Below are 56,829 nucleotides of genomic sequence, written 5' to 3' on the forward strand. Positions count from 1 at the left end.
TTTTTGCATTTCAAGGTTACCTTTCTCATTGGTATCAAGAGCTTCGCGAGCAGGCTCGCTCCCACAGGGAAACGCGTTCCAAATGTGGGAGCCAGGGTGTGGTGTTCTAAGGGTAGCTATTAGTTTCGAGCTGCAAGCTTCAAGTGAAAAGCCCTGTCCTGGTGATGGGGCTTTTTGCATTTCAAGGTTACCTTTCTCATTGGTATTAAGAGCTTCGCAAGCAGGCTCGCTCCCACAGGGAAACGCGTTCCAAATGTGGGAGCGAGCCTGCTCGCGAAGGCGCCCTCAAAGACAATGAATATAGTTAGCCTGCTTCCTTTTATCCCGCCGCCAAGCCATCATGCAGGTCTCCCACCGCCGCCCGCGAAAGAGCCCCCATGTCTGTGCAGCAACAGCCACCGCAAAGCTCCATGGCGATCACTCTGCAGATCGTCTCCATCGTCTTCTATACCTTCATCGCGTTCCTTTGCATCGGCCTGCCCATTGCGGTGTTGCCGGGGTATGTCCATGAGCAGTTGGGGTTCAGTGCGGTCATCGCGGGGCTGACGATTGGCTCGCAGTACCTCGCTACCCTGCTCAGCCGGCCCATGGCCGGGCGCATGTCAGACAGCATCGGCACCAAGCGCGCCATCGTTTACGGTTTGTCCGGAATTGTGTTGAGCGGCGTGCTGACGCTGTTGTCGACCTTGTTGCAAAGCGTTCCATTGGTGAGCCTGCTGATCCTGATCGCCGGTCGCCTGCTGCTCGGGATCGCCCAGGGTTTGATCGGGGTCGGCACCATCAGTTGGTGCATGGGCCAAGTAGGTGCAGAACACACGGCGCGTTCGATTTCGTGGAACGGCATTGCTTCCTACGGCGCGATTGCCATCGGTGCGCCGCTGGGGGTGGTGATGGTCGATCGACTTGGCTTCAGCAGCCTGGGGATCGCGCTGTCGGTGCTGGCCGCGCTGGCACTGTTGCTGATCCGCAACAAACCCTCGGTGCCAGTGGTACGCGGTGAACGCCTGCCCTTTTGGGCTGTGTTCGGGCGCATCGCGCCCTTTGGTGCGAGCCTGAGCCTGGCTTCCATCGGCTACGGCACCCTGACCACCTTCATCACCCTGTATTACGTCAACCTTGGCTGGAGCGGTGCGGCTTATTGCCTGACGGTGTTTGGCGTGTGTTTCATTCTGGCGCGGTTGCTATTCATTTCCAGCATCAGCCGCTTCGGTGGATTTACCTCGGCCATTGCTTGCATGACCATTGAAACCGTCGGCCTGACGTTGTTGTGGCTCGCGCCTTCGACCGGCTACGCCTTGATCGGTGCCGGCCTGACCGGGTTTGGCCTGTCACTGGTGTACCCGGCACTGGGCGTCGAGGCGATCAAGCAGGTGCCCAATTCCAGCCGTGGCGCAGGGTTGAGTGCTTACGCAGTGTTTTTCGATCTGGCGCTGGCGATTGCCGGGCCATTGATGGGCGCAGTGGCGCTGAACCTGGGGTATTCGTGGATTTTCTTCTGCGCGGCGTTGTTGTCGGTAACCGGGCTCGGTTTGACCTTATTGCTCAAGCACCGGGCGATGGCCTAGGCTGATCGCGATCCATGTGGGAGCGAGCCTGCTCGCGAAGACGGTGTATCAGGCACCAATGATGCTGAATTTGACGCCCCTTTCGCGAGCAGGCTCGCTCCCACAATGGTTCCGAGTGAACTATTGATCCGCGGTCTGCATCCCGGCCCGGGTCGCCTTGCCCAGGGTATGGGCGAAGAAGCGTCCGGCTTCGGAAATCAGGTTGCGGTGAATGTCTTCACGATCGACACCATCGGCGTCGGTGCACAGTGCCGGCGTGATGACGATCTGTTCGTCGTTGCACGGTGCCATGAACACGAAATGGCCGGCACCGGCCAGTAATTTGAAGTCCGGCGCGACAGGCAGCTTGCGCGCCAGTGCGGCGGCGTTCTTGTCGAAGGCCACCAGTTTGTCGCCGTCACCGCTGTAAAGCAGCACCGGCACATGCACGTCGGCCAGGGTATGACGGCCGAATTTAAGGCTAAGCGGCGCCATCAACAACAATGCATGGACGCGCGGGTCGGCCACCGGTTGCAAATCATCACGGTCGACGATCAGTTCACCCTGGGTGTTGCAGGCATCCCGATCGTCCGGGCGTTCCTGGCAGTAACGGCGCAGGCGGTCCAGGTCCGGCGTCGCCCCGGACAGTATCAACGCCGTCTCTCCACCCGCCGAATAACCGATGACCCCGACCTGATCGGCATTGACGAACGGCGCCAGCATGCGGTCGCCCAGCGTCGCGGTAATGGCTTCGGAAATCTGGATCGGTCGACCGTACAGATTGCTCAGGGTGCCGAGTCGGCTGTGGTCCCTGGAGTTATCACCCGGATGAATCACCGCCACCACAACGAAACCCTTGCGTGCCAGCGACGTAGCCAGGTCATGCAGGGCCAGCGGGGTTCCGGTGTTGCCGTGGGACAGCATCAGCATGGGGAAGCGGCCCATGGCGACTTTAGTGTCTTCGCCGGCCTCGACCGTATAGCCCTCAAGCTTGCTGGAGTGCTCTTTTTCGCTGGAAGGATAAAACGCGATGGCACGCATCGGTTGCAGATCGAGAGGATCGAGAAAAGTCATCTCGTGGTAACCGACGCTCCAGTGAGGATGCGGCGCAGGGGCGGCGTGCACTGAATTCAGGCTGCCGAACAGGCAAATCAGTAAGGTTGCACAAAGACGCATCATGGGATGCCCCACCTGTTACCGGACCGGAGACGTTCACCCTCGACTGCATAACCCGGGCCATAATTTTACGAACGATATGAAATGGCCAGAAACAAAAAACTCCGTATCTGACCCTTGCGTGATCAGAATACAGAGTTTTTTGGGGATTGCCTGCGTCGTTTGACGTCTTTACGCAAGCCTTACGCGGCGGCGAACAATTGCTCGCTGATTTGCGCCTGGGCATCGCTCATCGCTTTGGTACGCACTTCGTCACCATAAGCCAGGCCATGAGCGCGGACGAATTCGATGTCGGTGATGCCGATGAAGCCGAACAGCACCTTCAAGTACTCTTCGTGGGCGACGCCGGTTGCCTGGCCAGCATGCAGGCCGCCGGAGGTCGAAACGATCACCACTTTCTTGCCACCGCACAGGCCTTCAGGGCCGGCTTCGGTGTAGCGGAAGGTCTGGCCGGCAACAGCGATGCGGTCGATCCAGGCCTTCAATTGAGTCGGGATGGTGAAGTTGTACATCGGCGCGGCAATGACCACGGCATCGGCGGCAAGGAATTCGGCCAGGGTCGAGGCGCTCAATTCAGCTTCGTGCTGTTGGGCAGCGTTGCGCAGTTCAGCCGTAGTGCCCGCTGCAACCAGGGTAGTCGAGGAGAAGTGGCTGATGGCATCGGCAGCCAGGTCGCGGTAGGTCACCACGGCGCTTGGCTCGGCGGTTTGCCAGGCTTTTACAACTTCGCTGCTCAGCAGACGGGAAGCCGAGTTGTCACCAAGAATGCTCGAATCGATGTGCAGCAGTTTCATGTGGGATCTCCAGGTGAGGATCGCCGCCAGGGCGATCTGATGGAAACAATCCTACAGATGAAACCAATAGCTGATTAGACTGCAACAATGCGATAGTTTGTCCCACTGATAGAACAATCGAGAAGCCGCCATGCAAGACCTCAATGACCTCTATTACTTTGCCAAAGTCGTGGAGGCCGGTGGCTTCGCGGCCGCCGGGCGTACGCTGGGGATTCCCAAGTCACGGCTGTCTCGTCGCATTGCCGAACTGGAGGAGCGCCTCGGTGCGCGACTGCTCCAGCGTACCACCCGCCAACTCAAGCTGACGGCCGTGGGCGAACGTTACCTGAGGCACTGCCAGGCCATGCTGCTGGAGGCAGAAATGGCCGATGAAGCCGTGGCCAGCATGTCCAGCGAGCCCCGTGGACGACTGCGGGTTTCATCCCCTGTCGGACTGGCTCACGAGATGCTGCCCGGGGTGATCAGCAGCTTTCTGGAGAAGTTTCCGCAAGTGCAACTGGAGGTCATGCTGGTCAATCGCCGCGTCGACCTGGTGACCGAGGGCGTTGACGTTGCCTTGCGCGTGCGCGAGCCGGGGGATGAAGACCCGTTGCTGGTCACCCGCCGCTTGCGCCAGGCGCAGATGCTCCTGGTGGCCAGCCCCGCTTTCCTGCACGGTCATGAAATCAATCATCCAGATGACCTGAAAAACCTGCCGACACTTGGCGCGCTCGAACCGGATCGCATGGTGCACATTCGCCTGGTCGATCGCCAGGGCAAACACTACGATCTGGCCCTTGAAGCGCGATTGGGCATTGACGATTTCATTGTCCGCAAGACTTGCACCCTCGCCGGCCAGGGTTTCACCACGTTGCCGATGATGTATTGCGAACAGGAACTGGCTAGCGGCTCACTGGTGCAATTGCTGCCCGAATGGTCGATGCCTGGCGGCTGGCTGCAAGCGGTCTACCCTCATCGACGCGGCGTGATGCCTGCGGTACGTGCCTGGCTCGACCATCTGATCGAAACCTTCAATGCCTGTGGGGACCGTTTGATATGAAGGCTGCACGCATGAACGAAGCGCAGGTCGCGGCTTTTTGCCTGGCCTTGCCCGGCGCTCGGGAAGATTACAAGTGGGGTGGCGTGCGGGTATTTTCAGTGGCCGGGAACAAGATGTTCGCCTTGCAGAACCTGCGCGGCGACTCTCTGGCGTTCAAGGTCGACAAGGACCTGTTTCTCGGTCACTGCGACCGTCCGGGCATTCATCCGGCGCCTTATCTGGCGCGGGCCCAGTGGATCATCATGACAACGCCCTACCCCCTCGGCGCCGAGGAGTTGCAAGGCTTGCTGCGGCGTTCCCATCAACTGGTGGTCAGCAAGTTGCCCAAGCGTACGCAGGTCGGATTGTTGCTTTAAACCAGCGCCAACAGGTTTGCACCGAGAAACAACTGGTCAATCCAGAACACCTGGTGCAACAGCACGATCAGCCAGAACACCAGTTGAAACGAAACCTTGCGCGTCTTGTGCCGGAACACTTGCTGCGCCAACAAAGCGCCCGGCCAACCGCCGGCGAACTCCAGCGCATGCAGCACGTTTTCCGGAGTACGCCAGTGATCGGCGCGCGCCTTGCGCTTGTCGCTCCAATACAACAGAAACGCCGCCACGCTGACGATGCCGTAGGCCGCCAGGGGAATCAGCGAAACCCCACGCAGCCACATCGACATCGAACCGAACAGCGGCAGCGCGCACAGGATCGCGAACACCAGCCATTTCAGCCGAAGATTGCGGATTTCTCCCCCGGCGTTGCGTCCGGGGTTGTTGCGCGCGCCGGAATCACTCATGGCTTGACCGCGGTCCAGTCGATCCAGCCGAACAACCAGGTCGCCAAGATCAGCAGGCCGAACGCAATGCGGTACCAGGCGAACACTGCGTAGCTATGGCTGGCGATGAACTTGAGCAAGCCCTTGACGGCAATCATCGCGAAAATGAACGCCGTGACGAAGCCGATTGCGAAGACCGGGAAGTCAGACGCCACGAACAGGTGACGGTACTTGTAACCCGAGTAAACCGCCGCTCCCACCATGGTCGGCATGGCGAGGAAGAACGAGAACTCGGTAGCGGTCTTGCGCGACAGGCCGAACAACAAGCCGCCGATGATCGTTGCACCGGAGCGGGAGGTGCCCGGAATCATCGCCAGGCACTGGGCGAAGCCGACTTTCAAGGCGTCTTTCCAGGTGATTTCATCAACCGTTTCGGCATGCACTTGATGTTGGCGCTGCTCGGCCCACAACATGATGAAACCGCCCACGACCAGAGCGCTGGCTACCGTGATCGGATTGAACAGGTACTCGTGGATCAGGTCGGCGAAAATCACCCCCAGTACCACCGCCGGCAGGAAGGCAATCAACAGGTTGGCAGTGAAGCGTCGCGCACTTGGCTGCGTCGGCAACCCGACGACCACGTCGAAAATCTTGCGGCGAAACTCCCACACCACCGCCAGGATCGCCCCGAGCTGGATAATGATGTTGAACGCCATGGCGCGCTCGCCACCGAAATCGAGCAGGTCGGCCACAATAATCTGGTGCCCGGTACTGGAAATGGGCAAAAACTCTGTCAGCCCCTCTACAACCCCAAGAATCAACGCCTGAAAGGCAGTCCAAAGATCCATCAATCCCCCAAAAGGCAATGCGTCAGCGCAGGCCTCGTCAGTATTTTTCAAAGCATTCAGCGTAGTTGAAAACCCGCGCGCACAAGATACCCGCAGGCCGTGGAAAATTCCGTGAAATATCCGTGTGCAGTCAGGCTTTTCCGCGAAGGTCAGCTTGATCCTCTGTAGAAGCAGCCGGTCGACGCTCGATTGCTCGCAAAAAAATTTCAACAATAAGGCGCGCCCTCCAGATGAGGCGTGGCGCCCTGACGTCCATCTCGAGCAAGCTCGCTCCTGCAGAGGGTACAATCCGCCCCCTCTTCGACTTCCCCCAAGGAACCTTCATGTCCGGGCTTGAACTGTTTGCCGCCTCCCTCGGTGTCATCGCCGTCTGGTTGACGGTCAAACAGAACCCTTGGTGCTGGCCGATCGGCCTGATCATGGTGCTTATATATAGCTGGGTATTTTTCGAGGTGAAGCTGTATTCGGACATGTTGCTGCAAGTGATCTATGCCGCCCTGCAGATTTATGGCTGGTGGCAATGGACCCGTGCGGGCGATGCGCGACAGGGTCGCGAGGTCAGCCGGCTTGATGGCCAAACGGTGGTGTTCGGCCTGGTCATCGGTGCCATCGGCAGCCTGATGCTGGGTGCCGCCATGGCACACTGGACCGACGCGGCCCAACCTTGGCTCGATGCGGCACTCACGGGATTCAGCCTTGTGGCGCAGCTGTGGATGGCGCAAAAACGGGTTCAATGCTGGCCGTTGTGGATCGTCGTGGATGTGATCTTCGTCGGGTTGTTCGTCTACAAGGCGTTGTACCTGACCGCCGTCCTGTACGGATTATTCCTGCTACTGGCCGTGCAGGGTTGGCGTGAATGGCGCGCGGCCCCGGCGCTGCGCACATGAAGGTGTTGGTGCTTACAGGCCCTGAATCCAGCGGCAAGAGTTGGTTGTCGGCACAGTTGCAAGCGCATTTCGGTGGAACAGTGGTCGACGAGTACGTGCGCTGGTTTATCGAGCAAAACCGGCGAGACACCTGCCTGGCCGATATTCCGGAGATCGCCCGGGGCCAGCTCCGATGGGAGGATGAGGCACGTGCCCGACGCCCACGGCTGCTGATCCTCGATACCCACTTGCTGAGCAACATGCTGTGGAGCCAGACATTGTTTGGCGATTGTCCGGCCTGGATCGAGCAAGCATTGCTGGCACGGCAATACGACCTGCATTTTCTGCTGAGCCCTGAAACAGTGGACTGGCATGACGACGGGCAGCGCTGCCAACCGCGACTGGCAGAGCGCCAGGCGTTTTTCCAGGCCAGCCGTCAATGGCTCGACCTGCACCGCCAGCCCTACCAGGTCCTGCAAGGTGATTGGAAACAGCGCGAGGACGCGGCATTCGAGGCGGTGACGCGCTTGCTCAAGGCCTGATCGGGCTAGCCGCCCTGCGGATAATGTCCGTTCTTGAAACACTCTCCCCGGGGCAAACCCGCGAGCTAAAGCACTTTAGGCACTCTGGCAAGAAAATGTTAAGTCGGTGATACAACCCGCCTTCAGGGCCCTTAGCGAGCAATGCCGCCAGCAGGGACCGCGATTTAGAGCGGTTCTGTCTCAGTGGCTTTACAAATTTTTTTAAACACTTCGACTATTGAAGCCAACCAACTGATTTCAAGAGAAAAACCAAAACCGGCACACCTTCTGCTCTATTCCTCGTATCGCTGATAAGGGCCAGCGTTTCAATACAGAAGGAATTGCCGCCGTGGGGAAACTCAATAAAAACTTTTATACCCTCCTGCTGATCGGATGCGCGCTGGGCTCAAGTGTTTGCCTGCCCGTACAGGCAGACAACGGCATCATTATCATCAAGCGTGATGTCCAACCGCGCATGGCAACGCGTCCGCCGGTGATTCCCGACCCGAACCCCACGACCGTCAATGCCAACCCGTCCCAAACTATCCTCAAACAAACGAACGAGTTGAGCGACGGCGACTTTGCCGGTGTCGCCAGTGGTTCAGGCATCTCCCGCCTGGTCACTCAAAACACCAACAACCTGGGCGGTAATATCAGCAACCAGTCCCAACTTTCCAATTTGCCTGCCGGACGTTCGGGAAATTCAGGCAATGGTATTGCCAATATGGTCAATTCGAGCGTCCAGCAAGGCCTGGGTGCTCTGAAAATCATAACGGGAGACCGTTAAGATGAATCGTACGCTGCTGATGATCGCCATGTTTTGCAGTGCATCGACCTTTGCCCAATCCCCCGTCATCGATAACGCCGAAATCAGCGGTTCGGGCGCTCAATACCAGGGCAACCTCACCGTCAACCAGGCGGCGGGCGATCTGCAACAACAAGCCAACGCCCGGGCCATCGCCGTGGGCCGTGACGCCAGCGCGAGCACCCAGATTCGCCAACGGCTGCGTACGATTGTCGACCCCAGGATCGATGCGCGGTCCAGCATCCAGGGCGACTCCTTCAGCCATGGCAGCGGCGCTCTGGGCGTGAACCAGAGCTCGGGCGCCAGCACTCAGCAAGCCAACGCACTGAGTATCAGCATCAGTGCTCAGCCGCAAAGTCTCGACGACAGCGTCCTCATGCAACAGAACGTGGCGCTGCTCATCAACTCCGATCCAACTGACTCTGCACCAGGCTATCGCCAGGTCTCTACCAGTGACCAGGCTTTCACCGGTAGCCGTGGGGTGATTCAGTTGAATCAGAGCGCCGGGGTGGGAAACCGAATGGCCAACACCCTGAGCGTACGGGTCGTGGATTGACCCAAACAGGTAATAACAACACTTAACCTAAAATAAAGTACGGAGAATCACCATGAAACCTTCGATGGCACTCAAGCCTCTGGTTTTCGCAATTGCTGCGGTCATGGCTGTAGCTGTACACGCTGGACAGAATGATGAGCACCACCACGGCCATCATAACAACCACCACACCCCACCTCCAACCAAGATCCCTGTTTATGCGACTGCCAATGCTACCGACAAGCAAAGCAGCACCAACAATCGCATCTACAACGAAGGGACTCAGAACAGCGCTGAGATGACCGACTCTGCCACCGGCACCAGCGGCAACGTCGGCGTCAACGTGGCTGCAGGCGACGGCAACCAACAAGACAACGCGGCCGCCATCGCAAACGCTGCATCCGACAACTCCGGTCGCGATAACAGCTTCGTGTTCGGTGATGCCAGTGCTACTGCCAAAGTCACGCAATACAGCAACAATAACAAGGTCTACAACTACGGCAGCACAGCCTCTGCTGTGATGAGCGGATCGGGTAATGGCGGCAGCGGCAACATGGGTATCAACATTGCTGGTGGCGACCTTAACCAACAGAAAAACACCATGGCAATTGCCAACTCCAATGCCCCACTCGGCAACGCAACCGCCTCCGCCTCTGCCAATCAAAGCGGCCCTGGCTTGGTCGTAACCAACGAAGCCGATCGGACCTTCCGCCTCGATACGATCACGCTCACCACCACGAAGAGCGGCAGCGCTTCCTTCGATAAGTCTTTCGAAGCGAGCGGCAGTCAAAGCAATTCTTCGAGTTGGGCTGCTGCCGGTTCGAAGAACTCTAACTCCAGCAAGTCTGTTAGCGTTGATGTCAGCGGTTCAAAAAGCAGCCATGCCAGTGGTTCCAACGACAGCGCTGCGAGTGGTTCGAACAGCATGACTGCAAGCGGCTCCAACAGCAGCAGTGCAAGCGGATCTTCGAGTGCTTCTGTGAATGCTTCCCTGAACGCTTCTCTGGACGCTTCTGCGGCAGCCTCGCAATCCAATACCTACGGCAATCACACCCGCAGCAGCAGTTCCGACAAGTCGCTTAACGTATCGCTCAATGCATCGCTTGACGCATCGATCGACAAATCGTTCGACAAATCGCACCAATCCTCGTTCGACAAATCGCGCGACTCCTCGTACGACAGATCGAACAGCTCTTCGTACGATAAGTCCCGCGATTCCTCGTTCGAAAAATCGTTCGATAAATCGGTCGAGAAATCGGCTTCCTCCTCGTTCGACAAATCGGGCAGCAAATCGTCTGAATCTGCGTACGACAAAGCGAAGAGCTTCAGCGAAAGCAGTTCGTTTGATCTGAGCAACACTGTTTCCTACCAAGTGCTGACTCCAACTGGCTGGGCCAACCCTGTGACCAACACTGCAACCCTGAGTGGTTCGGTGAATGGCGGCAGTGGCAACCTGGGCGTCAACGTAGCGGCCGGTGTGGGCAACCAACAAAGCAACTCGCTGTCCATCGCCAACCAATCGTTCTAAATGCTGTCTATTGAGGCCCCCGCACGGGGGCCTTTTTTCAACACAACCAGAAGGCATCCCCTATGCGCATTATCACCTTGGCACTTTTGCTCTGCGTGGCCAGTGTGATCGAGGCTGCACAAATGCCGCTTGCCGTCCTGCCGGGTGGTGCTGTGGTGTACAAGCCGATCCAGAGCATACGCGAGCGTAAATTTGAGGACCTGGTGCAACAGAAAACCGACTTCAGTTGCGGCGCAGCTGCCCTGGCGACCATCTTGCGCCAGGCCTATTGGCTGGACGTGAATGAAGAACAGATTATCGAAGGCATGCTGGCACATTCCGATCAACATCTTGTCCGCGTCCAGGGCTTCTCCATGCTCGACATGAAGCGCTACGTGGAAAGTATCGGCATGCGGGCCCGTGGCTACCGGGTAGCGACAGAAACATTGAAGGACATCAAGATTCCGGTGGTCGTCCTCATGGATATCCGTGGCTACAAACATTTTGTGGTCATGCAAAGAGTCCATGGCGACTGGGTCTATATCGGAGATCCGGTACTCGGTCATAAACGTTACAAAGTCGACGACTTCATCAAAGGCTGGAACGGCATCATCTTTGCCGTCATTGGCCAGGGCTACGACAAAGGCAATGCGTTGCTCGACCCGCCCATGCCACTGACCGCCAAGAACCGCATAAACACTTTCACCCCGGTGCCTGACGCAGAGTTGATGGATTTCGGATTCATCCAAAGCGACTTCTTCTAATAACAAGGGAGCATGACGCTCCGGGAGCATTCAATGAAGACTCCAATCTGGCTGGCCGTGGTTTGCCTGACCGCCAGCCTGCCGGCCCAGGCAGAAATGTTTAAACCCATCGAACTGAAGGATCAGGAATTGGCGACCCTGCGAGGCCGCTATGTCATGCCGGGACGGATCATCAGTTTCGGCGTGGTCATGACCAGCACTTGGCAAAATGCCAAGGGTGATGTGATCGGGGCCACTTCCTCGATGCAAATTCAACAATCGACCATCAAGCCAGAGTTCTATGTGTCGATGATCGACGAAAAAGGTACTGGCTCGGCGCGCTCACAAAACACCGGCACCGGCACCGTCACGGGTGGCAGCGGCCTCAACACCACCGAAGGCGTCACCCAGGTCGTGCGGGCTGCCGGCGACAATAATACCGCCTACAACAACGTTGATATCAACGTCACCAAAGCCAACCAGGCGCCAGCAACGCAACAGCAGGGCCAGGCATTGGCCGCAAACTCGACACTGGCCCGTTCCAATGACGCGGGTTCGCTGAGCGTTTCCTCGACCGGTAATGGCGTGCAACTCAACATCGTGGCCAACAACAACCAGGGCAGTACCGTTCAACGCCTGGCCCAGGGCGGGCTGATGCAGAACACGACTTTACTGGGTGCCAGCAACCAGGTCCGTAACCTCACCTCCCTCAATGTCGTGCTGCGTGACAACGTGTCAACAGGCGGGTCACTGAACGGCAACCTGGACCAACTCAAAGGACTTCGCACTATCGGATTCTGATCTACGCTCAGTCTCATCATCTGTAGTCAGAAGGGACGGCTAACCCATGCATCGATCGTTAACGTTCAGAGCTATTGTCTGTTTGAGTAGCCTGGCCCCGGCAACATTGTTATATGCGGCACCGGATCCCCAGGTTGAAGCACTAAAACAAGAACTCATGGAGTTGAAACAACGTTACGAAGCACAACAGAACGCGCTGATGGTCCTCGAGCAGCGCGTTCGCCAAGTCGAAGAAGCACCTGCGACACCTGCTCCCAAACGCCTGACCAAATCCCCCGCCGAAACGCCCAAGGGTGGCCAGACGGTGGCCACCGGTGCGCCTGGGACGACAGGCAGTTCCTACGGGCAGTCGCTCAAGGATGACTCGGAACCGGCACAAAGCGTTTCGAACCTGTACGACGAAGCCAGCGGGTTCTTCGGTGGCGGCAAGTTCAGCGTCGAAACCGGCCTGACCTATACCCACTACGATACCCGTGCACTGACGCTCAACGGTTTCCTGGCACTGGACTCGATTTTTCTCGGCAACATCGACATCGACCGCATCAAGGCCGATAACTGGACACTGGACCTGACCGCTCGCTACAACGTGGCACAACGCTGGCAGTTCGACGTTAACGTCCCCGTGGTGTATCGCGAATCAACGTACTCCTCCGGTGGCGCCGGTGGCGCAGCTCCGGTGACGTCGGACGAATCCGTCACCCGCGACCCGACCATCGGCGATGTGAACTTTGGGGTTGCCTACAAATTTCTGGATGAGTCGGTCAACCTGCCCGACGCGGTCGCTACACTGCGCATCAAGGCGCCGACCGGTAAGGACCCTTATGGCATCAAACTGGTCAAGTCCTCGAGTAACGATAACCTCTCGGTGCCCGAGGACTTGCCGACCGGCAACGGTGTCTGGGCCATCACACCAGGCATCTCGCTGGTCAAGACCTTCGACCCGGCCGTCCTGTTCGGCAGCCTCGCCTACACCTACAACATGGAAGACTCCTTCAGCGACATCAGTCCTCAGGTCGGCTCCAAGGTAAAAGGGGATGTGAAACTGGGCGATTCCTGGCAGGTCGGCGCCGGTATTGCCTTTGCCTTGAACGAGAAGATGAGTATGTCGTTCTCGTTTACCGATCAGTTCGCCCGCAAAAGCAAGATCAAGCCGGACGGTGGCGATTGGCAATCGATTTCCAACAGCGATTACAACTCGGCCAACTTCAACATCGGCATGACCCTGGCAGCAACCGATAAACTGACGATCGTTCCCAACCTGGCCATCGGCCTGACCGACGACTCGCCGGACTTTTCCTTCAGCCTGAAGTTTCCGTACTACTTCTGATCCCCCACCCACAAAAAACCCGCTGCGATTCAAGTCGCAGCGGGTTTTTAGCTTTATTTGTAGGAGCGAGCTTGCTCGCGATGGTCGTGAACGAAAACGCGGGGCTCTTGAATGATCGCGTTGTCCTGACGCTTTTCGCGAGCAAGCTCGCTCCTACACAGTGGTTTCAACGGATCTGATGTTTGTGCAACAGGCGATAAAAGGTAGGCCTGGATATCCCCAGCACCTTGGCGGCGATGCTCAAGTTATCGCTGTGGCGGTTGAGGACATCGCACAAGGCCTGGCGCTCTGCCCGGTACTTGTACTCTTCCAGCGTGCCCATCGGCGGGGCGACGCCCTGATGGCTGATCAGTCCCAGGTCTCGCGCTTCGATCTGCCGGCCTTCGGCCAGTACCAACCCGCGACGCACCCGGTTGGCCAGCTCACGAACATTACCCGGCCAGTCATGCTTGCCCATGGCAATCAAGGCGTCTTCGCTGAAGCTGCGCGGACGGCGGCCGGTTTCGTGGCTGTAGAAATGGGAAAAGTGGTTGGCCAGCATCGACAGATCGCCATTGCGTTCACGCAGGGGGGCGGTCGCGACCTGCAACACGTTCAGGCGATAGTACAGATCTTCGCGAAAGCGTTTCTTCTCGATCGCGGCCTCGAGATCGACGTGGGTCGCGGCCAACACCCGTACATCCACCGGAATCGGCTGACTGCCACCCACCCGCTCGATGTGCTTTTCCTGGAGGAAACGCAGCAGGTTCGCCTGCAGCTCCAGGGGCAGATCACCGATCTCGTCGAGAAACAGCGTGCCGCCGTTAGCCGCTTCGAGCCGCCCGATCTTGCGTTGATGGGCGCCCGTAAAGGCACCCTTCTCGTGACCGAACAGCTCGGACTGGATCAGGTGCTCGGGAATCGCGCCACAATTGATTGCGACAAAGGGTTTACTGTGACGCAGCGATAGCCGATGCAACGTGCGGGCGACCAGTTCCTTGCCCGTCCCGCTTTCACCGCGAATCAACACCGGCGACTCGGTGGGTGCCAGCTTGCTCAGTAACTTGCGCAATTCACGTATGGGCTTGCTGTCGCCCAGCAGTTCGTGCTCGGGCTGATCGATATGAACCGTGCCCTGCCCGCGCAGGCGCGCCATGCCAAACGCCCTGCCCAGTGTGACCTGGACCCGGGATACGTCGAACGGCAAGGTATGGAAGTCAAAAAACCATTCACAGACAAAGTCCCCGACATTTTGCAGGCGCAAGACCTCCTGATTCAGGACGGCGATCCATTCGGTTCCGCTGCGGCTGATCAGTTCCTTGACGGCGTCCGGGTGTTCGAGATGAAAAGGCTGCAGGCGTAACAAACCCACATCGCAGGTTCGGTCGGAGGCGTTTTCCAGCGAACAGCTGTCAACATCCCAACCCACGGAGCGTAATCCCGGCAATACACGATGGCAGTCGTCGTCGGGATCAACCACTAATAGACGTCGTAAGGCTGGCGCTTCGCTCATGACGGTTCCTTGGCGCCAAATCCGGGGAAATTTTATTAAAAACAGTCATTTGGCGGACCTGGCTGTAACATTAGCAAGAATTTGACGTGGCCTTGTACCGTTTGACTATAGGGTTGTTGTGTAAAGAGTTATAAGAAACCGCATCGATAGTTACCTAACGAGTCTTTCCTTTCATTCAGCTTTCAAAACAAGTGTTTGCAATGGGCATCTGACAAAAAGTTGAAATTTCTTTTCATTGTGTGTGACCCGAACCCCGGTAGCGGGCATCAGTACAAGTAACCTGCCGAACGGTAAGCCCAACCGTCGGCACATCACTTGATTGGGCATACAGAGAGAAGATCCCATGAACGCCCCGCTCCGTATCAACGAAGCTCTTTTGATTGCCGACCGCGCATTTAAACCTTTCCAGTGCGTGGCCTGGGCCCCACAGGACGGTAACGGCGAACTCAGCCTCACCGTCATCGACCGCACCAACAACAGTATAGGTCGCAAGCAGATTCCGAGCAGCGCCTACACCGATCCCGAGCAGCTCCAACGCCTGCTTGAACAGGCCCGTGAAGAGTTGAGCCTGGAAGGTTACAAACTGCAGTCGTGGTCGATGCCAAATTAATAGTTTTGCGGATTACTGCGAGGTAATCCGCGCCCTCCTTCCCTGTCGTTAGTTGCAGCTTTTTTACTGACCCAACGCACTTGCAATACTTCGTTATTTGAACTAGCGCACGTTTAATCCTTTGCAAGCTTGCCAATGGTTCGAAAAGACACTGTTGTGGCGCACAACGACCCTCCGCCTGTTAGTTCTGTCAGTTGTGCATCCCGGCATTCAGGGATTGAATGTTCTTCTTATTAAGTCGCCACTCCCAACCCTTGGACCAGGACGACTCGCAAGGAGATGCGCGCATGTCAATCCAGTCCGTTCTAGCTATCCCGACCACGTTCACTAACGCCGGGAAACTCGATAGCAGCTTCGCCACTCACGGCAAAACCCAGGTGTACTTTGCCGGCAGTCTTTCAAGCATGGCGAACAGCGTCGCCCTGGATTCCCAGGGTCGTTTGCTGGTCGCGGCAAAGATCGGAACGGCGGGAGGCAGCCGCTTTGGCCTGGCTCGCTTGCTGGAGGATGGTTCGGCGGATCTGGCATTCGGCTATAAAGGCAGCGTCATCGGACAATTCGAACCGGGCTTCGAAGCCACGGCCGGCAAGGTTCAAGTGCTCTCCAACGGGCACATTCTGCTGACCGGCCTGCACTATGAAAATGCCCATCGCACCCTCCCCGCCGTGGCGTTATTCGACCCGCAAGGCTGCCCGGTCCAGGGGTTTGGCGACAACGGCCGACGTGTCGTGCGACTGCCGGGCAATCTGTCCCACGGGATTCGCGATGCCTGGCTGCCTCCCGGTGTGCCGGGAGCCGAAGCCTGTGATGCCGGGATACAAGAGGACGGCCGAATCGTGCTGGTGGCCAATCATCATTTCGAACTGGCCGATCATGCCGGCCTGCTCATACGACTCGACCCTGATGGTCAGTTGGATAGCACCTTCAATGGCCGCGGATTTGTGATCGTCAGGCATTTGTTGATGAACACCTGGCTCAACAGCGTGAGGGTGCAACGCGACGGTCGAATCCTGGTAGGCGGATCGATCAACTTCCCCGAGGAAGGTTTGCTGGCCCGCTATCACGCCGACGGCAGCCTTGACGAGCGTTTTGCCGTAGACGGATTCATGTATTTCAAGGCTCAAGGGCAAAGTGCCCAAGTCAGCCAGATTGTCCAACTGGTTAACGGCGACCTGCAGTGTTTTGGCAGCAGCCGCGATCCGATTCGCTGCCTTTCCCTGAAACTGCACATCAATGGCCGCCCGGACAAGCATTGCAACGACGGCCAGGCACATTTACTTGAACTCGGACGCAGTGGTTGTCAGTGGACCGCTGCCCAGGCACAACCGGATGGCAGTGTAGTCACGGCCGGTGCAACCATTGGCGGTGTCGAGGCCGATTTTATCCTTGGTCGTTACAGCAGCGACGGCCATCTCGACCCTGGCTTTGGCAATGGAGACGGATGGGTTCGTACCCGACTCGGTCGCAGTCTGGATACGGCGACTTCACTGGCAGTCCAGGCCGATGGAAATATCGTGGTAGGCGGATATTCACTGGACGGTAACTATCGTGCGGTCGTTGCACGCTATTTGGGCTGATCCACCGAAACTTTACTGCACTTGATCTTCTCTTTCGCTTACGGCAACTTGCGCGCTTCTTTTTACAAGGAGTAGCCGATGTCCGGTTCCATGATCCAGGCGTTCGCGCATAACTTTCTCGGCAACTCACCCCGCTGGTACAAAATCTGTATTGTTGGTTTTCTAATTATCAACGCACTGGTGTTTTGGAGCGACGGTCCGGTCGCTGCGGGTTGGCTGTTGGTACTGGAGTTCATCTTCACCCTGGCCATGGCACTCAAATGCTATCCGTTAATGCCCGGCGGCTTGTTGCTGGTCGAAGCGCTGTTGCTGAAAATGACCACGCCCCAGGCGCTTTATGACGAACTGGTGCACAACTTTCCGGTGATCCTGCTGCTGATGTTCATGGTGGCCGGCATCTACTTCATGAAAGACCTGCTGTTGTTTCTTTTCTCGCGTTTGCTGCTTGGCGTGCACTCCAAGGCCATGCTGGCGTTGATGTTCTGTTTTTTGTCGGCGTTTCTGTCGGCGTTCCTCGATGCCTTGACCGTGACCGCCGTCATCATCAGTGCGGCCGTCGGCTTTTATTCGGTGTACCACCGCGTGGCTTCAGGCACAGATCCGCGACAGGACAGTGAGTTCGGCGATGACCAATGCCTGCCCACGCTCCACCATGACGACCTCGATCAATTTCGCGCCTTCCTGCGCAGCCTGCTGATGCACGGTGCCGTAGGCACGGCGCTGGGTGGCGTCTGTACGCTGGTGGGCGAACCGCAGAACCTGTTGATCGGCCATGAGATGGGTTGGCACTTCGCCGAATTCTTTCTGAAGATCGCGCCGGTTTCGCTGCCGGTACTGGGCGCCGGCCTGGTGACCTGCGTCCTGCTGGAGAAACTGCGCTGGTTCGGTTACGGCACGTTGCTGCCGGACAACGTACGGGCGGTATTGGCCAATTACGCAGCCCAGGACGATATCGAACGTACCGCACGCCAGCGCGCAGCGCTGATTGTGCAGGCCGTGGCCGCACTGATTCTGATTGCCGGGCTGGCGTTTCATGTAGCACAAGTGGGTTTGATCGGTTTGATGGTGATTGTGTTGATCACGGCGTTCACCGGGATTACCGACGAGCACCGTCTCGGTACGGCGTTCAAGGACGCAATGCCGTTCACCGCCCTGCTGGTGGTGTTTTTCGCCGTAGTGGCGGTCATTCACGATCAGCAACTGTTCACACCATTGATCCAGTGGGTACTGGCCCTGCCGGCCGATCAACAACCGGGCATGCTGTTCATTGCCAATGGCTTGCTCTCGGCCATCAGCGACAACGTGTTCGTGGCAACGATCTACATCACTGAAGTGAAACAGGCATTCATCTCAGGGCACATGAGCCGCGAGCATTTCGAGACACTGGCCATCGCGATCAATACGGGCACCAATTTGCCAAGCGTGGCCACGCCCAATGGACAGGCCGCGTTCCTGTTCCTGTTGACCTCGGCGATTGCACCGCTGATTCGGCTGTCTTACGGGCGCATGGTGTGGATGGCGTTGCCATATACGGTGGTGATGGGTGTGCTTGGCTGGTACGCCGTCAGCTTTTGGCTATAAACGCTCGCTAAAAAATGTGGGAACGAGCCTGCTCGCTCCCACATCGGGTTATGTGTTGTTATCGAGGGCGATTGGGCGCTGGCGGGCCATCGTTCATCCAAGGCCATGCCAGACGCGGCCGTCGCGCGTCAGCAACGCTTCGGCGGCCTGCGGCCCGTCTTCACCCGCGGCATAGCCCTGCACCGTTGCATCCTGCTGCCAGGCGTCGAGGAACGGCTGAACCGCGCGCCAGCCATTTTCGATGTTGTCGGCACGCTGGAACAGCGTCTGATCACCGGTCAGGCAATCGTAGATCAGGGTTTCGTAGCCGGTGGACGGCTGCATTTTAAAGAAATCCTTGTAGGCAAAGCCCAGTTCGATGTTGTCCATCTTCAGGGCCTGGCCCGGCCGCTTGGCCAGCAGATCGAACCACATGCCTTCGTTGGGCTGAATCTGGATACGCAGGTAGGTGGGTGCGAGTTCATCGACCTCGGTATCGCGGAACTGCGCATACGGTGCCGGTTTGAAGCAGATGACAATTTCGGTATCGCGCACACTCATGCGCTTGCCGGTGCGTAGGTAGAACGGCACGCCGACCCAACGCCAGTTATCAATCATCACCTTGAGGGCCACATAGGTTTCGGTGTTGCTGTCAGGCGCGACCCGCTCTTCCTGGCGATAACCCGGCAGGGTTTTGCCATCGACTTCACCCGCGGTGTACTGGCCGCGCACCGAGTTGGCTCGTGCCTCTTCAATCGACCACGGACGAATCGCGCCGACAACCTTGGCCTTCTCGCCACGCACCGCATCGGCACCGAAGGCGGCCGGCGGCTCCATGGCCACCATCGCCAGCAACTGGAACAGGTGATTGGGCACCATGTCCCGCAGCGCCCCGGTGTTTTCGTAGAAACTGCCACGGGTTTCCACGCCGACGGTTTCGGCGGCGGTGATCTGCACATGGTCGATGTAATGATTGTTCCAGAACGCTTCGAACAGGCTGTTGGAAAAGCGGCTGATCAGGATGTTCTGCACGGTCTCCTTGCCCAGGTAGTGATCGATGCGGTAGATCTGCTTCTCTGACATGACCTTGAGCAAGCAGGCATTCAACGCCTCAGCGGTGGGCAGATCGGAACCGAAGGGTTTTTCGATCACCACCCTTCTGAACGCCTCGGGGCTCTCTTCGAGCAACCCGCAAGCGCCGAGGCGGCGTACCACTTCACTGAAAAAGCGTGGCGCGGTGGCCAGGTAGAACACCGCGTTGCCGGTGCCGCTGTCGGCGATTTTCGCCGCCAGCGCTTGATAAGTGCTGTCGTCCAGGAAATCGCCCTGGACGTAGCTGATGCCTTTGGCGAGTTGGGCCCACAAGTCCGGATCAAGGGATTGATCGCCCTTGCCGACTTTGCCGGCCACTTCGCTGCGAATGAAGTCTTCGAGTTTTTTCGCAAAGCCTTCATCGCTGATGGCGTTGTGGTCAACGCCGATGATCCGCAGTCCATCCCCGAGTAAACCGTCGCGCTTGAGGTTATACAGCGCCGGCATCAGCAGGCGCTTGACCAGATCACCATGGGCGCCGAACAGGAACAGCGTGGTCGGTGGCGCGGTTTCGGCCTTGGACTTTCTGCGGATCGCATGCGTCATTTTTTAGGTGTCTCCACGTGGCCGCCGAAGCCGAAGCGCTGGGCCGAGAGAATCTTGTCGCCAAAGGTGCCCTGACCACGGGAACGATAGCGGGAGAACAGGGAGTTCGACAGCACCGGCACCGGTACCGCTTGTTCCATTGCGGCTTCGATGGTCCATTGACCTTCGCCGCTGTCCGCTACGGAACCCGAAAAACCGTCGAGATCCTTATCACTGGCCAATGCATCGGCCGTCAGGTCGAGCAACCACGACGAGACCACGCTGCCACGGCGCCAGACTTCGGCGATGTCGGCCACGTTCAAGTCGAAGCGCTGGTCCTCTGGCAGGCGGGAGCTGGACTTGGTCTTGAGGATGTCGAAGCCTTCGGCAAAGGCCTGCATCATTCCGTATTCGATGCCGTTGTGGATCATCTTCACAAAATGCCCGGCGCCCGCCGGGCCGGCGTGGATGTAACCGTGCTCGGCACGATCGTCGTCAGACTTGCGGTCTTTGGTACGCGGGATGTCGCCCATGCCCGGGGCCAGGCTGGCGAACAGCGGATCAAGGCGTGTGACGGTCTCGGCATCGCCGCCGATCATCATGCAGTAACCGCGCTCCAGGCCCCAGACACCGCCGGAAGTGCCCACGTCGATGTAGTGCAGGCCTTTTTCCGAAAGGGTCTTGGCCCGGCGGATGTCGTCCTTATAGTGGGTGTTGCCGCCGTCGATGATGGTATCGCCGGCTTCGAGCAAGGTGCTCAGGGTTTCGATGGTGTCTTCGGTCGGTGCGCCTGCCGGCAGCATGACCCACACCGCTCGCGGTTTGGCCAGGCCAGCGACCAGGGCTGGCAAATCGGCAACGCCAGTGGCGCCTTCTTCGGTCAAGGTGTCGACGAAGGCGGTATTGCGGTCGTACACAACGGTGGTATGCCCGTTGAGCATCAGGCGCCGCGCAATATTACCGCCCATGCGGCCCAGTCCAATAATCCCGAGTTGCATGTGCTGATGCTCCCTACTACAAATAAAAGTGTGTCATTGGTTATAGCCCAACGCGACTATTGAGGTTAGTCCAGAGCGTTGGCATGAAGTTTCCGGGCATTGTGCCCGATCCAGACAGATAACGTCGGGAATCGTGCCGAAGACACAACGACACTGAAAAATAAAAAAGTTCCCTTCATGGGCAAAAGAAATCAAAATTGGCGCCGATAGTAATTCTGGCTCCGATGTCGGGGCGGATTTACAGTTGAGACAGCCATTTGCGAGGTGAGCAATGGGCACAGTACATAATGCACTGCCGGCACAAACCCTTTATGTCACGATCCGCCGCGAGGAATTGCGCCAGTTGAAAGACGAGCGCGAACAGTTGAGGCAGGAGTTGGCGCAGTTGCGCTCGCTGATCCAGAACCAACAGCCCTTACCCTTGACTCAACGTACTCCCCACGCCTGACCTCCTCGCTTGAATCGCAAGCAGCACAGCCCTGCTTGCGCAACACCCTGGCCCGCCGCCAAACTTGGCCATTCTCGAATTTTTTTCACACTTTCCTGCTGATACACCCTTCAAACCTTTGGGCGCGCGTGCTCCCACAGCTTCTGTGGTTGCAGGAAACCTTGTGCCTGGACCGGCAGAAATCTCCAGGCGCAGTTAATTCCCATTTAACAGAATCGGCGGATAATGAGTGTTCGATTTTGATTGATTGGCTCATGGACGAAAGGCATCCGACAACTGTAAGTGGGAGGCACACCATGAAACGTACTACGCTGATTCTCGCGGTCCTCACGACGCTGGGCTCCGCTGGCGCCTTTGCCGAAGGCGGAGCCGAACGCATGAGGTACTACTACGAAACCTTGCGCTACAACCAGCAAGTGGCATTGGGCAACATCACGCAAAGCCAGACCCATGAACTGCGAGTACCGGACGATCAAACCGCGCAAATGACCGAGTCTTATAGACCGAAATGATTGTTACGCCTCTGACTGCCTGCTCTTCAGTCAGAGAAGACCATTGGGCGTCCTGATGGACGCCCTTTTTTATGCCCGGATCAAAGTGGCTTGATCCAGAACATCATGCGCCCGTGCGCCGGGTCGAATTCGCCAGGGGCAAAGCCGAACTTGCCATAAGACGCCTGTGCCACCGCATTGCCTTCCAGTACTTCCAGGGTGATTTTGCAGCAACCGCGCTGACGGGCAATGTCTTCGACCTTTTGCAGCATTCGCTGGCTCAAGCCCAACCCGCGAAACTTTGGCACCACCGCCACATCGTGCACGTTGACCAATGGCCGGCAGGCAAAGGTCGAAAACCCTTCAAAGCAATTGATCAGCCCGGCCGGCTCACCACCGACAAAGGCCAGGACGCTGAACGCATGGGCACGCTTGGCCAACTCACCCGGTAGCTGCTCCAACACTGCGGCAGGTAAGGAATGACCGCCACCCATCGGGTCCTCGGCGTAGCTGTTGAGCACCAGGCCGATCGCCTCGGCATGCACGGGGTTGCTGTAGCTGGCTTGCAACACAAGTATTTCCGCGGAATCCATTTCCATCCTCGATCACATTGAATAGCCCCAGTGCGCAGTTCGCCCTGGAAGGCCTGGCGACGATATCGCGAGCGTGTCAGTGGCGACAACCGTTGAAAATCAAAAGATTTCAATGTCCCCAGATCAGCGCTTCGGTCCACCCCAGCTCGGCAAAGTCCTCGGCCCGCAGGTGCGACTCGCCGGCACAGAAAAATTCGTCCAGTTGTGGCGGCTTCACCGACGTGCCGCTGAGCATGGCATGGGTCTGGCCGCGATGATGGATCTGGTGCTCGAACAGGTGCGACAGCATGCGCAATCGGCTTTCATGTTGCGGCGTGTCCCGGGCGATGGTGACGACCTTGTGCAGGTCCGCGTCGCGCATTTGCTCGCAGTAGGCGATCAGTCGCCGGTCGACCTGAGCCTGCTCGCGCTTGAGGTCCGGGGCATAGACGAACGGCTCGTCGTCGCGGAAAAACACGTAGCAATCGGGATGGGGATCATCACCGCGCAACTCGCGCTCCAGAGCATCCACGTAAAACCAGTCGCAGGTCAGGATGTGATTGAGGGTTGCGCGAATACTGGGAAAGAAGCTGACCCGAGGAGCGGCCAGCTCCTGCGGACTTAACTGGCACCAGGCCTTGGCCAGTCGGTGATTGGCCCAGGCGTTCTGGTAAGCCATGGTCAACAAATGGTGTGACAGGGGCTGATTCATGCTGATGTCTCCTGAATACAAACCCTCAGAAGCTGATGGCTCCTGATGTTCAAACCTGCGCGAAACGTTCCAGCTGCATTTCCTGCAAGCGACTGAGGGTGCGGCGGAACGGGAATTCCAGGTAACCCTCGGTGTAGAGCGAATCCATCGGCACCTGCGCTTCGAGGTACAGCGGCACTTTGCGGTCGTAGCACTCGTCCACCAGGGCAATGAAACGCCGCACACCGTCGTCATGCACCGACAACTGCGGCAGTTCCCGATCCCCGGCCTCGACCCGCGAAGCCCCGTCCTCAGTGCCTCGGGCGATACGCCCCGGACGTTGTTGCGCGCTCAAATTGGGTACGTCACTCAACAGGATAACGCCGAAGGTGTCGCACAAAGCCATGAAATCCATCGCGGCAAACGGTTGTTCGCACAGATCGGCGTAACGACACCACAGCACGGCTTTGCTCGCCCGCACCACAGCCAGCGAGCGATAGCCGACCTTGATCGCTTCGCTGGATACCCCTTGGTCGACGGTCAACCGCTTGAACACTTCATCCAGTGCGCTGGTGCGTCCGGGCTCGACTACCCAGTAACGCTGCAGGCCCTGCCCCGGATGCAGGCGATGATCTTCACCGCCGTCCACCGCGATGACCTGCATATGCTGCTTGATCGCGACGATGGCGGGCACAAAGCGGTCACGGTTGAAACCGTCGGCGTACAGCTTGTCCGGAGGAAGATTGGAGGTGCAGACCACCACCACACCCTGTTCGAACATCACCTGGAACAAGCGCCCGAGAATGATCGCGTCACCGATGTCATTGACGAACAATTCGTCGAAGCACAACACCCGCACTTCTTCGCTCAATTCACGCGCCAGGGCCTTCAGAGGGTCGGCGGTGCCGGTGAGCTGAAACGAGCGCTGGTGCACCCAGCCCATGAAATGATGAAAGTGCTGGCGCCGGGCCGGAACCCGCAGGTGCTGGTAGAACTGGTCCATCAACCAAGTCTTCCCCCGCCCCACCGGGCCCCAAAGGTACACCCCGGCAATCGGCACACGCCCTTCATGCAAGGCTTCATGGCACTTTTGCAAGGCCCAGACGGCATGCTCCTGGGCTTCGTCCTGGACGAAACCCTTTTGTTCGATGGCGTGTTGCCAGGCGCTGAGGGGGGAGTCGACATTCATGCGCGGCAGTATGCCACCAGTCGATGACGACTACACCGCTCCCTTTGTAGGAGCGGGCTTGCCAGCGCCTACAGACTGACCCGGTTTAAAAGGACGTTGACGAATTAAATTATATGCATCATATTTTATAAATGTTGTTAGTAATCTATATCCACCCAACCGCTTCCTTCAGGAGTCATCCCCATGCACTACAAAGTCTTTGGCCGTAAAACCGGCCTGCGGGTTTCCGAACTGGCGTTGGGCGCCGGCAACTTTGGCACCGGTTGGGGCCATGGTGCCGAGCGTGATGAAGCCAAGGACATTTTCGACGGCTATCTTGAGGCCGGCGGCAACTTTATCGACACCGCCAACGGCTATCAGGGCGGCCAATCGGAAGCCATGCTCAGCGAATTCATCGCCGCTGAACGGGATCAACTGGTCATTGCCACTAAATACACCTTGGGAACGACGCCGGCAGCCGGCATTTCCCATACCGGCAACAACCGCAAGAACATGGTTCGTGCCATCGAAGAGAGTTTGAAACGACTGAAAACCGATCACATCGATCTGTTCTGGGCGCACATGAGCGATGGCGTGACGCCGATGGAAGAAATCCTGCGTGGCTTCGACGATCTGGTACGGGCCGGCAAGATCCATTACGCCGGACTGTCGAATTTTCCGGCGTGGCGCATCGCCCGTGCCGACCTGCTGGCCGAGGTGCGCGGTTTTGCGCCCATTGCAGCGATTCAGGTCGAATATAGCCTGGCCGAGCGTACGGCCGAGCGCGAGCAACTGCCGATGGCCGAAGCGCTGGGTCTGGCGGCGACCCTGTGGTCGCCACTGGGTGGCGGTTTCCTCACGGGCAAGTACCGCCAGGCCGAGGGCGACAACCGCGCCACTAAACTCGGCGTGCTGGTTCACGCCGAGAAAAGCGCCCGTGAAACCGCGTTGCTCGACACCCTTCTGGCTGTTGCCGAGGAAGTGGCGGCCAGTGCGACCCATGTGGCCATTGCCTGGCTGCGCGAGCAAGCCAAACGTTCGACTACTGCACTGATTCCGATTCTCGGCTCGCGCACCCGTGAACAGCTGGACGCCACCCTGGGGGCATTGAATGTACAGTTGAATGACCAGCAATTGGCGCGCCTCGACGGCGTCAGCAGCGTGGCCAAGGGCGTGCCCCATGAATCGATTTCCGGTTCATTTGCCCGGTTCAGCGGAGGCGTGACCCTCGACCTGCCGAAAATCCCGGTGGCCTGAAAAAAGCATCGCGGGCAAGCCCGCTCCCACAGGTTCTGCACAAACCCTGTGGGAGCGGGCTTGCCCGCGATGGCGCCAACAGCCGCGCTGCAGTTCGTGCTACCGGTCGACTTTGTGTTTGGCCGCATACAGGCACAGCATCTCCATCGCCAGCGTCGCCGCCGCCAGTGAGGTGATGTCCGCATTGTCATAGGCCGGTGCTACTTCCACCACGTCCATGCCCACCAGGTTGATCCCACGTAAACCGCCGAGGATTTCCAGCGCCTGCACGGTGCTCAAGCCGCCACACACCGGCGTACCGGTACCCGGAGCGAACGCCGGATCGAGGCAGTCGATGTCGAAGGTCAGGTACACCGGGTTGTCACCGACCCGCGCGCGAATCGCCTCGACCATCGCATCCACCCCACGCCGATGCACCTGCCGCGCGTCCAAGACCTCAAAGCCCTGATGATCGTCGTTGGTGGTGCGCAGACCAATCTGCACCGAACGCGACGGATCGACCAGGCCTTCCTTGGCGGCGTGCCAGAACATGGTGCCGTGGTCGATGCGCTTGCCCTCTTCGTCCGGCCAGGTGTCGCTGTGGGCGTCGAAATGAATCAGCGACAGCGGCCCGTGCTTGCGTGCATGGGCCTTGAGCAGCGGGTAGGTGATGAAGTGATCACCGCCAAAGGTCAGCATCGCGCTGCCCGCGTTGAGGATGTGCTCGGCGTGAGCCTCGATGCATTCCGGGGTCGACTGCGGGGAACCGTAATCGAAATCGCAATCACCGAAGTCCACCACCGCCAGATGATCGAACGGATCGAACGTCCACGGCCAGTGGCGCTCCCAGGCAATCCCGGTGGAAGCAGCACGAATTCCCCGCGGTCCGAAGCGCGCGCCGGGACGGTTGCTGGTGGCGGTGTCGAACGGTACGCCGCTGACCGCGACGTCGACACCGCGCAAGTCGCGGCTGTAGCGGCGACGCATGAAACTGGTGATGCCGGCGTAGGTGCTTTCGGCGGCAGTGCCATACAGGCTGTCGCGGGTCATGGCCTGATCGTTTTGCATCGGGACGTCCATCTCGGATTCCTTATTATTGGCGGCTACGGAAGGTGGTCCACACGCGGGTGCGCTGGCGCATGTCCTTGAGGCTCATGCTGCGGTCGGCGTACAGCCGGCCACGAACGTCAGCGGGCGGGTAGATGTCCGGGTCGGTGCGCACCGCCTCATCCACCAGCTGCGTCGCGGCCTGGTTGGCGGTGGCAAAGAACAGGGTATTGGTCAGCGCCGCGACGGATTCGGGGCGCAACATGAACTCGATGAACTGGCGCGCGGCTTCGGGGTGCGGCGCGTCCTTGGGGATCGCCAGATTGTCCTGCCACACGAGGGTGCCTTCCTTGGGTATCCGGTACGCAATTTCGTAGGGCTTGTTGGCCTTGCGCGCCTGATCGGCAGCCATGCTCGCATCACCGTTGTAAGCCAGTGCCAGGCAGACACTGCCATTGGCCAGATCGTTGATCTGCCGGCCGCTGGCGACGTACAGCACCGATGGCTGCAGCTTGTGCAACAGCGCCTGGGCCGCGTCGAGATCGTCCTTGTCGGTGCTGTAAGGGTCTTTACCCAGATAGTGCAGCGCCAGGCCGATCACTTCCTGGGGCGAGTCGATGATCGCAATGCCGCAGTCTTTCAACTGGCTGGCGTATTCGGGCTTGAACAGCAGGTCCAGGCTGTTGAGCGGCACGTTCGGCAAGCGTTTCTGTACGGCTTCGACATTCATCCCAAGCCCGAGGGTGCCCCAGGTGTAGGGCACGCCGTATTGATTACCGGGATCGACAGCAGCGAGTTTCTCCAGCAGATCCGGATCAAGGTTGGCATAGCCCTTCAAGCCCTCGTGGGGAATCGCTTTCAGGGCTCCGGCTGCCAGCCCGCGCGCCAACACGCTGGACGAGGGCACCACCACGTCATAGCCGCTACCACCAGTGAGCAGTTTGGTTTCCAGCACTTCCGGCGCGTCGAACGTGTCGTAGCGCACGTGAATGCCGGTTTCCTGCTCGAAGCGTTGCAAGGTTTCGGGGGCGACGTAATCGGCCCAACTGTAGAGATTGACGACTTTTTCCTCGGCCTGGGCCGCAGCGGCCATGGCAAGGAACAGCGCGGGGACACACATCTTGAACACGGGAGCCATGACGAACACCTGACCGGAGGAAGTGGTTACAGGATGCGTCGTCAGATACATTGGTGAAATATCAAGTCTCTTAACCTGACATTACGCAGGAGTAATGTTTGATGCTCGGTCAACTCCACGATCTGGACCTGCAACTGCTGCGCCTGTTTGTCAGCGTGGTGGAGTGTGGCGGTTTCAGCGCGGCCCAGGGTGAACTCGGCTTGAGTCAGTCCAGCATCAGCCAGCAAATGGCCAAACTGGAGACCCGCCTCGGTTATCGCTTATGCAGTCGTGGCAAGGGCGGGTTCAGGATCACTCCGAAAGGCGAACAACTGCTCAGCGCCACCCGCGGGCTGTTCCAATCCATCGAAGCGTTCCGTCATCAATCCAACGGCGTGGCCGGGCGCTTGATCGGTGAAGTCCGTCTGGGCTTGTCCGAGGCACTGGATCAGTCGGTGCTGCAACGGGTGGCCGAGGCGATCCGGCGCTTTCGCGAACGCGATGAATCGGTGCGCATCGAGTTGATGAGCGCCATGCCCGGCGAAATGGAACGCTTGCTGCTGCAACAGCGACTGGATTTGGCCATCGGCTATTTTTCGCAGATACAAGCGGCGTTCGATTACCGCGAACTGTTCATTGAAACCCAGCACTTGTATTGCGCCGCCGGCCATCCGCTGTTCAGCAATGACGCGCCGGATGATGAGGCGTTGCAGGCCTGTGACCGGGTCGATCACCCTTACCGCTTCCTGCGCAGCGACGAGCCCTTTCAAGGAAAACTGTGTTCGGCGCGCTCGGAACAGGTTGAAGGCACCCTCGCCTTCATCCTGTCCGGCAAGCACATCGGCTATCTGCCCAGTCACTTTGCCCGAAGCTGGGAGGACAAGGGCTTGTTGCGGGTCGTGCGCCGCGAAGGCATGAGTTTCGACGTGGCCTTTCACCTGGCTCGCCATCGCGCGCAGGTGCCGGGGGATGCGCAGAAGGCGTTTGAGGAAGACTTGCTGGCAGCGTTTGCCTGAAGCCTGCGACAACCTCTGTGGGAGCGAGCCTGCTCGCGAAGGCGGTATATCAGTCAACATCACTCTTGGATGTGCCGGCCTCTTCGCGAGCAGGCTCGCTCCCACAGGGAATGTGCCAGGTATCGGGACCACCGCTCGCCACTCAATGGTGTTTCTGGCATCCTGCGCCTCCATTTTCTGACCCGGCCCGCCTTCTGGCTCGCACACAACCATGACCGCCTCCGAAAAACCCCCTGCCCCGCGCCACAATGACCTGATCTACGGCCTCGACGACCGCCCGCACCTGACCGCCACCGTGTTCGCCGCGCTGCAACACGTGCTCGCCAGTTTCGTCGGCATCATCACCCCGACCCTGATCATGGGCAGCGCCCTGGGCCTGCAAAGCGAAATCCCCTACCTGATCAGCATGGCGCTGTTCGTCTCGGGCCTGGGCACGTTCGTGCAGGCGCGGCGCTTCGGTCCGGTCGGTTCCGGCCTGCTGTGCCTGCAAGGCACCAGTTTCTCGTTCATCAGCGTGATCCTCAGTGCCGGGTTCATGGTCAAGGCTCGCGGTGGCGGCACCGATGAAATCCTCTCGACAATCTTCGGTGTGTGCTTCTTCGCCGCGTTCATCGAAGTGGTGTTGAGCCAGTTCATCGGCAAGCTGCGGATGCTGATCACCCCGGTTGTGACCGGCACGATCATCACACTCATGGGCCTGTCGCTGATCAAGGTCGCCATGACCGACATTGCCGGCGGTTTCGGTGCCGCAGACCTTGGCGCGGCCAGCCACCTGGGCCTGGCGGCGCTTGTCCTCGGCACCATTGTGGTATTGAACCGGGTGGACGTACCGTTCCTGCGCCTGGGGGCGATTGTCATCGGCCTGACCCTGGGCTATGTCGTCGCCTGGCTTCTGGGCCACGTCGATTTCGCCAGCCTGCCTGCCATACCGCTGATGAGCGTGCCGGTGCCGTTCAAATACGGGTTCTCCTTCGATTGGGTGGCGTTCGTGCCGGTCGCGGTGATCTTCCTGGTGTCGCCACTGGAAGCGGCCGGCGACCTGACCGCCAACTCGATGATTTCCCGGCAGCCGGTCAAAGGCCCTGTCTACATTCGCCGGATCAAGTCCGGTTTGTTGGCCGACGGCCTCAACTCAGCCATGGCGGCCGTGTTCAACAGCATGCCGATGGTGACCTTCGCGCAGAACAACGGGGTGATTCAACTGACCGGCGTTGCCAGCCGTTACGTGGCGTTTTTCATTGCCGGGCTGTTGGTGCTGCTGGGGTTGTTCCCGGTGATCGGCGCGGTACTGCAACTGATGCCAAAACCGGTGCTCGGTGGCGCCGAGCTGGTGATGTTCGGCACTGTCGCCGTGGCCGGGATCAAGATCCTCGCTGAAGCGGGCCTGCATCGACGCAACATGCTGATCGTGGCGATTTCCATCGGCATGGGCCTGGGTGTGGCGGCAGTCCCGGAGGTCTTGCGCGAGTTGCCAAAGGCGTTGCATAACATCTTCGAATCGCCGATCACCGTCGGTGCGCTGTGCGCGATCGTTTTGAACATCTTCCTGCCCGAAGAATTCATCGAGCTGGAAGAAGATGATTTCGACCCGGAAGCCTCTATCCTGCAAGTGATGGAAAACCCGGATGTCCCGGCCAAAGGTGAACCGGCAGCGCCTGTGGTTGTCGCAAGCCTGAACCGCTAGACAATGGCTCAAGGGCCGGGCCCTGGCGGTTCGGCCCTTTTATCGATGAGAGCACGTCCATGGGCAGCATCCCCGCGGTCATCCTTTCCCTCCTGCGGCTCTCCCTGAGCGCCTGCGCGCTGTTCCCCAATCGCGATCCGCTGAACATCGATGTGATGGGCATCGAGCCATTGCGTCGATAGTGGCAAGCTCAGCCTGCCGGAGCCTTTCACCGGTAGCCGCTAAGGGCGATTTCATCGGCGGTCGATTCCTGTAGGAGCTGGCTTGCCAGCGCCTACAGGGTTATTTGTTGAATTTCACGCCGGGTTTGGCCCGCTCATCCACGTTCAGTTCGAATACGTCTGGCCGCGCATAGTGCCCGACCACGTCGTAGTCATAACGAGCACGAATCAAATCATCCGTGTCGATATGTGCCGTGAGCAAACCGGCCTGGCCGCGCAGTGGCCCGGCCAGGATGTCGCCCATCGGCCCGACAATCACACTGCCGCCGGCAATCAACGGTCGATCCGCCGGCCAGTTGGCAATCTCCACACCCAAGGCCTGCGGCGAATCCTGGACCTGGCAGGCGCTGACCACGAAGCAACGCCCCTCATGGGCAATATGGCGCATGCTGACCTGCCACATCTCCCGCTCGTCCACCGTCGGTGCACACCACACCTCCACGCCCTTGGCGTACATCGCGGTGCGCAACAGCGGCATCATGTTTTCCCAGCACACCACCGCGCCAATCCTCCCGACCTGGCTGTCGATCACCGGCAAAGTCGAACCGTCACCTTTGCCCCAGATCAACCGTTCCGTGCCGGTCGGCATCAATTTGCGGTGTTTGCCCACCAGCCCCGCCTGCGGATCAAAGTACAACGCGGTGCAATACAGCGTGCTGCCCGACCGCTCGATGACCCCGATCACCAGATTCGCCCCGGTGCGCGCCGACAGGTCGGCCAGCACTTCGGTCTCGGTGCCGGGCACGTCGATGGCGTTGGCGAAGTAGCGGGCAAAGGCCTCGCGCCCTTCCGGCAGTCGATAGCCCAGTTGCGTGCCAAAACCTTCGCCTTTCGGATAGCCGCCGAGCAACGCCTCGGGCATCACCACCAAAGCGGCGCCGGATTCGATGATTGCGTTTTCATAAGACAGTATCTGTTCCAGGGTTTGTGCCTTGCCGCCGGGCAAGGCGCCGATTTGCAGTGCGGCAACAATGGATCTGGACATCGCGGTAGCTCCGTTCGCATCAGGTGTTGCTCATTCTCAAGCGCCACGGGATCATGAATAAAGCCCCATTCAATGCTGAATGATATGAACAAGATGAATATCGCCGATATCGACCTCAATCTGCTCAAAGTCTTCGAGGCACTGCACGAGGAATCCGGCGCCAGCCGCGCCGCACTGCGCCTGGGCGTGACGCAATCGGCGGTCAGCGCGGCGTTGCGCCGCTTGCGCGAAGTGTATGGCGATCAATTGTTCGTACGCACCGGTCGCGGCCTGGCGCCCACGCTCAGGGCCAATCAGCTCAAGCCGGTGGTCAGCGATGCCCTGAACAAATGCCGTCAGAGCTTGGCGATGGTCGACCCTGGCGCCAGCCAGTACGACGGGCGCTCCGTGACCGTTGGCCTGTCTGATGATTTCGAGATCGCCTATGGCCGTCGCTTGATCGAAGAAGTCGGCCGCCGCGCGCCAAGGCTGCGCCTGATTTTCCGCCAGACCCACAGCCAGATCGTCGCCCAGGCCTTGATGGAGCGCAGCATCGATCTGGCGATTACCGCTGGCGGGTTTGCCGAACGCCTTCTCAGCCGTCAGGTGTTGGGTGAAGGGGGTTATGCGTGTCTGGTGGATCCGCTCAGCCTGGCAGCGGGACAACAAAGCATCAGCCTTGAAGAGTTCGTCACCCGCGAACACATCCTCGTGTCGTCGGGAGGCTTCATCGGTATCACTGACGAGGGTCTGGCGGCGTTGGGCTTGAGCCGACAGGTCTGTGCCTCGACCACTCACTTCGCGGCATTGCCGCACCTGCTCAAGGGTAGCCAGGCGGTGGCGACCATTCCCCACCACGCCGCCCGCAGCATCGCGGCACTCAGCGGCCTGACGCTGCTGCCCTGCCCCCTGGCGTTGCCGCGCTACCCGATCGAACTGGGCTGGCGTACCAGTACCCAGCTCGATCCGGTGGTGCTGAAGGTGCGCGAGGCGATTGTCGCGAGTTTTGCGAGCGCGTAGGAGCTGTCGCAGGAATGTGTCAGCAGAAAGTTATTTGTTGGCAGCCATCAGGCGATTGACTTCACTGCGCACCATGTTCGAGAACTCCGGCGGCGACATGCCGTCCAGTTCGGCGCGGACCCATTCGGCCCATTTGCCTTTGCGTTTGGCGCGCTCACCGAACAACCGCGCGGCCTCACCCTTGGCTTTGCCCAGGTTGTTTTGCCAGAGTTCGAACAGACGGGATTTTTCATCTTCAAGCGCAGCGCGCTCGGCAAGGGATTTGTCGGCCAGATTGAAGCTCATGGGAATTTCCTGCTGCGTAAAATAGGCGACATCTTACACTGTAGGACGAATCGTCCTGCGCTGGATTTTCTTCGGGATCGAGTCCGGGCGCAAAGTCGCTGCAACTTTTTCAATCGCCGCGCACTCCACTGTTCACTGTCCACTTACCTGCAAGGAGTACTTCAATGGCCCGAAAATCCGCCGCACAAGCCGCCGAGGACCAAATCAAGGATCAGGCCTTCAGCGAGCTTCAGACGCTGATCGAAGAATCGGAAAAACTGCTCAAAAGCAGTGCCTCACTGGTGGGTGAGGAAGCGGAGACACTGCGTGGGCAAATCGCCCTGAAACTCCAGCAGGCCCGGGACTCGGTAACCAGCGTTCGTAACCGGACGCTGCCTGCGGTCGAAGCCACCGAAACCTACATCGGCGGTCATCCATGGCAAACCGTGGCGGTTTCCGCCGGTTTCGGCCTGGTGGTCGGGTTGTTGCTGGCACGGCGGTAAGTGCCATTTCATCACTTAGCCGTGAAATGCAATTCCCTGTGGGAGCGAGCCCGCTCGCGAAGAGGGCGTGTCAGTCGAAATTAATTTTCCTGACATACCGTCTTCGCGAGCAGGCTCGCTCCCACAAATCATCCACGTCAACTCACTCCGGCCAACTCCCGCAGATTCGCCAGCGTCTGCGCATCCACCGCAATGCCATTGGTTTGCGATTTGGCACGTTGTTGATGGCGCCGATCCCCCGGCAGACGCTTCAAGCCTACGCCATGCATCTGCCGCACCAGTTCCTGGCTGCGCTCGGCAAAGCTCTGCCCGGCGGCCTTGCTCGGATCGATGACGATCAGCAATTGACCGGTCCACGGGGTTTTGGCGCCGGGGTGATTCTTCCAGTCGAACTCGAACGAAAAATTACCCCCGGTCAATGCCGCGGCCAACAGTTCCACCATCATCGATAGCGCAGAACCTTTGTGTCCGCCGAACGGCAACAACGCTCCACCTTCGAGAATCGCTTTCGGGTCCTGGGTCGGCTGGCCGAGACCGTCCACGCCCATGCCCAACGGCAACCGCTCACCCTTGCGCGCGGCAATCTGCACATCGCCGTGGGCAATGGCGCTGGTGGCCAAATCGAAAACAATCGGCTCGCCGTCGGCACGCGGCGCAGCAAACGCGATGGGGTTGGTGCCGAACAACGGCCGATCGGCACCGTGAGGCACCACGCAGGTCATGCTGTTGACCACACTGAGCGCCACCAGCCCTTCATAGGCAAAGGGCTCCACGTCCGGCCACAACGCCGCGAAATGGTGGGAGTTGCGAATGGCGAGCACTGCGATACCGGCACTACGGGCCTTTTCCACCAACAAGGCCCGTGCCGCTGCGAGGGCCGGTTGCGCAAAACCGTTGCCGGCGTCGACCCGCACAAATCCCGAGGCCACATCCTCGACCACCGGAACGGCCTTGCCGTTCACCCAACCACTCTGCAACGTTGAAACGTAACCGGGGATGCGGAACACACCGTGACTGTGCGCACCGTCGCGTTCGGCGCCGGCGCAGTTTTCGGCCAGCACCCTGGCAACGTCGGCCGAGGTGCCGTGACGCAGGAATATCTTCTCAAGCAATGCCGTCAGCCCGGCGAGGGACAGGTTTTGCGAGACATCAGTAGACACATGATCGAGGGGCGCAGACATCTGAAGCTCCAGACTAATTATTGGAGGGGGCAACAGCGTAGGTAGACCGCCGATTAACAACTCGCGGCGAGCGAGCTGTCAACCCTTCGATAGCGCCTGATTGCACGAACGCTGACCGCCCATGCTGTAACTATCTACCGCCCGCCCCGCCGCACTTTTTCTAGTCTTGCCGCTCAATCCACCGGCGCGCTGCGTCGCGCCTTACACGAGACTCGATGATGCCATCTGCCCCTTCCCCGCTTTTTTTTCCTGAAGTTCGTCACGCTCCCGGTCACTGGACTGAACTCGGCAAAACTCACGGGTTGACGCAAAAGGATTTCGAATGGCTGTGCCACGTGCAGTGGCTTACCCAGGCAAATCGCAACTTACAAACCCCGCCAATGCTCGCCGAAAGAATCCTGGTCCGTGCGGGAACGCTGTCATTGCCACTGGCCGGCTGCTTCGCATTGAGCGCAACACCCGATGACAAGGGCGAAATTCTCTACACGCCATACTCAGGCATCAAGAAATTCGTCAGCCGCACGGCCCTGTCCGGGCACCTTAAAAACCAACTCGACAGCGCAGGCGAAGACGATGATTTGCTGGCGTTCATGTCATTGTCCGCACGAAAAATGCTGGCCGAAGCCGGCGACATCACGGTGATCTTCCAGACTATCGATGGGGATATATTCGACGATCAGCGTGACGTGATCGAAAACAACCTGCTCACTAACGATCAAGCCATGCTTGATGAAATGCAGAAGCTGCCGACGCTCGATACGCTGCTCGATACTGTGCTCGAGGGGTTACTGAAAGCGGATTTTCCGGGACTGGATCAGCGGCGCACGCTGGTCAGTTTCTATTCCGCAACAACGAATCACACGGTCGATACGCAAGACTCGAAGTCCCGGCGCTGGACCCATTCCATGACATTGAAGGAGGCGGTGCTCTCGTACTACCGCCATCAGCGCTGGCCGAGCGGGCAGCATGCCGAGTTTTCTCATCCGCAACGGGTACCGCTGGCCGCCGATCAGAAGCACTGGCAAACAGCGGTCGTGCGTGCTGCCGAGGGTCTGGTCAGCCAACTGTCGATACAACTGCAACACTTCTGGAACCAGGCAAGTTTCGACGGCGCCACGCGTCGGGCATTTTTTTCCCGAGCCATTGCCGAAAAAGCGCGGGCGGATCTGCTGCTCAAGCGCGAAGCCGAAGTCATCACCCCGGAACAAAGCCGCGCCTTGCACTCGCTCATTGTGCCGACAACGAGTACGCCCCCCACCCAGAACCTGGAAACCGTACGCCTGTGGGAATACAAGGCCAACTACGTAGAACTCGCCGGCTCGCTGATGATCAGCCAGGGCAGCTCCAATGCCTTTCTCTATACCCCCGCCAGCGGATTTCAGGTCCTCAAGGACTATAAGGACCTGATAACCACCCTGCGCAAAAAATCCGTGGTGGCCGGACACGACGATGAGCTCTATGACCTCATGAGCCTGGAGGAGCGGCAGCGCTTCATTGGATACCATGAGCCGCAGGCATCTGGCGCAGTGATCAGCGGCTCGGTATTCACGGCACTCTTCGAAGCGATCATCACCAAGCAACTGCAAAACCTGGAGTACGCCTTTGACGTGTTCCGGCACAGTGATGGCATGGTGAACATCCAGGCCTATGTCGACAAGGCGCTGGATATGCGATCCATGATCAATGCGCAATTGCCGACACTGGATGCCCAAGGGCGCTGGAGCACCCGGCCCGTTGTGACGGGCGAACAACCATCCATGGTTCTGGAGGACACGGCGGCGATTTTCGTGAAGACCTTGGACTCTGTCGAATCAGCACTGCGTACGGATTTTGCGGCGCAACCACTGGATACGCTGGCCAAACAAACGCTGTACCTGGAGAACATGAAACCGCGGCTCGCCCATGCCCTTTCAGTTGGCGTGCGTGGCGAGGCCACCCTGCGGGAGTTGGCCGGAAAATTGCGAAACGACGATTGGTTGATTGTGGATACGGTCTTCAACCCCGACAAACCAGACCGTAAATCCCGTCCGGCAGTCAGGGGGTTTCACCCGGATGCTTTTTCCCTGGTCCTTGAGTGCTCCGGCGAGACTGACGTCTGGCCCCTGGCCAATTGCGTCTTGGTGACCGAGCGTGGTGGCCTTGATATACAACATTCCGGTCGCGCGATTCTGTTGACGCCTGCTGCCGGGCTGGAAACCTTCGCGACGGTCGCCGCCGCACGGCAACAGCTGAACCTGCGTCTGCTCGATTCCGACAAGCGTTCCGTACTGCTGGAAAACCTCTCCCCGGCACAGCAAAAGTTTCATCGGCGCTATTCGCTCAACTCATTGCGACTGATCGAATGCAACCTCTTGCAGCACCTGGCGCAGTCTCGCATCGACCTGTTTCTGGCACGCTGCATGGACGTGCGCTCCTGGAAACTGGCCGCCGCCAAACAGAGCACGACGTTCAAGGCGCTGACACAGATCCTCATCGACACCCACTTGCGAAGAGCCACTACAATCGCCCAGGCGATCACACGACAGCAGTCCTTGCCCGCCTGGCTGGGTATGGCCCCCGTGGATGAACAGCAACTGCACGTCGAATTGCTCCAGCAATACCTCCACAACGTTCCCGATGAAAGAGATTACCTGCATGGGATAAAGCCACTGAAAGCTTATGTCCATGAAACGTTGAAAACGCTGCTGGACAACCGATTCCCCCATGCTTCCCTGAACCCCGACGACATCGAAATCACCCCCAATCTGTCCCTCGCTGGTTCGGCGCAATCCTTGACCGAGTTTGCCTTGAACCATGTCAACGCGGCGCAGGGTACGGGCTTCAAGGTCGCCTCGAAAACCACCAGTCGGTTGCCTGCAACCCTGGATCAGTCCACGGTCAGGCAATTGCTACTGTCGCTGGGTATACAAACTGCTTATGCGCAACAGGTGACGAACCATCTGGTGACTGACAGCACCCAAGCGGTACCCCGCTGGCAGCGTTTTGTGCAACAAGTGCCGTGGCAACTCCTGCATCACGCCCACGAGTTGAAGCTGCAACAACGGCTGTCCGATGGCGCCTTCGACCTGATCCGACAGGTGCTGGATATGCCGGATGCCGTGGCCCGCGCCGCCGTCAGTGGCGCCAACGCTATCGTTCGACCGCTGCAATTGATCAAAACAGCCGGCGCCACTGCCGTCGCGGCTCAAGGGCTGTATCTGATTGGCCCCGGGGCTGGACAAAAAGGCTCGCACGTCTTGTATGCGCCTTATTACAGTGGCGATGTCTTTACCGAGTTCGACAATGAGACCAGCCTTGTCGCGGCATTCAATACACCCGGTCCGTTGCAGGAGTTCCTGCTGCGGCGCCTGCCGGACACTGAGCGCGCGGGATTTCGCAACCTGTTCAACTCCACAGTAGGGCACGTGAGTGAAATAACCCTCGGGGCCAGTGTGATCGGCGGTCACTTGCTGACCCACCTGTTCAACGACCACACCGCCCTGTTGCCGCGCATGCTTGCCAGTCAAGCCGACCCCGATGGGGCCTCGGACTGGGAAGCGGTCAAACATTTGTTCAGCGCCGGCATCAACCTGATTTCGGGCCTGTTGCCCGGAAAACTCGCTTATGGGAGGTTTCTGTGGCAAGCCTACAAGGACTTCAAAGACTCGGCCGAGGCGCTTCAGGATCACCACTGGAAAAAAGCCTTGCGCGATTTCATCGACGGTATGGCGCAAATGATTTCGCTGGGTAAGTTGTCACTGGACAGCCAAACTGAAACGGTAGCAACGACGCCACCCACCGCCCCGCCGGTGGCGACTGCCGTGGCTGCGCTACGATGGTCGCAAGTGAAGTCCACGTCTTCGCAACGCACCCGGCTGCAGCATTTTGAAACCTCGACTGTTCAGTTGAAAGACTTGAAAAAAGACAGCGCCAAAGGGACGTACCTGGACGAAGCCAGCAAGCTTCGATACGCCCCCATCGCAGGCAAGGTTTATCCCGTGGAAAAAACCGGGGCGGCATGGCGAATGATCAAAGACAGACAGGAAGGCCCGGTGCTGCTGCCCACCTCCGATAACCAATTGGTCAGCGATCCGGACATCCATACCGTGCACTACGGAAAAACCTTGTCAAAAATGCACAACAAATTTGTTGCCAGCCATGAAGCCCGTCAAGTGTTGAACATAGAAGCCCGAGGCATGGCAGACATCCGGGCAAAGTTCCCGCAAAGAGCCGCCATGCTGGTGAACGCCATTGACATGGCGCGCTTCTACGCGTTCAACAGCCTTCATAACCTTGTGCAGCTCAAGACGCTTATACCAGGTACGCGGCTGGATATTTTTCTCAAAGAGTTCTTTGATATCAGCCAGGTCGATGCCAGCCTGATCGCGAAAATCAAAGCGGTCATCGTGCCTGTCTGCAACGCGCTGGTGGACCCCGACAACGACTTGCTCAGCGGCGACAGACTGGTTTGCGGTTCAAACAAATACTCGTCATCCGAAGTGGTCGCTTTCGTGGATACGAGGGACCCGATCAAGCGGGTACATCTCTCGGAGCATTTTTTCGATCAACAGCTTGATTGGTATAAATCCTCCTTGATTGAACCCTTCGACGTCGATGCCCACAGCCAAGCTTCGACACTGATCCATGAACTGGCTCATCAGACGATAAAAGCAGTGGATATTGTCTACGTGGAAGCACGACGTCCATTCAGCGACCTGGTGGAGACAATCACCGGATATGGCCAAGCCTTGAGACAGCAGCAGATCGACTTCCAGCGACAAGCCTTGTCGTTGCACACGCCGAAGGAGGAGCTGTTCTCCCGCTGGAATGACGTTCTGGATTCATGGGTCAGCTTCGATGAAGTTCCAACTGCCTATCACGAGGTCGAGGCAATCCTGGACATCACCGGCAGCGCAACCATTGCACAAGCCCGGGATGCCTTCCTCAGCGCACAAAATGCCGAACATCGAATCAACATCATTTTGCGCAATGCCGATTCGATAGCGCGTCTGATCTGCGAAATGGGTCGACGACTCGACCCGGTGCCAGCCTGACAGGACAGAGCTGCGCAGAACCTTCGATTCTGCGCAGCTCTCGGCTAGAGAGGCATTTTGATCATTTTTTCACGTCATCCATGGATACTTCGGTCCTCAGGTTCGCGCCTGAGCCTGGTCAGCGAAAAATGGATCGACGCTGATGTGAAATTGCCATGACTGATGTTCTCCCAAGCTGCCCTCACGGTTAGAATGGCGCAAATCAGGATGAGTCAATGACCGACCCCGCTCTCTCCCCAGCCGAATACGACGCCATCGCCGATGCCGCAGCGCACTGGTGCATGCGCTTGCACGCCGATGACTGCACACCGCAGGAGCGCCTGGCGTTCGAACATTGGCTGGACGCTCATCCGCTGCACGTATCCGAGTACGAGGCCATGCTGGAAATCTGGGACGTCGCCGGGAATTTGCCTCGACCTGAACCGGTCGCCGTACCGATGATGCAAGCCAAACCCCGGACACCCTGGCGCACCATCGGCATCGCCGCCACGGTATGTGCAATGGTGCTGCCGTTAGCAGCCTACAGCGGCTGGAACCTGGGGTGGCTGCCGAATTCGTACCAGCACTTCGAAACAACCGACAATGTGCGTCAGATCACCTTGAAGGACGGCAGTCTGGTTGAACTGAACCTGGGCAGCGAGCTGACTTACAGCAACTACAAGGATCATCGTCAAGTCACCCTGAAAAAAGGCGAGGCCTTTTTCAGCGTCAACCACGACACCCACCATCCGTTCATCGTCAAGGCGGCCGAAGGCAAGATCCGGGTCACGGGAACCCAATTCAATGTCTGGATGTATGAAGACCGGGTGAAGGTGAACCTGATCGAAGGCTCGGCGCTGGTCAGCAGTATTGATGACCAGCCGGGGGACGGCCTGAGACTCGGTCCGTCGATGCAGGCGAGCTATGGCCATGGCGATTTCATGCCGCAGGTCAGCCAGACTTACGCCAACGACACTTCGCTGGCCTGGCGCAGCGGCAAACTGGTACTCGATGATCTGGCGCTCAACGACGCCCTTCCGCTGATCAATCGTTACCTGGAAACCCCGCTGATGGTGGCCGACAACAGCACTGGCGCGATTCGCATCGGCGGAACCTATAACATCAGGGAACTCAATTCCCTGGTGACGTCCTTGCCCAAGGTGCTGCCGGTCTACCTGACGCGTAACAAGAACGGCAACCCGGTACTCAATTCCATTCCGCAACGCAGCCCGAAAAGCTGAAGGCCGTCACCCCTGGGTAATGGCGGCCTTCATGCGTCGTTCAAACACCCGTCGTTTGACTTCGCAGCTACTTTACCGAGCTTCTTATCCCTTCTTACAGACCGGTGACGCCACGACGACGAAATTTCTACATTCAGGTCTTCATGATTTGCGTGGCTCATACATCTTGTTGTGTAAGAGCACCCATTTTTCCTGATCAGGCTCTGAAAAGGAGTTTTTGCATGTTCAACTCGCAACTGCCAACGGACGGTAGCAACGCACCAAAGAGCACTTCCATTGGGGTCGATGTTTTTGACCAGCGTACCGAACGGCACGGCAACGAGCGTATTCGCCTCCTGCTCAAGAGCTTTGGCCTGCGGACCAGTCTGATTCGTCTCAAAGTCATCGACGCGCTGCTGACGGCCGCCGAAAGCAACCGCAGCCTGGGTGTGCGGGGTGTGCATGCCCATTTACTGGAGCTGGATATTCCCCTGTCCTTCCTGAGCGTGCGCGAAGTGTTGAAACGCTTGTGCAGCGAAGGGGTGATCGTGCTCAACGAAGATAAAAGCTACAGCCTGGACCCACGGGCGGCTGCGATTTTGCAACACCACTGATCACTGGCGCAAAACACGCACCTGTGGGAGCGAGCCTGCTCGCGATGGACTTCAACGATAACGCACGCCGTGTGAATGGCCGCGTTGTCCCGAGGTTCTTGGCGAGCAGGCTCGCTCCCACATTCTCAGGGCTTGACCTTGCGCCGCATCACACCATTGATGACCACCACAATCACCGCCACGCCAATAGCGATGTACTGGAACAGTTTTTCGCTGATGACGCCGGTGTTCTGCAAATACGACAGGCCGAACATGATCGCCAGCACTACCAGCGAGATCAGAATCGAGTATTTCAAACGTTGCGACTGGGTCATTGGCCTTTCCTGAAACTGTTAAATGTATCCGCTTTGTATCCGGATGCATGCCAAACCCCTACCGTTTTCCGGGGATGGAGCGCTGCAAACGGGGTCTCATGTTACAGCCGATGAAGAGTTTTGGCTTCATAGCGGCGTTAACCATGAGGATTTTCAAATGTTGCGTCGAATCACACTGCTGATTCCCCTGCTGGCCCTGCTGTCCCTGAGCGGTTGCATCGTTTTCCCCCGCGATGGCTGGCACCATGATCACCATTATGACGACCGGGGTGGGCCGGGTTACTACTATCATCGTTAACCACACTGCCTTTCCCACTACCCTGAGCGCCTGATCCGGCGCTCAGCGGCCAACCTGACGCTTTTGTAATCTCTCCTCCAGCTACCTGACAGCCTTGGTCTACGATCATAAGGCTGTCAGCTTGTAGCAATTCGAAACAAACCTTGAATGCCTGGTCGGAAAAACCGGTCAGAATGCGTTTTTTCGCCCGCAATCCGAGACACATTCCGACATGCGAACCCACCTGCGTCTGATCGCCTTGAGCGCCCTGTTCATTTCCTCCCTGGCCCAGGCCGCCGACCTGATTCCCATCGAAGTCCACCGCGACGCCAATTGCGGCTGCTGCAAAAAATGGATCAGCCATCTGCAAGCCAACGGTTTCAAGGTCGAGGATCATGTCGAAGCCAACATGAGCGAATTCAAGCGACAACATGGCGTGCCACCACGCCTGGCTTCCTGCCATACGGGGCTGATCAACGGCAAATTCGTCGAAGGCCACGTGCCGGCCGACCAGGTGCTGGCCCTGAGCAAACGCGATGATCTGTTGGGCGTGGCCGCCCCCGGCATGCCCATGGGCTCGCCCGGCATGGAAATGGACGGCATGAGCGATGCGTATCAAGTGATCGGCCTGAAAAAGGACGGCACGGATGTGGTCGTGGCGGACTACCCCGCCCATTGATTTTCGGTGCCTACCTCGGTCTGTTCCTGGCAGCCTTCGGTGCCGCGACGCTGTTGCCCCTGCAATCCGAAGCCGTGCTCGTGGGACTGCTGCTCAGCGACACGTATTGGCTGTGGTCGCTGCTGGCCGTGGCGACGCTGGGCAATGTCCTCGGTTCATTAGTGAACTGGTGGCTGGGACGCACCCTCGAACGCTACCGTGACCGGCGCTGGTTTCCGGTCAGCCCTGCCCACCTGGAAAAAGCCCGAACCCGGTATCAACGTTACGGCCACTGGTCGCTGCTGCTCAGTTGGCTACCGGTGATCGGCGATCCGCTGACCCTGGTCGCCGGCGTGATGCGCGAGCCGCTGGGGCGCTTCCTGCTGATCGTGACCCTGGCCAAAGGCGCCCGGTATGGCGTGCTGGCACTGGCCACCCTGGGCTGGATGGGTTGAACCAACCGGCGTGGCGATTGCCTGTTTAATGTCGCCCTAATCGTGCCGATCCAGCATCGGCGGATTTCCAATGGAGTTCACCCGTGCCATTCCTCCTCACCCGCTGGCTGCCCGGCCTGCTGCTGACCGCCGCCCTGCCTGTCATCGCTCATGCCCAAGCCCAGTCCCTCGCCCCGGAATATGGCCCTGAGCTGCAAGGTTTCGAATACCCTTACACGGTCAAGCATTTCGCCTTCGAGTCCCAGGGCAAATCCCTGCAAATGGGTTACATGGACGTCGCCGCCCATGGCAAGGCCAACGGACGCAGCGTGGTGTTGATGCATGGCAAGAATTTTTGCGGCGCGACCTGGGACACTTCGATCAAGGTCCTGAGCGATGCCGGGTACCGGGTCATCGCCCCGGACCAAATCGGTTTCTGTACTTCGAGCAAACCTGACAACTATCAGTACAGCTTCCAGCAACTTGCGGCCAACACCCAACAATTGCTCAAGGCGCTCGGCATCCAGAAAGCCACCCTCCTGGGCCACTCCACCGGCGGCATGCTCGCTACCCGCTATGCCCTGCAATACCCCGAACAAGTCGATCAACTGGCGCTGGTCAACCCGATCGGCCTGGAAGACTGGAAAGCCCTCGGCGTGCCTTATCGCACGGTCGATCAATGGTACGAACGCGAACTGAAGCTTACCGCCGACGGCATCCGTACCTACGAGCGCAACACCTATTACGGCGGCCGCTGGAAGCCTGAGTTCGATCGCTGGGTGGACATGCTCGCCGGCCTGAACAAAGGCCCGGGGCGTACACAAGTCGCGTGGAATTCGGCATTGATCTACGACATGATCTTCACCCAGCCGGTGTACTACGAATTCCAGAACCTGAAGATGCCGACGCTGTTGCTGATCGGTACGTCCGATACCACCGCCATCGGCAGTGATATCGCCTCGCCCGAGGTCAAGGCGAAAATCGGCCATTACGATGTCCTGGGCAAGCAAGTGGCAAAACTGATTCCCCAATCAACGCTGGTCGAATTCCCCGGCATGGGCCACGCGCCGCAGATGGAAGAACCGGCGCAGTTTCACCAGGCGTTGCTTGGCTGGCTGAACCAAACCAACCCCGTGCATGAATGAGGTAAGGCTGATGGCGGTGCAGATTGCAGTGATTGACGATTGGCAGGATGTGGCCCGAAACGTGGTCGATTGGTCGCTGCTGGAAGGTATTGGCCAGGTGAACTTCATCCACGACTACCCGGCCGACAACGCGTCGCTGGCAGAACGTCTGGGTGAGTTTGAGGTGATCTGCGTGATGCGTGAGCGCACCCGGTTCGATGAAGACCTGCTGCGGCGCTTGCCGAAACTCAAATTGCTGGTGACCGGCGGCATGCGCAACGCCGCCCTCGATTTCAAGGCCGCTGCGGCACTGGGCATTCAGGTGTGCGGCACCGACAGCTACAAACACGCGGCCCCGGAACTGACCTGGGCGTTGATCATGGCCGCGACCCGTAATCTCGTGGCCGAAGCCAACGCTTTACGCGCCGGCAAATGGCAACAAGGCCTGGGTGGCGATTTGCATGGCAAGACCCTGGCGATCCTCGGGCTGGGCAGCATAGGCCAGCGTGTCGCGCAATTCGGCCAGGTATTCGGTATGCGCGTAATCGCCTGGAGTGAAAACCTCACGGCTGAGCGGGCTGCGCAAGTCGGCGTGACTTATGTCAGCAAGCAGGAACTGTTCGAGCAGGCCGATGTGTTGTCGGTGCATCTGGTGCTCAGCGACCGCTCCCGTGGGCTGGTCGACGCCGAGGCACTGGGCTGGATGAAGCCCACCGCGCTATTGGTCAACACGGCGCGGGGGCCGATTGTCGATGAGGCGGCGCTGATCAAGGCCTTGCAGAAACGACGCCTGGCGGGTGCGGCACTGGATGTGTTCGATGTCGAGCCGTTGCCGGCCCATCATCCGTTCAGGACCCTGGAGAATGTGCTGGCTACGCCGCATGTGGGGTATGTGAGTCAGCAGAACTATCATTTGTTCTTTTCACAGATGATCGAGGATATCCGGGCGTGGTCTGCGGGCGCACCGATTCGGTTATTGAACTGATACCGCGTTATCGTTCTTCGCGAGCAGGCTCGCTCCCACATAGGATCTTCAGTGTTAAGAGATCCCTGTGGGAGCGAGCCTGCTCGCGAAGAGGCCCGAACCGACATCACAACCAAAACAATGCACCGCAATGGTGCAAGCCAACTGTTCACCCACGCACACTGATGTGACATTTCTGCTTCATTTTCAGCCAATTTCGCAAAAAAACCTGCCCTTCGTCGGTGCGTTTGCCTCGCAATCCGGCACGTCCGTACCGCTTTAAACCGATTGTCGAACAATTTTGCCATTCAGGCTTTACCGCTCTAAGTTCTGGTCTAGGCTCATTTTCGCGGGGCGAAACCGGCCGGTCACAAAGTGGAAAAAAAGTCGAAACTTTTATCTCCGGTGATCGGTCGACTGAAAGGTAGGTGCGTTGCGACTGGTGCAATCCTTGCAATGGCTACTCCACCCATTCTGCTTCAGCGCATTGGGCAGCGTTTGCTACCGATGTGCAGCGCTTTTGCGCCCGGCCCCGGGAATGGGCCAATGAAATACCGTTTGCCAGACCTAAGAATTAGATCAACAACACGGGAGATTCATATGATCAGTGCGGCTTTAGATGTTCAGGGAGAACGTGCTCATCAGCATGTCGGCGAATCGAGCGCCGTGAGTGCTCCCACTGCCCAGACGATCAGCGTTCCCGGCACCAAAACGCTGGCCCCGGTGGCCAGGCAGAATCCCAACCGCAAGAAAGTATTGTTCGTCACGTCGGAAATTGCCGATCTGGTGAAAACCGGCGGCCTGGGTGACGTTTCCGCCGCCCTGCCACGGGCCATGACGCACCTGCACGATGTGCGGGTATTGATCCCCGGTTACCCGCAGGTACTGCACAGCGAAAACCCGATTCACATCATCGGTGAGCTGGGCGGCCATGCCGCTCTGCCACCCTGCAAGATCGGGCGCATGGACATGCCCGATGGCCTGGTCATTTACGTGTTGATCTGCCCCGAACTCTACGAGCGTGAAGGTTCACCCTACGGTGCCAACAACGGCCGCGACTGGCCGGACAACCATATTCGCTTCGCTCGCCTGGGCCTGGCGGCCGCCGATATCGCCGCCAACCTGGCACAGATTCACTGGTGCCCGGACCTGGTGCACGCCCATGACTGGCCCGCCGGCCTGGCACCCGCCTACATGCACTGGCGCGGGCAGCGCACCCCGACCCTGTTCACCATTCATAACCTGGCGTATCAGGGTGTGACCAGCCTGGGGTCGTGCCCTGAATTGGGCATCCCCCATCACGCGCTGCAACAGGAAGGTATGGAGTTCTACGGCAAGATGTCGTTCCTCAAGGCCGGCATGGCCTATTCGAGCCACATCACCACCGTCAGCGCGACCTACGCCCAGGAGATCACCACCCCGGCCTTCGGCTGTGGCCTGGATGGCTTCCTGGCCGCCAAGACCCAGCAAGGTTTGCTCAGTGGCATTCCCAACGGCATCGATGAAAGCTGGGACGCTGCTACCGATACGCACCTGTTCCGCCCGTTCAGCATCGGCGACTGGGAAGGCAAGGCCGTCAACGCCGCCCATGTGCGCCAGTTGTTCGGCCTGGAAGCTAGCGAAGGCCCGCTGTTTGCCGTGGTCTCGCGCCTGGTCTACCAGAAAGGCCTGGACCTGACCGAAGCGGTTTCCGAATACATCGTCAAATCCGGCGGGCAGATCGCGATCATCGGCCGTGGCGAGCCGGAAGAAGAACAAGCCATGCGCGAACTGGCCCTGCGCTTCCCCGGCCAGATCGGTGTGCGCATCGGCTTCAATGAAACCGACGCCCGCCGTATGTTCGCCGGCAGCGATTTCCTGCTGATGCCTTCGCGTTACGAGCCGTGCGGCCTGAGCCAGATGTACGCCCAGCGGTTCGGTTCGTTGCCGGTGGCGCGCAATACCGGCGGGCTGGCCGACACCATCGAAAACGGCGTGACCGGTTTCCTGTTCGACGAATCCACGGTCGAAAGTTATCAGGAAGCCCTGAGCCGCGCGTTCAAGGTCTTCGCCTTCCCCGACCTGCTGCACGCCATGCGCTGCCGGGCCATGGCGGCGCCTTTCAACTGGTGCAAGGCGGTCGAACCCTACGCCGAACTCTACGAACAGCTGGTGGCCAAGGCACTGGGGAAATCGAACAAACAGTAAGAGGCTTTCAGGATGCCGTTACGGACCCTCGAGACCTGGCCCCACGGCGCAATCATGCTGGACGCTGAACACACGCAATTTGCGTTGTGGGCGCCAGATGCGTTCTACGTCAGTGTCGAACTGGAAAATGGACAGTCCTTGCCGTTGCTGCCACAGGCTGACGGCTGGTTCGTGATCAATACCCGTTGCCCGGCGGGCACGGGTTACCGCTTCAACATCGACGGCGAACTGGAAGTACCCGACCCGGCCTCCCGCGCCCAGGCCGGGGACATTCACCAGCACAGTGTGGTGGTCGATCCCCATGCCTATCGGTGGCAACACAGCGCGTGGCTGGGCCGTCCGTGGAACGAGGCGGTGATTTACGAATTGCACGTCGGTGCGCTCGGCGGGTTTCAAGCCATCGAGCAGCATCTGGCGCGCCTCGTCGAACTGGGTATCACGGCGATCGAACTGATGCCCGTGGCGCAATTCCCCGGCGAACGCAACTGGGGTTACGACGGGGTGCTGCCCTACGCGCCCCAGGCGTCCTATGGCTCGCCGGAACAGCTCAAGCACCTGATCGATACCGCCCATGGCCACGGCCTGGCGGTGATTCTCGACGTGGTCTACAACCACTTCGGCCCGGACGGCAATTACCTGCATCGCTACGCCAAGGGCTTTTTCAATGCAGACAAACACACGCCCTGGGGCGCGGCCATTGATTTCCGCCGTCGCGAAGTGCGGGACTTTTTCATCGAAAATGCCTTGATGTGGTTACTGGAGTACCGTTTCGACGGCTTGCGCCTGGACGCGGTGCATGCCATCGATGACCCGGATTTCCTCCAGGAACTGGCGCAACGGGTGCGCCAGCAGGTCGATCCACCGCGTCACGTGTGGCTGATGCTGGAAAACGAACACAACCAGGCCAGCCTGTTGCAGCAAGGCTACGACGCGCAGTGGAATGACGATGGCCATAACGCCCTCCACGTGCTGTTGACCGGCGAAATAGACGCCTATTACGCCGATTACGCGCAAAACCCCACCGAACAACTGGCGCGCTGCCTGAACCAGGGATTTGTGTTTCAAGGCCACATCAACCGCCATGGCAAACCACGCGGCGAGCCCAGCGGGCACTTGCCGCCCAGCGCCTTCATTCTGTTTTTGCAAAACCACGATCAAATCGGCAACCGCGCCTTTGGCGAGCGCCTGCATCAACTGGCGCATCCTGAGGCCTTGAAAGCCGCCACCGCATTGTTGTTACTGTCGCCGATGATTCCGTTGATGTTCATGGGTGACGAGTGTGCCGCCGAACAGCCGTTCCTGTTTTTCACCAGCCATCACGGCGAGTTGGCACGATTGGTTCGTGAAGGGCGGCGTAACGAGTTTGCCGCGTTCAGTGCATTTGCCGATCCGCATCGGCGTGAACAAATCCCCGACCCGAATGCACCACAGACTTTCGAAGCGTCCCGGCCAGCACTGAACGTTGCCGGCGCTTCGGCCACCCACGAGCTGTATCGACAACTGCTGCAAATACGCCATCGACACATCATTGCGCGCCTGCCCGGCGCCCAGGCCTTGGGTGCCGAGGTATTGGCCGACGGCGCGGTATCGGCTCGCTGGTTGCTGGGCGATGGCAGCCTGTTGCGCATTGACCTGAACCTCAGCCACCAGCCCGTGGTCCACACCCCACAGGCCGATGCCCAGGTGTTGTTCGAGCATCCTCCACAGGCCAAAGGCCTGCTGGATCAGGGCACCCTTGCCCCCTATTGCGCGCTGGTCACCCTCAAGCCCGCGGCCCCTTTGCCACCCCCGGATGGAGAGCGTCAATGAGCGATGCGCAACTTGAAATTCTGGCCAGCCGCGCCGGTCTGGCCGTCGACTGGATCGACGCCAACGGTCGCCCGCAAAGGGTCGCCCCTTCGGTGTTGCGCAATGTCCTGACCGGGCTCGGCCACCCGGCCGGCAGCGCGCAGGAGATCGACGCCAGCCTGCTCGAATTGCAGCAGGTGCAACAGACCCGGCACTTGCCGCCTTTGCTCACTGCCGACGTCGGCGTCGGCCTCAACCTGGCCCATTACTTCGCGCCGCAAACGCCGTGCGAGGTTCACCTTGAAGACGGCTCTCGGCTCACCCTCAAACTGGACGCCGAGGCGACGCTACCGGGACTGATTCCGGTCGGTTACCAGCAGGTCAGCATCGACGGACAAACCTTTACCCTGGCCGTGGCACCTGAGCGTTGTTACAGCGTGGGCGATGCCGTGGAAAACCCGACCCCGCGCACCTGGGGCCTGAGCGTTCAGCTATACGCCTTGCGTCGCAACGGCGATGGCGGGTTCGGCGATACCCAGGCCCTGGAAGACCTGGCCCGGGTGGCGGGTGAACGTGGCGCCGAAGCGCTGGCGATCAGCCCGCTGCATGCCATGTTCGCCAGCGACACTCAACGCTACAGCCCTTATTCGCCATCCAGCCGTTTGTTTCTCAACAGTCTGTACTGCGCGCCGGGCGCAATCCTTGGGGAGCGTGCGCTGCGCACCGCCATCGATGCCACCGGCCTGGCTGACGAACTCAGGCATCTGGAAAATCTGTCCCTGATCGAGTGGCCGGCCGCCGCCGAAGCCAAGCATCGACTGCTGGAGGCGCTGTATGAAGGCTTCGTGCAGGGTGAACACCCGTTGCACGCTGACTTCAGCAGCTTCCGCCATGCCGGGGGAGAAGCGCTGGAAAACCATTGTCGCTTCGAAGCCATTCAAGAAGCCCGTGCCGCCAACGGAGAAAGTCTCGACTGGCGGCACTGGCCCGAGCCATGGCGCAACCCGCGCAGCACTGCGCTGGCCGAATTCGCTGAGGAGAATGCCGGCCGCATCGGCTACTTCGCGTTCTGCCAGTGGCTGATCACCCGGTGCCTGGAACGCGCGCAAGCCGCCGCCCGAAGCAGCGGCATGGGCATTGGCCTGATCACCGACCTGGCCGTCGGTGCCGATGGCGGCGGCAGTCAGGCCTGGAGCCGTCAGGATGAACTGCTCGCCTCCCTCACCGTCGGCGCGCCACCCGACATTCTCAACCGTACGGGGCAAGGTTGGGGGATTTCCGCGTTTTCCCCGGAAGGCCTGGTGCGCAACGGTTTTCGTGCCTTCATCGAAATGCTGCGCGCCAACTTCGCCCACGCCGGGGGCCTGCGCATCGATCACGTCATGGGGCTGCAACGCTTGTGGGTGATCCCCAATGGTGCGCCGCCTGCCGACGGTGCCTACCTCTATTACCCGGTGGACGACCTGTTGCGCCTGTTGACCCTTGAATCCCATCGCCACCAGGCCATCGTCCTTGGCGAAGACCTCGGGACTGTGCCGGACGGTCTGCGGGAAAAACTCATCGCCCGCTCCATGCTGGGCATGCGGGTATTGCTGTTCGAACAGGACAATACCCACTTCAAGCCCATCCTCGACTGGCCGGACAATGCCCTGGCGACCACCAGCACCCACGATTTGCCGACCCTCAATGGCTGGTGGCATGGCCGTGACATCGACTGGAACGCCCGCCTGGGGCTGATCGATGCACACGCTGAAATCGAATGGCGCCACCACCGTGAGCGGGAGCGCGAGGGCCTGCGCCGCACATTGAGCCAGGACCCGCAGAACTTTCGCGAAGAGTCCCATGAGACCGATCAGGTGCTTGACGCCAGTGTGCGTTTCCTCGGCCATACCCGTGCGCCACTGGTGTTGCTGCCGCTGGAGGATGCCCTGGGCATCGAACAACAGGCCAATCTGCCCGGCACCATCGATTCCCACCCCAATTGGTCGCGACGCTTGCCGGGCTATAGCGAAGCCCTGCTCGATGACCCCGATGCCGCACGCCGCCTGGAACTGCTCGCCTGCGCGCGACTGCAGGCGGCCGAGCGCGACCAATGACATCGGTGCAAATACAGCCACTACGGGCCACCCTGCGCCTGCAATTTCATAAAGGTTTCACCCTCGATGATGCGGTGCCGCTGGTGCCGTACTTCGCCCGCCTCGGCATCAGCCACCTGTATGCCTCGCCGCTGCTCAGCGCGCGTGCCGGCTCCATGCACGGCTACGACGTGGTGGACCCGACCACCGTCAACCCGGAGCTTGGCGGCGAGGCGGCGCTGCATAGACTGGTCAGCGCGTTGCGTGGCCAGCACATGGGGTTGATCCTCGATATCGTCTCCAATCACATGGCCGTCGGCGGTAGCGATAACCCCTGGTGGCTGGACTTGCTGGAATGGGGGCGTCTGAGCCCCTACGGCGAATTCTTCGATATTCAGTGGCACTCGCCCGATCCGTTGATGGAAGGCCAGTTGCTGCTGCCATTCCTCGGCAGCGACTACGGCATTGCGCTGCAGGACGGCACCCTGCCCCTGTGTTTCGATGCCTCGCGCGGGGCGTTTCATGTCGCGCATTACGATCATCACTTTCCGATTTGCCCCAGCCATTACGGCGAACTGCTGAAGGCCGACACCGAGCCGCTCAAATCGCTGGCAGACCGCTTCAGCACATTGAGCTATCAGACGGACGCCCATAGCCTGGCGATGCCATTGAAAGAAGAATTGGGCGAACTGGTCCGCGATCCGGCCATACGCCAGGTCATCGACAACAACCTGAAAAGTTACGACGCCTTTACCCCGGAAGGCTTCCAACGGCTGCACAATTTGCTGGAACGCCAGAGCTATCGGCTCGCGAGTTGGCGCACCGCCGCGGACGACATCAACTGGCGGCGCTTTTTCGATGTCAACGAACTGGGTGGGCTGCGCGTAGAACGTCCCGCCGTGTTTGAGGCGACCCATGCGAAAATCTTCCAGCTGCTGGCCGAAGGCCTGGTCGACGGACTGCGCATCGACCACATCGATGGACTGGCCGACCCGAGGGGTTACTGCCGAAAACTGCGGCGGCGGGTCGATCGCCTGGTACCGGGCCGGCATCTGCCGATCTATGTCGAGAAGATCCTCGGCGAAGGCGAAACCCTGCATCGCGACTGGTCGGTGGACGGCACCACCGGCTACGAATTCATGAACCAGTTGTCGCTGCTGCAACACGCCCCCCAGGGCGCACAGAGCCTGGGCGAACTCTGGCACCGTTACAGCGAACGCCCGGCCGATTTTGCCCAGGAAGCGCAGCTGGCGCGCCAACAGATTCTCAACGGTTCCCTGGCCGGGGATTTCGAAAGTGTCGCCCAGGCCCTGCTGCAAGTGGCCCGGGATGACCTGATGACCCGCGACCTGACCCTCGGTGCAATCCGTCGGGCATTGCAGGCGCTGATCATGCATTTTCCGGTGTACCGCACCTACATCAGTCCACTCGGGCGTTCGGAACAGGACGAGGTATTTTTCCGACAGGCCCTGGACAGTGCCCGGCACACCCTCGGCGAAGCGGACTGGCCGGTGCTCGATTGCCTGGCCGGTTGGCTTGGCGGCGAGCCCTGGCGCAAACGCCCGGTGGGACGCGCGCGCAAGCGGCTCAAGCATGCCTGCGTGCGCTTTCAGCAATTGACCTCACCGGCGGCGGCAAAAGCGGTGGAAGACACCGCGCTCTATCGTTCGGCCGTGTTGCTTTCGCGCAATGACGTCGGCTTCGACACCGAACAGTTCAGCGCGCCAGTGGCTGACTTTCATGCCGCGTGCGGCCGGCGACTGGCCGAGTTCCCTGACAACCTGCTGGCCACCGCGACCCATGATCACAAACGCGGCGAAGACACCCGCGCGCGCCTGGCGGTGTTGAGTGAGCGCAGTGCCTGGTATGCCGACCAGATCGGCCTGTGGCGCGCCCTCGCCCGCCCCCTGCGCAACGATGACTCATCACCGTCGGCTGGCGATGAGTTGATTTTGTATCAAGCCATCCTCGGCAGTTGGCCGCCGGGTTTGCGCAGCGACGATCAACCGGCGCTGGAGGACTACGCCGGACGCCTCTGGCAGTGGCAGCGCAAAGCCCTGCGCGAAGCCAAGTTGCAGAGTAGCTGGAGTGCGCCAAATGACGCCTACGAGCAAGCGACCCAGGCATTTGTCCAAGGCCTGTTGCTGACGCCGGAGGGCGAATTGCTGCGCTCGGCCTTGGGCAAGGCCGCGCAGGTCATCGCCGTCCCCGGCGCGCTCAACGGCTTGGCGCAAACCTTGCTGCGCATGACCGTGCCGGGGGTGCCGGACCTCTATCAGGGCAATGACTTCTGGGACTTTTCCCTGGTCGATCCGGACAACCGTCGGCCAGTGGATTACCCCAGCCGCCAGCAGGCCTTGCACGAATCGATGGAGGCGTCTGATCTGTTGGCGCACTGGCGGGACGGACGCATCAAGCAGGCCTTGATCGCGCGCACGTTGAACCTGCGTTCAGCGCATCCGGAGCTGTTTCGACGGGGCACTTATCAGCCCCTCGACATCCTCGGCGACCAGGCGCATCGCGTGCTGGGATTTGTTCGGGAACATGAGGGCCAACGGGCCATCGTGATCGTGCCGATTCGCTGTGCATCGCTGCTGGAAAACAGTGCCGTCCCGCAGGTAAGTGCGCTGCTGTGGGGCGATACGCGGGTCCATTTGCCGTTTGCTACCGCCGGGGAAAATCTCAAGGGACTTTTTTCAAGCGTCGCAGTCACAAAACACAGGGAGCTGATGGTCAGCGCCGCGCTGGGGGACTTCCCGGTCAATCTCTTTATCCAAACTACCCACACTTGAGTTCAGTTCAGGAGCAATGCGATGAGTACCGACGATAAACGCATCCGCGAGTTTGCCTATCAGATCTGGGAGTCCGAAGGTAAGCCCGAGGGTCAGGAAGCCCGGCACTGGGAGATGGCCTGCAAACTGGCGGAAGCCGAAGCGCTGGCGCCGAAAAAGGCACCGAAAGCGGCGGCCAGCAAGACACCAGCCAGCAAAACGGCGCTCAATGGTAAGGGTGGCGAGCCAAAAACCAAGGCCAAGGCGAAACCTGCCGCTGCCTCCAAGGTGATTCCGCCGGGCGAGAAGGCCACCGAGAAAAAGCCTCGGGCTGTGCGCAAACCGCCTGCCGTCTGACGCATTGCCCGACTGAGCTGAACAACTGTGTGGCGAGTCTTCTCGCCACCGCGGGCACGCTCGCCAGGCCTACCCCCCTTGTGGGAGCGAGCCTGCTCGCGATAGCGGCCTGTCAGGCAACGCAAGTGTTGGATGTGGAACCGTCATCGCGAGCAGGCTCGCTCCCACATTGACCCGGCAGTTGCCCCCCCCCTTTGCAGGAGCACTTATGACCCGCCCAAAGAAAGACACGCCAGCCCCTCAAGAGCCGTCGAGAATTCGTGAGGGTCTACCCTTTCCATTGGGTGCGACCTGGGACGGTCTGGGGGTCAATTTCGCCCTGTTTTCCGCCAACGCCACCCGTGTGGAACTGTGCATTTTCGACGACGCCGGCGAAGTGGAACTCGAACGCATCGAGCTGCCGGAGTACACCGACGAAATCTTCCACGGCTACTTGCCCGACGCCCATCCGGGGTTGATCTACGGCTACCGTGTGTATGGCCCGTATGACCCGGCCAACGGCCACCGATTCAATCACAACAAATTGCTGATCGACCCCTACGCCAAGCAACTGGTGGGCAAGTTGAAATGGTCCGAAGCGTTGTTCGGCTACACCATCGGCCACCCCGACGCCGACCTCAGTTTCGATGAACGCGACAGCGCGCCCTTTGTGCCCAAATGCAAGGTGATCGACCCGGCGCACACCTGGGGCCACGACCACCGGGTCAGCGTGCCGTGGGACAAGACGATCATTTATGAAACCCACGTGCGCGGCATCAGCATGCGTCACCCAGGCGTCCCCGAGAACCTGCGCGGCACCTTCGCCGGGTTGATGGTCGACGACATGCTCGAACACATCCGCAAGCTCGGTGTGTCCACTGTCGAGTTGCTGCCGATCCATGCGTTCGTCAATGACCAGCACCTGCTGCACAAGGGCATGACCAATTACTGGGGCTACAACAGCATCGCGTTCTTTGCGCCAGACCCGCGCTACCTGGCCAGCGGCAAGATCGCCGAGTTCAAGGAAATGGTCGCGCACCTGCACGAGGCCAATCTGGAAGTGATCCTCGACGTGGTCTACAACCACACCGCCGAGGGCAACGAACAGGGCCCTACCCTGTCCATGCGCGGCATCGACAACGTCTCGTACTATCGCTTGAAGCCCGATGACAAGCGCTTCTACATCAACGACTCCGGCACCGGCAACACCCTGGACCTGAGCCACCCGTGCGTGCTGCAAATGGTCACTGACTCTCTGCGCTACTGGGCCTCGGAAATGCATGTGGACGGGTTCCGCTTCGATCTGGCGACCATCCTGGGGCGTTATCACGATGGCTTCGATGAGCGTCACAGCTTCCTGGTGGCCTGCCGCCAGGACCCGGTGTTGCGTCAGGTCAAGCTGATTGCCGAAGCCTGGGACTGTGGCCCCGGCGGCTATCAGGTCGGCCACTTTCCACCGGGCTGGGTGGAATGGAACGACAAGTTCCGTGACACCGTGCGCGCCTTCTGGAAAGGCGACGACGGGCAACTGGCGGACTTCGCCAGTCGCATGACCGCATCCGGCGAGATGTTCAATCAGCGTGGTCGTCGGCCCTATTCTTCGGTGAACTTCGTCACCGCCCATGACGGTTTCACCCTCAACGATCTGGTGTCGTACAACGACAAGCACAACGAAGCCAACGACGAAAACAACCAGGATGGCAGCAACAACAATCTGTCATGGAATCACGGCGTCGAAGGCCCTACCGACGATCCCGAAATCAATGCATTGCGTCATCGCCAGATGCGCAACTTCTTCGCCACCTTGCTGCTGGCACAGGGCACGCCGATGCTGGTGGCCGGCGATGAATTCGCCCGCACCCAGGATGGCAACAACAATGCCTATTGCCAGGACAGCGAGATCGGCTGGGTCAACTGGGACCTCAGCGAAGACGGCAAGGCCCTGCTCAAGTTCGTCAAACGCCTGATCAAATTGCGCCTGGCCTACCCGATCCTGCGCCGCGGGCGTTTTCTGGTGGGCAATTACAACGAGGACATCGGCGTCAAGGACGTCACCTGGCTGGCCGCCGATGGCAGCGAGATGACCACCGAGCATTGGCACGATGCGCACAATCGCTGCCTGGGCATGCTGCTCGACGGCCGCGCCCAGGAAACCGGCATTCGCCGCAAGGGTGCCGACGCCACCCTGTTGCTGGTGGTCAACGCCTACCACGACGTCGTCAACTTCGTGCTGCCGGAAGTACCCGATGGCGGGTTCTGGACCTGCATGATCGATACCAACCAACCGTCGATTCGCGGCCAGGAGCGTTTCG

The 56,829-nt window shown here is 59.4% G+C and carries 52 protein-coding genes (1 of these 52 only partly in view); 36 read left to right on the forward strand and 16 right to left on the reverse strand.

Annotated features, from left to right (window positions below; translation table 11 throughout):
• Positions 1-377: 377 nt before the first annotated feature.
• Positions 378-1,565, forward strand: a complete 1,188-nt coding sequence (locus BJ917_RS02530) for an MFS transporter (protein WP_121101626.1) — start codon at positions 378-380, stop codon at positions 1,563-1,565.
• A gap of 120 nt (positions 1,566-1,685) precedes the next feature.
• Here BJ917_RS02530 and BJ917_RS02535 read toward each other — a convergent pair whose 3' ends face one another.
• Both BJ917_RS02535 and BJ917_RS02540 read right to left on the reverse strand, forming a co-directional pair.
• The gene (locus BJ917_RS02535) at positions 1,686-2,723 is read right to left on the reverse strand and encodes a dienelactone hydrolase (RefSeq protein ID WP_121101629.1); all 1,038 of its coding nucleotides are present in this window, start codon (positions 2,721-2,723) and stop codon (positions 1,686-1,688) included.
• 179 nt (positions 2,724-2,902) lie between these two features.
• Positions 2,903-3,514 (reverse strand): FMN-dependent NADH-azoreductase, encoded by a 612-nt coding sequence (locus tag BJ917_RS02540; RefSeq protein ID WP_096511248.1) that lies wholly within the window; start codon positions 3,512-3,514, stop codon positions 2,903-2,905.
• A gap of 130 nt (positions 3,515-3,644) precedes the next feature.
• On the opposite strand from BJ917_RS02540, the gene BJ917_RS02545 reads away from it, so the two are divergent.
• Both BJ917_RS02545 and BJ917_RS02550 read left to right on the forward strand, forming a co-directional pair.
• The gene (locus BJ917_RS02545; protein WP_096511247.1) at positions 3,645-4,553 is read left to right on the forward strand and encodes a LysR substrate-binding domain-containing protein; all 909 of its coding nucleotides are present in this window, start codon (positions 3,645-3,647) and stop codon (positions 4,551-4,553) included.
• Positions 4,550-4,909: an MmcQ/YjbR family DNA-binding protein gene (locus BJ917_RS02550; protein ID WP_096511245.1), complete on the forward strand. Its 360-nt coding sequence runs from the start codon at positions 4,550-4,552 to the stop codon at positions 4,907-4,909. The genes BJ917_RS02545 and BJ917_RS02550 overlap by 4 nt, the downstream gene beginning before the upstream one ends.
• Here the strand turns inward: BJ917_RS02550 and BJ917_RS02555 are convergent.
• Positions 4,906-5,334, reverse strand: coding sequence for a DUF1294 domain-containing protein (locus BJ917_RS02555; protein ID WP_121101631.1), 429 nt, complete (start codon positions 5,332-5,334; stop codon positions 4,906-4,908). The two genes, BJ917_RS02550 and BJ917_RS02555, sit on opposite strands and share 4 nt — an antisense overlap.
• Positions 5,331-6,161, reverse strand: coding sequence for an undecaprenyl-diphosphate phosphatase (locus tag BJ917_RS02560; RefSeq protein WP_096511241.1), 831 nt, complete (start codon positions 6,159-6,161; stop codon positions 5,331-5,333). Before BJ917_RS02560 ends, BJ917_RS02555 begins: the two co-directional genes overlap by 4 nt.
• Before the next feature lie 323 nt (positions 6,162-6,484).
• On the opposite strand from BJ917_RS02560, the gene pnuC reads away from it, so the two are divergent.
• The 8 genes from pnuC to BJ917_RS02605 all read left to right on the forward strand — a co-directional run bounded on the left by pnuC (position 6,485) and on the right by BJ917_RS02605 (position 13,266).
• Entirely contained in the window at positions 6,485-7,048 is a 564-nt protein-coding gene (gene pnuC, locus BJ917_RS02570) for a nicotinamide riboside transporter PnuC (RefSeq protein WP_096511239.1), read from the forward strand.
• Positions 7,045-7,569, forward strand: a complete 525-nt coding sequence (locus BJ917_RS02575; protein WP_121103083.1) for an AAA family ATPase — start codon at positions 7,045-7,047, stop codon at positions 7,567-7,569. The genes pnuC and BJ917_RS02575 overlap by 4 nt, the downstream gene beginning before the upstream one ends.
• Positions 7,570-7,897: 328 nt before the next feature.
• Positions 7,898-8,335 carry a hypothetical protein gene (locus tag BJ917_RS02580; RefSeq protein WP_121101637.1) on the forward strand — a complete coding sequence of 146 codons (438 nt, stop codon included), beginning with the start codon at positions 7,898-7,900 and terminating at the stop codon, positions 8,333-8,335.
• A gap of 1 nt (position 8,336) precedes the next feature.
• Positions 8,337-8,909 (forward strand): adhesin, encoded by a 573-nt coding sequence (locus tag BJ917_RS02585; RefSeq protein WP_096511233.1) that lies wholly within the window; start codon positions 8,337-8,339, stop codon positions 8,907-8,909.
• A gap of 52 nt (positions 8,910-8,961) precedes the next feature.
• A complete protein-coding gene (locus BJ917_RS02590; RefSeq protein WP_121101640.1) occupies positions 8,962-10,416 on the forward strand; it encodes a heme utilization protein in 1,455 nt (484 codons plus the stop codon).
• Positions 10,417-10,478: 62 nt separating this feature from the next.
• Positions 10,479-11,159 carry a C39 family peptidase gene (locus BJ917_RS02595; protein ID WP_096511230.1) on the forward strand — a complete coding sequence of 227 codons (681 nt, stop codon included), beginning with the start codon at positions 10,479-10,481 and terminating at the stop codon, positions 11,157-11,159.
• Between the two features lie 33 nt (positions 11,160-11,192).
• Positions 11,193-11,939: a hypothetical protein gene (locus BJ917_RS02600; protein WP_096511228.1), complete on the forward strand. Its 747-nt coding sequence runs from the start codon at positions 11,193-11,195 to the stop codon at positions 11,937-11,939.
• A 46-nt stretch (positions 11,940-11,985) separates the two neighbouring features.
• A complete protein-coding gene (locus BJ917_RS02605) occupies positions 11,986-13,266 on the forward strand; it encodes a hypothetical protein (RefSeq protein ID WP_096511226.1) in 1,281 nt (426 codons plus the stop codon).
• Between the two features lie 166 nt (positions 13,267-13,432).
• Here BJ917_RS02605 and BJ917_RS02610 read toward each other — a convergent pair whose 3' ends face one another.
• Positions 13,433-14,758, reverse strand: a complete 1,326-nt coding sequence (locus BJ917_RS02610) for a sigma-54 dependent transcriptional regulator (protein ID WP_096511224.1) — start codon at positions 14,756-14,758, stop codon at positions 13,433-13,435.
• A 343-nt stretch (positions 14,759-15,101) separates the two neighbouring features.
• Here BJ917_RS02610 and BJ917_RS02615 point away from each other — a divergent pair, with 343 nt between their 5' ends.
• From BJ917_RS02615 to nhaB, 3 genes are all read left to right on the forward strand, one after another.
• On the forward strand, positions 15,102-15,368 hold the full coding sequence (locus BJ917_RS02615) for a hypothetical protein (protein WP_096511222.1): 267 nt from the start codon (positions 15,102-15,104) through the stop codon (positions 15,366-15,368).
• A 287-nt stretch (positions 15,369-15,655) separates the two neighbouring features.
• Positions 15,656-16,945 (forward strand): hypothetical protein, encoded by a 1,290-nt coding sequence (locus tag BJ917_RS02620; RefSeq protein ID WP_121101642.1) that lies wholly within the window; start codon positions 15,656-15,658, stop codon positions 16,943-16,945.
• Between the two features lie 78 nt (positions 16,946-17,023).
• A complete protein-coding gene (gene nhaB / locus BJ917_RS02625; RefSeq protein WP_121101645.1) occupies positions 17,024-18,526 on the forward strand; it encodes a sodium/proton antiporter NhaB in 1,503 nt (500 codons plus the stop codon).
• Between the two features lie 93 nt (positions 18,527-18,619).
• On the opposite strand, the gene zwf is transcribed toward nhaB, so the two are convergent.
• Together zwf and gnd are read right to left on the reverse strand one after the other, a co-directional pair.
• Complete coding sequence (gene zwf / locus BJ917_RS02630) at positions 18,620-20,143, reverse strand: glucose-6-phosphate dehydrogenase (RefSeq protein ID WP_096511216.1); 1,524 nt, start codon at positions 20,141-20,143, stop codon at positions 18,620-18,622.
• Entirely contained in the window at positions 20,140-21,120 is a 981-nt protein-coding gene (gene gnd / locus BJ917_RS02635) for a phosphogluconate dehydrogenase (NAD(+)-dependent, decarboxylating) (protein ID WP_121101648.1), read from the reverse strand. Before gnd ends, zwf begins: the two co-directional genes overlap by 4 nt.
• Positions 21,121-21,391: 271 nt before the next feature.
• Between gnd and BJ917_RS31945 the strand changes: the two genes are divergently transcribed.
• Positions 21,392-21,568 (forward strand): DUF6026 family protein, encoded by a 177-nt coding sequence (locus BJ917_RS31945; protein ID WP_172901602.1) that lies wholly within the window; start codon positions 21,392-21,394, stop codon positions 21,566-21,568.
• A gap of 296 nt (positions 21,569-21,864) precedes the next feature.
• A complete protein-coding gene (locus BJ917_RS02640; protein WP_096511212.1) occupies positions 21,865-22,080 on the forward strand; it encodes a hypothetical protein in 216 nt (71 codons plus the stop codon).
• A gap of 80 nt (positions 22,081-22,160) precedes the next feature.
• Here the strand turns inward: BJ917_RS02640 and BJ917_RS02645 are convergent, their stop codons facing one another.
• The 3 genes from BJ917_RS02645 to zapE all read right to left on the reverse strand — a co-directional run bounded on the left by BJ917_RS02645 (position 22,161) and on the right by zapE (position 24,511).
• Positions 22,161-22,652: a GNAT family N-acetyltransferase gene (locus BJ917_RS02645; RefSeq protein WP_096515373.1), complete on the reverse strand. Its 492-nt coding sequence runs from the start codon at positions 22,650-22,652 to the stop codon at positions 22,161-22,163.
• Between the two features lie 109 nt (positions 22,653-22,761).
• Positions 22,762-23,343 (reverse strand): DinB family protein, encoded by a 582-nt coding sequence (locus tag BJ917_RS02650; RefSeq protein WP_121101652.1) that lies wholly within the window; start codon positions 23,341-23,343, stop codon positions 22,762-22,764.
• 49 nt (positions 23,344-23,392) lie between these two features.
• Positions 23,393-24,511 (reverse strand): cell division protein ZapE, encoded by a 1,119-nt coding sequence (gene zapE, locus BJ917_RS02655; protein ID WP_121101654.1) that lies wholly within the window; start codon positions 24,509-24,511, stop codon positions 23,393-23,395.
• 183 nt (positions 24,512-24,694) lie between these two features.
• Between zapE and BJ917_RS02660 the strand changes: the two genes are divergently transcribed.
• Complete coding sequence (locus BJ917_RS02660) at positions 24,695-25,747, forward strand: aldo/keto reductase (protein ID WP_121101657.1); 1,053 nt, start codon at positions 24,695-24,697, stop codon at positions 25,745-25,747.
• A 99-nt stretch (positions 25,748-25,846) separates the two neighbouring features.
• On the opposite strand, the gene speB is transcribed toward BJ917_RS02660, so the two are convergent.
• The gene (gene speB / locus BJ917_RS02665; protein WP_096511204.1) at positions 25,847-26,806 is read right to left on the reverse strand and encodes an agmatinase; all 960 of its coding nucleotides are present in this window, start codon (positions 26,804-26,806) and stop codon (positions 25,847-25,849) included.
• Between the two features lie 13 nt (positions 26,807-26,819).
• Positions 26,820-27,911 (reverse strand): polyamine ABC transporter substrate-binding protein, encoded by a 1,092-nt coding sequence (locus BJ917_RS02670; protein ID WP_121103084.1) that lies wholly within the window; start codon positions 27,909-27,911, stop codon positions 26,820-26,822.
• A gap of 101 nt (positions 27,912-28,012) precedes the next feature.
• On the opposite strand from BJ917_RS02670, the gene BJ917_RS02675 reads away from it, so the two are divergent.
• The 3 genes from BJ917_RS02675 to BJ917_RS32165 all read left to right on the forward strand — a co-directional run bounded on the left by BJ917_RS02675 (position 28,013) and on the right by BJ917_RS32165 (position 30,772).
• A complete protein-coding gene (locus BJ917_RS02675; protein WP_096511202.1) occupies positions 28,013-28,906 on the forward strand; it encodes a LysR family transcriptional regulator in 894 nt (297 codons plus the stop codon).
• A gap of 211 nt (positions 28,907-29,117) precedes the next feature.
• The gene (locus tag BJ917_RS02685; RefSeq protein ID WP_096511198.1) at positions 29,118-30,590 is read left to right on the forward strand and encodes a nucleobase:cation symporter-2 family protein; all 1,473 of its coding nucleotides are present in this window, start codon (positions 29,118-29,120) and stop codon (positions 30,588-30,590) included.
• A 59-nt stretch (positions 30,591-30,649) separates the two neighbouring features.
• A complete protein-coding gene (locus BJ917_RS32165) occupies positions 30,650-30,772 on the forward strand; it encodes a hypothetical protein (protein ID WP_256658532.1) in 123 nt (40 codons plus the stop codon).
• 100 nt (positions 30,773-30,872) lie between these two features.
• On the opposite strand, the gene BJ917_RS02690 is transcribed toward BJ917_RS32165, so the two are convergent.
• Positions 30,873-31,796, reverse strand: coding sequence for a carbon-nitrogen hydrolase family protein (locus BJ917_RS02690; RefSeq protein ID WP_096511196.1), 924 nt, complete (start codon positions 31,794-31,796; stop codon positions 30,873-30,875).
• Between the two features lie 84 nt (positions 31,797-31,880).
• Here BJ917_RS02690 and BJ917_RS02695 point away from each other — a divergent pair, with 84 nt between their 5' ends.
• Complete coding sequence (locus BJ917_RS02695) at positions 31,881-32,795, forward strand: LysR family transcriptional regulator (protein WP_121103085.1); 915 nt, start codon at positions 31,881-31,883, stop codon at positions 32,793-32,795.
• Positions 32,796-32,825: 30 nt separating this feature from the next.
• On the opposite strand, the gene BJ917_RS02700 is transcribed toward BJ917_RS02695, so the two are convergent.
• On the reverse strand, positions 32,826-33,080 hold the full coding sequence (locus BJ917_RS02700; RefSeq protein ID WP_077044866.1) for a hypothetical protein: 255 nt from the start codon (positions 33,078-33,080) through the stop codon (positions 32,826-32,828).
• Positions 33,081-33,244: 164 nt separating this feature from the next.
• Here BJ917_RS02700 and BJ917_RS02705 point away from each other — a divergent pair, with 164 nt between their 5' ends.
• A complete protein-coding gene (locus tag BJ917_RS02705) occupies positions 33,245-33,562 on the forward strand; it encodes a YqjD family protein (protein ID WP_121101662.1) in 318 nt (105 codons plus the stop codon).
• 137 nt (positions 33,563-33,699) lie between these two features.
• Here the strand turns inward: BJ917_RS02705 and BJ917_RS02710 are convergent, their stop codons facing one another.
• Positions 33,700-34,743, reverse strand: a complete 1,044-nt coding sequence (locus tag BJ917_RS02710) for an Ldh family oxidoreductase (protein ID WP_121101665.1) — start codon at positions 34,741-34,743, stop codon at positions 33,700-33,702.
• A 218-nt stretch (positions 34,744-34,961) separates the two neighbouring features.
• Here BJ917_RS02710 and BJ917_RS02715 point away from each other — a divergent pair, with 218 nt between their 5' ends.
• From BJ917_RS02715 to BJ917_RS02725, 3 genes are all read left to right on the forward strand, one after another.
• Positions 34,962-39,776 (forward strand): dermonecrotic toxin domain-containing protein, encoded by a 4,815-nt coding sequence (locus BJ917_RS02715; RefSeq protein ID WP_121103086.1) that lies wholly within the window; start codon positions 34,962-34,964, stop codon positions 39,774-39,776.
• Between the two features lie 215 nt (positions 39,777-39,991).
• Positions 39,992-40,996 (forward strand): FecR family protein, encoded by a 1,005-nt coding sequence (locus BJ917_RS02720; RefSeq protein WP_096511190.1) that lies wholly within the window; start codon positions 39,992-39,994, stop codon positions 40,994-40,996.
• Between the two features lie 221 nt (positions 40,997-41,217).
• Entirely contained in the window at positions 41,218-41,589 is a 372-nt protein-coding gene (locus BJ917_RS02725) for a fe2+ zn2+ uptake regulation protein (protein ID WP_096511188.1), read from the forward strand.
• Between the two features lie 125 nt (positions 41,590-41,714).
• Here the strand turns inward: BJ917_RS02725 and BJ917_RS02730 are convergent, their stop codons facing one another.
• Entirely contained in the window at positions 41,715-41,903 is a 189-nt protein-coding gene (locus tag BJ917_RS02730; protein ID WP_096511186.1) for a hypothetical protein, read from the reverse strand.
• A 157-nt stretch (positions 41,904-42,060) separates the two neighbouring features.
• On the opposite strand from BJ917_RS02730, the gene BJ917_RS31950 reads away from it, so the two are divergent.
• The 11 genes from BJ917_RS31950 to glgX all read left to right on the forward strand — a co-directional run.
• Positions 42,061-42,201: a hypothetical protein gene (locus tag BJ917_RS31950; RefSeq protein ID WP_172901601.1), complete on the forward strand. Its 141-nt coding sequence runs from the start codon at positions 42,061-42,063 to the stop codon at positions 42,199-42,201.
• A gap of 211 nt (positions 42,202-42,412) precedes the next feature.
• Positions 42,413-42,859, forward strand: coding sequence for a DUF411 domain-containing protein (locus BJ917_RS02735; RefSeq protein ID WP_121101668.1), 447 nt, complete (start codon positions 42,413-42,415; stop codon positions 42,857-42,859).
• Entirely contained in the window at positions 42,859-43,293 is a 435-nt protein-coding gene (locus BJ917_RS02740; RefSeq protein WP_121103087.1) for a YqaA family protein, read from the forward strand. Before BJ917_RS02735 ends, BJ917_RS02740 begins: the two co-directional genes overlap by 1 nt.
• An 83-nt stretch (positions 43,294-43,376) precedes the next feature.
• Positions 43,377-44,417, forward strand: a complete 1,041-nt coding sequence (locus BJ917_RS02745; protein WP_121101671.1) for an alpha/beta fold hydrolase — start codon at positions 43,377-43,379, stop codon at positions 44,415-44,417.
• Positions 44,418-44,427: 10 nt separating this feature from the next.
• The gene (locus tag BJ917_RS02750; protein ID WP_121101674.1) at positions 44,428-45,381 is read left to right on the forward strand and encodes a D-2-hydroxyacid dehydrogenase family protein; all 954 of its coding nucleotides are present in this window, start codon (positions 44,428-44,430) and stop codon (positions 45,379-45,381) included.
• A 579-nt stretch (positions 45,382-45,960) separates the two neighbouring features.
• On the forward strand, positions 45,961-47,547 hold the full coding sequence (gene glgA, locus BJ917_RS02755; RefSeq protein WP_121101677.1) for a glycogen synthase GlgA: 1,587 nt from the start codon (positions 45,961-45,963) through the stop codon (positions 47,545-47,547).
• A gap of 12 nt (positions 47,548-47,559) precedes the next feature.
• Positions 47,560-49,356 (forward strand): malto-oligosyltrehalose trehalohydrolase, encoded by a 1,797-nt coding sequence (gene treZ / locus BJ917_RS02760; RefSeq protein ID WP_121101680.1) that lies wholly within the window; start codon positions 47,560-47,562, stop codon positions 49,354-49,356.
• Positions 49,353-51,431, forward strand: a complete 2,079-nt coding sequence (malQ, locus tag BJ917_RS02765; RefSeq protein ID WP_121101683.1) for a 4-alpha-glucanotransferase — start codon at positions 49,353-49,355, stop codon at positions 51,429-51,431. The genes treZ and malQ overlap by 4 nt, the downstream gene beginning before the upstream one ends.
• The gene (locus tag BJ917_RS02770; RefSeq protein WP_121101686.1) at positions 51,428-54,202 is read left to right on the forward strand and encodes a malto-oligosyltrehalose synthase; all 2,775 of its coding nucleotides are present in this window, start codon (positions 51,428-51,430) and stop codon (positions 54,200-54,202) included. Before malQ ends, BJ917_RS02770 begins: the two co-directional genes overlap by 4 nt.
• A 21-nt stretch (positions 54,203-54,223) precedes the next feature.
• A complete protein-coding gene (locus BJ917_RS02775; RefSeq protein WP_096511171.1) occupies positions 54,224-54,538 on the forward strand; it encodes a DUF2934 domain-containing protein in 315 nt (104 codons plus the stop codon).
• Positions 54,539-54,746: 208 nt separating this feature from the next.
• Positions 54,747-56,829: the 5' portion of a glycogen debranching protein GlgX gene (gene glgX / locus BJ917_RS02780; protein ID WP_096511169.1), read on the forward strand. 74 nt of this gene lie beyond the right edge of the window; the window shows 2,083 of its 2,157 coding nt (coding positions 1-2,083); its start codon is at positions 54,747-54,749; its stop codon lies off the right edge, out of view.

The organism is Pseudomonas sp. WPR_5_2, assembly GCF_003634475.1.
GTDB lineage: Bacteria > Pseudomonadota > Gammaproteobacteria > Pseudomonadales > Pseudomonadaceae > Aquipseudomonas > Aquipseudomonas izuensis.

Bases quoted from the DNA above. Each gene is read 5' to 3' on its own strand.
- BJ917_RS02560 (WP_096511241.1), bottom strand. From the start codon at position 6,161: ATGGATCTTTGGACTGCCTTTCAGGCGTTGATTCTTGGGGTTGTAGAG.
- BJ917_RS02540 (WP_096511248.1), bottom strand. From the start codon at position 3,514: ATGAAACTGCTGCACATCGATTCGAGCATTCTTGGTGACAACTCGGCT.
- BJ917_RS02690 (WP_096511196.1), bottom strand. From the start codon at position 31,796: ATGTCCAGATCCATTGTTGCCGCACTGCAAATCGGCGCCTTGCCCGGC.
- BJ917_RS02770 (WP_121101686.1), top strand. From the start codon at position 51,428: ATGACATCGGTGCAAATACAGCCACTACGGGCCACCCTGCGCCTGCAA.
- BJ917_RS02750 (WP_121101674.1), top strand. From the start codon at position 44,428: ATGGCGGTGCAGATTGCAGTGATTGACGATTGGCAGGATGTGGCCCGA.
- BJ917_RS02700 (WP_077044866.1), bottom strand. From the start codon at position 33,080: ATGAGCTTCAATCTGGCCGACAAATCCCTTGCCGAGCGCGCTGCGCTT.
- BJ917_RS02710 (WP_121101665.1), bottom strand. From the start codon at position 34,743: ATGTCTGCGCCCCTCGATCATGTGTCTACTGATGTCTCGCAAAACCTG.
- BJ917_RS02535 (WP_121101629.1), bottom strand. From the start codon at position 2,723: ATGATGCGTCTTTGTGCAACCTTACTGATTTGCCTGTTCGGCAGCCTG.
- BJ917_RS02530 (WP_121101626.1), top strand. From the start codon at position 378: ATGTCTGTGCAGCAACAGCCACCGCAAAGCTCCATGGCGATCACTCTG.
- glgA (WP_121101677.1), top strand. From the start codon at position 45,961: ATGATCAGTGCGGCTTTAGATGTTCAGGGAGAACGTGCTCATCAGCAT.
- BJ917_RS02695 (WP_121103085.1), top strand. From the start codon at position 31,881: ATGAACAAGATGAATATCGCCGATATCGACCTCAATCTGCTCAAAGTC.
- BJ917_RS02640 (WP_096511212.1), top strand. From the start codon at position 21,865: ATGAAACGTACTACGCTGATTCTCGCGGTCCTCACGACGCTGGGCTCC.
- BJ917_RS02550 (WP_096511245.1), top strand. From the start codon at position 4,550: ATGAAGGCTGCACGCATGAACGAAGCGCAGGTCGCGGCTTTTTGCCTG.
- BJ917_RS02670 (WP_121103084.1), bottom strand. From the start codon at position 27,911: ATGGCTCCCGTGTTCAAGATGTGTGTCCCCGCGCTGTTCCTTGCCATG.
- BJ917_RS02720 (WP_096511190.1), top strand. From the start codon at position 39,992: ATGACCGACCCCGCTCTCTCCCCAGCCGAATACGACGCCATCGCCGAT.
- BJ917_RS02775 (WP_096511171.1), top strand. From the start codon at position 54,224: ATGAGTACCGACGATAAACGCATCCGCGAGTTTGCCTATCAGATCTGG.
- BJ917_RS02545 (WP_096511247.1), top strand. From the start codon at position 3,645: ATGCAAGACCTCAATGACCTCTATTACTTTGCCAAAGTCGTGGAGGCC.
- BJ917_RS02595 (WP_096511230.1), top strand. From the start codon at position 10,479: ATGCGCATTATCACCTTGGCACTTTTGCTCTGCGTGGCCAGTGTGATC.
- BJ917_RS02555 (WP_121101631.1), bottom strand. From the start codon at position 5,334: ATGAGTGATTCCGGCGCGCGCAACAACCCCGGACGCAACGCCGGGGGA.
- BJ917_RS02650 (WP_121101652.1), bottom strand. From the start codon at position 23,343: ATGAATCAGCCCCTGTCACACCATTTGTTGACCATGGCTTACCAGAAC.
- BJ917_RS02685 (WP_096511198.1), top strand. From the start codon at position 29,118: ATGACCGCCTCCGAAAAACCCCCTGCCCCGCGCCACAATGACCTGATC.
- BJ917_RS02590 (WP_121101640.1), top strand. From the start codon at position 8,962: ATGAAACCTTCGATGGCACTCAAGCCTCTGGTTTTCGCAATTGCTGCG.
- BJ917_RS32165 (WP_256658532.1), top strand. From the start codon at position 30,650: ATGGGCAGCATCCCCGCGGTCATCCTTTCCCTCCTGCGGCTCTCCCTG.
- BJ917_RS02675 (WP_096511202.1), top strand. From the start codon at position 28,013: ATGCTCGGTCAACTCCACGATCTGGACCTGCAACTGCTGCGCCTGTTT.
- BJ917_RS02730 (WP_096511186.1), bottom strand. From the start codon at position 41,903: ATGACCCAGTCGCAACGTTTGAAATACTCGATTCTGATCTCGCTGGTA.
- zwf (WP_096511216.1), bottom strand. From the start codon at position 20,143: ATGACGCATGCGATCCGCAGAAAGTCCAAGGCCGAAACCGCGCCACCG.
- BJ917_RS02705 (WP_121101662.1), top strand. From the start codon at position 33,245: ATGGCCCGAAAATCCGCCGCACAAGCCGCCGAGGACCAAATCAAGGAT.
- nhaB (WP_121101645.1), top strand. From the start codon at position 17,024: ATGTCCGGTTCCATGATCCAGGCGTTCGCGCATAACTTTCTCGGCAAC.
- BJ917_RS02575 (WP_121103083.1), top strand. From the start codon at position 7,045: ATGAAGGTGTTGGTGCTTACAGGCCCTGAATCCAGCGGCAAGAGTTGG.
- BJ917_RS02715 (WP_121103086.1), top strand. From the start codon at position 34,962: ATGCCATCTGCCCCTTCCCCGCTTTTTTTTCCTGAAGTTCGTCACGCT.
- BJ917_RS02610 (WP_096511224.1), bottom strand. From the start codon at position 14,758: ATGAGCGAAGCGCCAGCCTTACGACGTCTATTAGTGGTTGATCCCGAC.
- BJ917_RS02620 (WP_121101642.1), top strand. From the start codon at position 15,656: ATGTCAATCCAGTCCGTTCTAGCTATCCCGACCACGTTCACTAACGCC.
- malQ (WP_121101683.1), top strand. From the start codon at position 49,353: ATGAGCGATGCGCAACTTGAAATTCTGGCCAGCCGCGCCGGTCTGGCC.
- BJ917_RS02660 (WP_121101657.1), top strand. From the start codon at position 24,695: ATGCACTACAAAGTCTTTGGCCGTAAAACCGGCCTGCGGGTTTCCGAA.
- BJ917_RS02605 (WP_096511226.1), top strand. From the start codon at position 11,986: ATGCATCGATCGTTAACGTTCAGAGCTATTGTCTGTTTGAGTAGCCTG.
- gnd (WP_121101648.1), bottom strand. From the start codon at position 21,120: ATGCAACTCGGGATTATTGGACTGGGCCGCATGGGCGGTAATATTGCG.
- pnuC (WP_096511239.1), top strand. From the start codon at position 6,485: ATGTCCGGGCTTGAACTGTTTGCCGCCTCCCTCGGTGTCATCGCCGTC.
- BJ917_RS02735 (WP_121101668.1), top strand. From the start codon at position 42,413: ATGCGAACCCACCTGCGTCTGATCGCCTTGAGCGCCCTGTTCATTTCC.
- BJ917_RS02585 (WP_096511233.1), top strand. From the start codon at position 8,337: ATGAATCGTACGCTGCTGATGATCGCCATGTTTTGCAGTGCATCGACC.
- BJ917_RS02615 (WP_096511222.1), top strand. From the start codon at position 15,102: ATGAACGCCCCGCTCCGTATCAACGAAGCTCTTTTGATTGCCGACCGC.
- zapE (WP_121101654.1), bottom strand. From the start codon at position 24,511: ATGAATGTCGACTCCCCCCTCAGCGCCTGGCAACACGCCATCGAACAA.
- treZ (WP_121101680.1), top strand. From the start codon at position 47,560: ATGCCGTTACGGACCCTCGAGACCTGGCCCCACGGCGCAATCATGCTG.
- BJ917_RS02600 (WP_096511228.1), top strand. From the start codon at position 11,193: ATGAAGACTCCAATCTGGCTGGCCGTGGTTTGCCTGACCGCCAGCCTG.
- BJ917_RS31945 (WP_172901602.1), top strand. From the start codon at position 21,392: ATGGGCACAGTACATAATGCACTGCCGGCACAAACCCTTTATGTCACG.
- BJ917_RS02645 (WP_096515373.1), bottom strand. From the start codon at position 22,652: ATGGATTCCGCGGAAATACTTGTGTTGCAAGCCAGCTACAGCAACCCC.
- speB (WP_096511204.1), bottom strand. From the start codon at position 26,806: ATGGACGTCCCGATGCAAAACGATCAGGCCATGACCCGCGACAGCCTG.
- BJ917_RS02725 (WP_096511188.1), top strand. From the start codon at position 41,218: ATGTTCAACTCGCAACTGCCAACGGACGGTAGCAACGCACCAAAGAGC.
- BJ917_RS31950 (WP_172901601.1), top strand. From the start codon at position 42,061: ATGTTGCGTCGAATCACACTGCTGATTCCCCTGCTGGCCCTGCTGTCC.